The sequence below is a fragment of the Bradyrhizobium sp. SZCCHNR2028 genome (genome assembly GCF_032380995.1).
In the GTDB taxonomy this organism is placed as follows: Bacteria; Pseudomonadota; Alphaproteobacteria; order Rhizobiales; family Xanthobacteraceae; genus Bradyrhizobium.
Map to the genome: position 1 here is coordinate 339,647 of NZ_JAUHJF010000005.1, position 57,671 is coordinate 397,317.

The following is a 57,671-nucleotide window of genomic DNA, read 5'->3' on the forward strand; positions in this document are numbered from 1 at the left end:
AGGTGCCCGTGAAAGAGCGCGTGCCAGCGGCGCTTGGCGTGCCGCAGCCGCCGCTTGCCGCCGGCAACGCGTTCACGGTCGCAGGGATCGGTGTCGCTGTCCCAGGCGACGGAAAGAGCGGCGGCATGGTGCGCGGGGCGGCGTTGGTTGCGACGGGCAAACCGGGCACGCTGCAGATCCGGCTCGTCGATCCGGCGACGCAAGGCGTGCGGCCCGGATTGGGCGGCTGCACCGGCGACTCCGGCGGGCCTGCTTTCGAGACGCAGCCGCAAGGTCAGGTGCTGATCGGCGTCATCTCATGGTCGACCGGACCGAATCTCGGCGACGGCTGCGGCGGCATGACCGGCGTCACGCCGCTCACGCTATATCGCGATTGGGTCGCACAGACCGCGCGGCAATGGGGCATGCCGCTCAGCGGAAATTGAGATCGTTCAGGGCTGGGTTGCGGCTCGCGGTCGCGGGTTGACCATCGTCGTGATCGGGTTCAGCCTGTCGCGCGAGGAAACAACATCAAGACCAAAGCCCAGGGACTCCCATGAACGTCATCGCGCCCATCCGGGAGGCCGCGTCCTCTCACGCGACCGAACATTTCGACGTGCTGATCGTCGGCGCCGGCATCTCCGGTGTCGGCAGCGCCTATCAGTTGACCAAGCAGATGCCCGACAAGCGCTTCGTGATCCTGGAGAGCCAGGACAGCTTTGGCGGCACCTGGCGGACGCACCGCTATCCCGGCATCCGCTCCGACAGCGACCTGCATACGTTCGGCTACAGCTTCAAGCCATGGGTCGGGCCGCCGATCGCGACCGCGGAAGAGATCCTCAACTACATGGGCGACGTGATCGAGGAGAACGACCTTGGCCGCCACATTCGCTATGGCCACCTCATCCTGTCCGCGAGTTGGTCGAGCGCGACCAGTCTCTGGACGGTCCAAGCGGTGAAGGGCAGGGATCACGAGCCCGTCACCTTTACAACGAATTTTCTCTGGATGTGCCAGGGCTACTACCGACACTCAAAGGGCTACACGCCGGAGTGGCCGGACATGGCGAAGTTCAAGGGCCGCATCGTCCATCCGCAGTTGTGGCCCGAGGATATCGATCTCACGGGCAAGCAGGTCGTGGTGATCGGCTCCGGTGCGACGGCCGCGACCATCCTGCCCTCGATCGCCGGCCAATGCGCGCATGTGACGATGCTGCAGCGGTCGCCGACCTACTTCCGCGTTGGCCGCAATGCGATCGAGCTGGCCGAGGAGCTGCGGAGACTGCAGGTGAAGGAGGAATGGATCCATGAGATCGTCAGGCGCAAGATCCTGTTCGAACAGGATTGGTTCACCAAGCGCTGCCTGACCGAGCCCGACCAGGTGAAGAAGGAGCTGATCGGCCAGATCAGCGCCATCCTCGGACCCGACTATACGGCCAAGCACTTCACCCCGAGCTACCGCCCGTGGCGGCAGCGTATCGCCTTCGTGCCGGATGCCGACCTGTTCGAGGGCATCAAGAGCGGCAAGGCCTCGGTTGTGACCAACGAGATCGAGCGGTTCACCGAGACAGGCATCAAGCTGAAGTCCGGCGACGAGCTCAAGGCCGACATCATCATCACCGCGACCGGCTTCGATCTCTGCGTGCTCGGCGACATCGCGTTTACGATCGACGGCAAGCCGCTCGACTTCGCTGACACCGTGACCTATCGCGGCATGATGTTCACCGGCGTGCCGAACCTGGCCTGGGTGTTCGGCTATTTCCGCGCCAGTTGGACGTTGCGCACGGACCTCGTCGCGGATTTCGTGTGCCGCCTGCTCGCGCACATGAAAGAAAAAGGTGTGAGCAAGGTCGTGCCGGCGCTGCGCCCGGAGGATCACAACATGCCGCTGCTGCCATGGATCGACCCGGAGAACTTCAACCCCGGCTACATGATGCGCAACATGCATCTGCTGCCCAAGCGCGGCGACAAGCCGGAGTGGCAGCACAGCCAGGACTATTGGAGCGAGAAGGACCAGATTCCTGCGATCGATCTGGACGATCCGGCGTTCGTGTACGGGTGAGCTTTTAACGGCCGGTGTGCCGCTCCAAAGACGGCGTCGTCCCCGCGAAAGCGGGGATCCATAGCCACCGGCAGGTGTGCTGGGCACAACGTCAACTTTCGTCCTGCCTCAAGACACATCACGCGGTATGGGTCCCGGGTCGGCGCCCGTCGACGCTCCGCGTCGCCGAGCTTGCCCGGGACGACAGTCTTGTAGGGACGCGCGATTCGGCTCGCCTCAATTCTCCCGCCGCGCCACACCGGTCGCGATCGCCGCGGCGGCGGTGCGGTTCTCGACGCCGAGCTTGGCGTAGATCTGCTCGAGGTGCTTGTCGACGGTGCGCGGGCTCAGTCCCAGGATTTGCGCGATGTCGCGGTTGGTCTTGCCCTTGGACAGCCATGACAGCACCTCGCCCTCGCGCGTGGTGAGACCGAACGCGCTGGAGAACTGCTTGGGCAGCTCGCCGGAGGACTCCTTGGCGAGCCGCAGCAGGAACTCGTTGGGCCCGGCTCCCCCCATATAGTAGAGGCGCAATTCGGGATGATCGGGAATCGAAGCGGCGGCCTTGGCGCCGCCTTTGCCGTTCTGCGCCTGATCCAGCCACAGCCGCAGCGCTTCCGGCAGCACGAGCTCCTCCGCCGTGCCAAAACTGTCCGACAACAGCTTCTGGGCCTGCGGCGTCGCCCACATCAGCCGTCCCTCGCGGTTGACGGCGAGCAGGAAGCGACCGGAGACGTCGAGCGCGGCGCGCGCGCTCTGCGTCATCCGGGCGTTGGCGAGATGCACGCGGATGCGCGCCAGCATCTCCGAGACGGCGATCGGCTTGGTGACGTAGTCGACGCCGCCGGCCTCCAGTCCCTGCACGATGTGCTCGGTGTCGGCGAGCCCGGTCATGAAGATCACGGGGACGTTGGAGAGGCCTGTCTCGCGCTTGAGCTTGCGGCAGGTCTCGAAGCCGTCCATGCCGGGCATGACCGCATCGAGCAGGATGATGTCCGGCGTGATCTGGTCGATAATGCGCATGGCCGCGGCGCCATCGAGCGCAACCATGACGGTCATGCCGGCCCCATCCAGCGCGTCCGTCAGCAGCCGAAGCGTCTCCGGCGAGTCGTCGACGACCAGAGCGACGTCGCGCTTCTTGCTGTCAATGCTCATAGGCGTGCAAGGTCTTCAGAGTTGCCATGTACTGATCGAGATCGAAGCGGTCGATGAGCGTGCGCATCTGGGCGACGAAGTCGGCATGCTCGGGATGCGCGTTGCGGATCTCGTCGAGCTTGAGCTGAATGGCCCTGATGTAGCCGATCTGGCCGAGGCTCATCAGCTCTTCGACATATTTGAGCGGCGGCCGGGATCCGGTGTCCGGCCGCCAGCGTGGCGGGGCCACGGGCGTGTCGGTCTGGTAGCTCCATTCGAGCTTCAGCAATTGACGTATCGCCTCCAGCAGCCTTGGGATGTCGATCGGCTTCATCAGGTAGCTGTCGTGAAAGGGTTGCGCCAACGGCCGGCCGTGCGCTTCGAGCGCGCTCGCAGATGTCATCAGGATCCGGGCCTGATGATGACCGCTGTTGCGCAAGGTCTCGGCCACTGTCCAGCCGTCCATGCCGGGCATCGAGATGTCCAGAATGAACAGATCCGGCTGGCAGTGTTGTGCGAGCGCGAGGCAGGCGGGACCGTCGGGCGCGCTCAGCAGGATGAAGCCGAGCGGCGTCAGCACTTCGCGTAGGAGGTCGCGATGCACAGGATCATCGTCAGTGATCAGGATCGTCCTGCGCGGCCCGCGATAGCCGGCCACCGGCGCCTTCACCGGCGCATGCCGCGTCGGGTTTGTCACCTCGGACAGCAGGATCTTGACCTTGAACGTACTGCCGGCGCCGACTTTGCTCACGACCTTGATGTCGCCGCCCATGACGCCGGCGAGCAGACGGCTGATCGTCAGGCCGAGCCCCGTACCTGTCTGCGGCTGCGCAACCCCGAGCGCGCCGCGCTCAAAGGGCGCGAAGATGCGTTCCAGATCGTCGGGCTGGATGCCCGGGCCGGTGTCGATCACCTCGAACTCGGCCACCGGGCTCCGATAGTGCACGACGAACTGGACGCTGCCTTCCCCGGTGAATTTGATGGCATTCGACAGCAGGTTGATCAGGATCTGGCGCAGCCGCTTCTCGTCGGCATAGACGACCAGCGGCAGGACCGCCGGCCGCTTGAACACGAAGTCGACGCCTTTCGCCGCGGCCTGCAATCGGAACATGCCCACGAGCTGATCCAGGAATTCGCTGAGACGGACCTCGTCGCGCGACAGATACAGCCGCCCGGCTTCGATCTTGGAAATGTCGAGAATGCCGTCGATCAGGCCGGACAGATGATCGGCGCTGCGGCGGACGACGCGAACCTGGTCCCGCGGCTTCGGTGCGAGGCTCGTGTCCTGCTCGAGCAGTTGCGCATAGCCGGAGATCGCGTTCAGCGGCGAGCGCAGCTCATGGCTGAGGCCGACCACATAGCGGCTCTTGGCGAGATTGGCTGATTCCGCAACTTCCTTGGCGCGCTGCAACTCTGCATCGGTGCGCTTGTGCGCCTCGATCTCCTGAATCAACAGCTGGGTCTGCCGCCGCGTCTCGTCTTCGGCCGCACGGCGGCTCTGCTGGGCCAGTACGAACAGCCACGTCACGACACCGATGATGATGGAGAGGGCGAAGAACACCTTCCACAGCACATCGGAGATGATGCCCTTGAAGCCCGGCAGCGCCGCCGACGTCTCCAGATAGATCATGCCGAGCGTCAGCGCGACGAGCCCGGCCGATGTCAGAAATACACCGACATAATGGCCGAGCTGCGAGTTGAACTTGGCCAGCAACGACTCTGGCAGCATGCCGCTGAGCGCCGCTGCGACCTGAGCCTGGGCCCGCGCGTGCGGCTTGCACAGGTCGTGGCAGCGGGCATCGAGCGAGCAGCACAGCGAGCAGATCGGACCGGCATAGGCCGGGCAGGAGGCGGTATCCTCCGGTTCGAAGTGATGCTCACAGATGCAGCATTGGATCTGCTCGATGTTCTGCCAGCTCCGCTTCGGCTTGCGTGCCAGATAGTATTTGCCGTCGGTCAGATAGGCGATCGCAGGCGCGGTGACGAGCGCGACGCCGAGCGCGACGAAGGTCGACAGCGCCTTTCCGGTCGGCCCGAACAGGCCATAGAAGGCGCTGATCGAGACGATCGTCGCGATCGTCATCGCGCCGACCCCCACCGGGTTGATGTCGTAGAGATGGGCGCGCTTGAACTCCATCTGCGGCGGGCGCAGGCCCAGCGGCTTGTTGATCACGAGGTCGGCGACGAGAGCGCCGACCCAGGAGATCGCGATGTTGGAGTACAGCGCCAGCGTCTGCTCCAGCGCCTTGTAGACGCCGATCTCCATCAGCAGCAGCGCGACGACGACGTTGAACACGAGCCACACGACGCGCCCCGGATGGCTGTGCGTCAGACGCGAGAAGAAGTTCGACCAGGCGATCGAGCCGGCATAGGCGTTGGTGACGTTGATCTTGATCTGGGAGACGATCACGAAGGTGCCGGTCAATGCAAGCGCCAGGTCCGGCCGGGCCAAGACGTAGCGGAACGCCTCCAGATACATGTGCGCGGGTTCGGCTGCGTGGTCGGCGGAGACTCCGTGGCTCAGCGCGAAGAAGGCGAGGAACGAGCCTGCCAGCAGCTTCAGTGCCCCGAGCACGATCCAGCCGGGGCCAGCCGACAACAGCGCGATCCACCACGACCGTTTGGACGTGCGGCGGTCACGCGGCAGGAAGCGCAGGAAGTCGACCTGCTCGCCGATTTGGGCGACCAGCGAGAACACGACCGCCGCGGCGGTCCCGAACAGCGCCAGATCGAGATGGCCCATGGGATCGCCGTGCTCGCCGGGAAACTGCTGCCATTCGACGAAGGAGTGCGGGCTGGCATAGGCGATCGCGGCAAAGGGGAGGATGTGCAGCACGACCCATAGCGGCTGTGTCCACAGCTGGAAGCGACTGATCAGGGTGATGCCGTAGGTGACGAGCGGGATGATGACGACGGCGCTGATGAGATAGCCGATCGGCCGGGGAATGCCGAAGCACATCTCCAGCGCCGAAGCCAGGATGACCGCCTCGATGGCGAAGAAGATGAAGGTGAACGACGCGTAGATCAGCGAGGTGATGGTCGAGCCGATATAGCCGAAGCCGGCGCCGCGGGTCAGCAGGTCGATGTCGATGCCGCATTTGGCCGCATGGTAGGCAATCGGCAGGCCGCAGCAGAAGATGATCACACTGGCGACCAGGATCGCGGCGGTCGCGTTGGTGACGCCATAGTTCAAGGTGATGGTGCCGCCGATCGCCTCAAGTGCGAGGAACGAGATCGCGCCCAGCGCCGTGTTGGCGACGCGGGCGGCGGACCAGCGCCGCGCGCTCTTGGCCGTAAAACGGAGCGCATAGTCCTCCAACGTCTGGTTGGCGACCCATTGGTTGTATTGGCGCCTGACGCGGTCGATCCGCTGCCGCCCTGCCACTCTCGAACTCCTCACGCGAAGCGGTTCACCCGCACGCATTGTCCTGCCGCTCGCAAGACCTACGCAGAGCCTACGTCGCGCTTTTGCGGTGCAGTATACGCAATCTTGCGTATCCGTGCGTTGCACAAAGCGCGCCATCCTTCGTCCGACGCCAACGCGTGTCCTCGAACCAATGAATGGGGTGCTCATGTCAGACGAAACCAAAAAGGGCCTGAAGTCGCCACTTCGGCGCCAATTGCTGATGGGAATGGCCGCGATCCCGGCGCTCGCCATGATGCCGCGGCCGTCCTTCGGCGCCGGCCCTGCAACCTCTGCAGTCAACACCACCGGCCTTGCAGTCACGGATAGCGAAGTCACCGTCGGCATTCTGCATTCGGTCACCGGCACGATGGCGATCTCGGAGACCGGCTCGGTGCAGGCCGAGAAGCTCGCCATCGAGCAGATCAATGCCGCCGGCGGCGTGCTCGGCCGTAAAATCAAGTACATCCAGGAGGACGGCGCTTCCGACTGGCCGACCTTCGCCGAGAAGGCCAAGAAGCTGCTGGTCAACGACAAATGCGCGGCTGTCATGGGCTGCTGGACCTCGGCCTCGCGCAAGGCGGTGCTGCCGGTGTTCGAACAGTACAACGGTATGCTGTACTACCCGACCTTCTACGAAGGCCTCGAGCAGTCGAAGAACGTCATCTACACCGGCCAGGAGGCGACCCAGCAGATCATCGCCGGCCTCGACTGGGTCAACAAGACCAAGGGCGCCAAGACCTTCTATCTGCTCGGCTCCGACTACATCTGGCCGCGCACCTCGAACAAGATCGCGCGCAAGCACATCGAGGGCCATCTGCAGGGTGCCAAGGTCGTCGGCGAGGAATATTTCCCGCTCGGCCACACCCAGTTCAACTCGGTCATCAACAAGATCAAGCTGACCAAGCCGGACGTGATCTACGCGATCATCGTCGGCGGTTCCAACGTCGCGTTCTACAAGCAGCTCAAGGCGGCCGGCATCGACATGTCGAAGCAGACGCTGCTCACCATCTCCGTGACCGAGGACGAGATCGACGGCATCGGCGGTGAGAACATCGCGGGCGCGTATGCCTGCATGAAATATTTCCAGTCGCTCGACAATCCGAACAACAAGGCTTTCGTCGCCGACTTCAAGAAGATGTGGGGCGAGAAGACCGTGATCGGCGACGTGACGCAGGCGGCCTATCTCGGCCCGTGGCTGTGGAAGCTGACGGTCGAGAAGGCCGGCAGCTTCGACATCGACAAGGTCGCGGCGGCCTCGCCCGGCATCGAGTTCAAGGGCGCGCCGGAAGGCTATGTTCGGATCCACGAGAACCACCATCTCTGGTCCAAGACCCGCGTCGGCCGCGCCAAGGCGGACGGTCAGTACGAGCTGATCTACGAGACCGCCGACTTGGTCGAGCCCGATCCGTTCCCGAAGGGCTATCAGTAAGCCTGCGCCGCACGCCTCTTCGCGGTGGGCCGATGAGGCGATGCAGTTGCCGCACAAAAAGTGCGCTCCCTCCCCCCTTGTGGGGGCGGGTTGGGGAGGGGGTACCCCACCCACAGCTCGTCGTGGAGGCCCCCCTCCCTAGCCCTCCCCCACAAGGGGGGAGGGAACGATCTTGGCCGCGGACACGCTGTGCCGGCGCCGATCCATTTTGCAGCAGGGCATCACGAGAGGACGGATCATGTTCGGTGACTATTCCATCGGCGACCTCGGGGCCATCTTCGCGATGCAGGGCTTCGCGGGCCTCATCCTGTTTTCGGTCTACGTGCTGATGGCGCTGGGGCTCGCCATCATCTTCGGCCAGATGGGCGTCATCAACATGGCGCATGGCGAGTTCATGATCCTCGGCGCTTACGTCACCTGGATGACGTCGAATTCCTTCCAGCATTTCCTCCCCTCGCTGTTTCCCGGCTACTTCTTCGTCGCGATGATATTCGCCTTCATCGCCTCCGGATCGCTCGGCATGCTGGTCGAATGGGCGATGATACGCCGCCTCTACAAGCGGCCGCTCGATACGCTGCTCGCGACCTGGGGCCTCAGCCTGATCCTGCAGCAGGCCTATCGTTCGGTGTTCGGCGCGCGCGAGGTCGGCGTCGAGCTGCCCGAGTGGATGATGGGCTCCTGGCAGGCGACTGACGCCATCCAGATCCCGATCAACGGCATGTTCGTGATGTGCCTGACCATCCTCATCACGATCGTGGTGGCCTACGTGCTGTTCCTGTCGCGCTGGGGCAAGCAGGTGCGCGCTGTGGTGCAGAACCGCGTCATGGCGGGCGCCGTCGGCATCAACACCGAGAAGGTCGACCGCTACACCTTCGGCCTCGGCTGCGGCATTGCCGGCGTCGCGGGCTCGGCCTTCACCATGATCGGCTCGACGGGTCCGACGGCCGGACAGCTCTACATCGTCGACACCTTCCTGGTCGTCGTGTTCGGCGGCGCCGCCAGCCTGATCGGCACCATCGCCTCCGCCTTCACCATCTCCCAGGCGCAGTCGACCATGGAGTTCTTCATGTCCGGCTCGATGGCCAAGGTGCTCACGCTGCTTGCGATCGTCGCCATCCTGATGATGCGGCCGCAGGGCCTGTTCGCCCTCAAGGTCCGCAAGTGAGCCAGCTCCGACAGCCCAACAAGAAAGCACGGTCATGATCATTAACTCGCGCTTTTTCAACCGATCAGAACTCATCGGCTTCGTCTCGCTGCTGCTCCTGCTCGTCGTCATCCTGCCCTTGGCGCTCGATGTGTTCCGCCTCAACCTGGTCGCGAAATATCTGACCTACGCCTTCGTTGCGATCGGCCTGGTGCTGTGCTGGGGCTATGGCGGCATCCTGAGCCTCGGCCAGGGCGTGTTCTTCGGACTCGGCGGCTACTGCATGGCGATGTTCCTGAAGCTGGAGGCCTCCAGCGTCGCCAACACCAAGATCCAGTCGACGCCGGGCATCCCCGACTTCATGGACTGGAATCAGCTGACGCAGCTGCCGTTCTTCTGGAAGCCATTCCAGAGCTTCCCGTTCGCGCTGGCGGCGATCATCCTGGTGCCGGCGATCTTCGCCTTCATCATCGGCGCCGCGATGTTCAAGCGGCGCGTCGGCGGTGTCTACTTCGCGATCATCACCCAGGCGATCGCGGCCATCCTGACCATCCTGATCGTGGGACAGCAGGGTTATACCGGCGGCATCAATGGCATCACCGATCTGCGCACCCTGCACGGCTGGGACATCCGCACCGATCACGCCAAACTCATCCTCTACTTCGTCGAAGTGTTCCTGCTGTTCGTCGCCATCCTGGTGGCGCAGTTCATCCGCCTGACCAAGCTCGGCCGCATTCTGGTGGCGATGCGTGAGCAGGAGGATCGGGTCCGCTTCTCCGGCTACAGCGTCGCCAACTTCAAGATCTTTGCCTTCTGCGCTGCCGCAGTGTTCGCCGCGGTCGGCGGTGCCCTGTTCACTTTGGAAGTCGGATTCATGTCGCCGTCCTTCGTCGGCATTGTGCCGTCGATCGAAATGGTGATCTACACCGCGGTCGGCGGCCGGCTGTCGATCTTCGGCGCGGTCTACGGCACGATCCTGGTCAACTTCGCCAAGACCAGCCTGTCGGAAACCTTCCCGCAGCTCTGGCTGTTCGGCCTCGGCGCGCTCTTCATTGCGGTGGTCCTTGCCTTCCCGAACGGGCTGGCCGGGATCTGGGGCGATCACGTGCAGCCGCGCATCGATCGCCTGCTGGCGTCCCGCACCAAGAAATCCGGCAATGGCGGGCTCGTCGCCAACGGCGCCCCCGCAGAGTGAGGAGACAGCGATGCTCATCGGTCATCAGCCCAAGGACTTCCTGCTCGCGGTCGAAGCGCTCACGGTTTCCTTCGACGGCTTCAAGGCGGTCAACGATCTCTCCTTCTATGTCGAGGAGAACGAGATTCGCGTGATCATCGGCCCGAACGGCGCAGGCAAGACCACGGTGCTCGACCTGATCTGCGGAAAGACCAAGGCGACCTCGGGCTCGATCCAGTTCCGCGGCAAGGAGCTGACGAAGCTGCGCGAGAACGAGATCGTCAAGGCGGGTGTCGGTCGCAAGTTCCAGACGCCGTCGGTGTTCGAGGATCTCAGCGTGTTCGAGAATCTCGAGATCTCGTTTCCGCGCGGCCGCACCGTGTTCGGCTCGCTCACCTTCCAGCGCGACGCGGTCGTCAAGGACCGCGTCGAGGAGGTCGCCGAGATGATCTTCCTCAAGGACCGTCTCAAGACCTCGGCCGCCGAGCTCAGCCACGGCCAGAAGCAGTGGCTCGAGATCGGCATGCTGCTGATCCAGAACCCGGACCTGCTGATGCTCGACGAGCCCGTGGCCGGCATGAGCGTCAGCGAGCGCGCCAAGACCGCCGAGTTGCTCAACCGCATCATCAAGGATCGGTCGGTGCTCGTCATCGAGCACGACATGAAGTTCGTCGAGGACATCGCGCACAAGGTCACCGTGCTGCACCAGGGTCAGATCCTCTCTGAAGGCACGATGGAGCGGGTCAAGAACGATCCCAAGGTCGTCGAAGTCTATCTGGGGCATTGAGCGATGATCGCGATCCTGTTCGCTCCGAATGACGCCGCGTTCCCCTCCCCCTTGTGGGGAGGGGTTAGGGGAGGGGGCCCACGGCGGCAGTCTCGCTTGGGGCCACCCCCCTCCCCAACCCTCCCCCACAAGGGGGGAGGGAGCGCTCTGCCGATGTTGCTGCAGCCTCATCCAAGTTCATCACTTTGCAGGAGCCATTGATGCTCGCAATCTCCGATCTCCATGTCGCCTACGGCCAGAGCGAGGTGCTGCATGGCCTGAACGTGAAGGTCGCGCCCAACGAGATCGTTGCGATCATGGGGCGCAACGGCATGGGCAAGACCACGCTGATGAAGTCGCTGATGGGCATCCTGCCGGCCAAGAGCGGTTCGATCGCGATGGACGGCGCCGAGCTCGCAAGCCTGAAGAGCTATGAGCGTGTCGCCAAGGGGCTCGCCTACGTGCCGCAGGGCCGCATGATCTTCTCGACCATGACGGTGAAGGAGAACATCGAGACCGGCCTCGTGGTCTCCGGCGAGTCCGAGGTGCCCGCCGACATCTACGAGCTGTTTCCGGTGCTGCTGGAGATGAAGGGCCGCCGCGGCGGCAATCTCTCCGGCGGCCAGCAGCAGCAGCTCGCGATTGCCCGTGCGCTCGCGACCAAGCCCAAGGTGCTGCTGCTGGATGAGCCGACCGAGGGCATCCAGCCGTCGATCATCAAGGACATGGCGCGCACCCTGAAGCGCATCCGCGACGAGAAGGGGCTGTCGATCGTCGTCTCCGAGCAGGTGCTGAGCTTCGCGCTCGACATCGCCGACCGCGTGCTGGTGATCGAGAACGGCGAGATCGTCCGCGACGATCCGCGCGAGTCCGTCGATGCCGCGCAGGTCTCGAAATATCTGTCCGTCTAACCACTCCGTCCAAGCAAGCAACAAGGGGAGCTTCTGATGCCAGACACATTGATCAAGGTCGATCTGACCAAATCGGCCTATGAGAACGACAAGGTGCACAACCGCTGGCACCCTGACATTCCGATGGTGGAGTGGGTCAATCCGGGTGACGACTTCATCATCGAGACCTATGACTGGACCGGCGGCTTCATCAAGAACAACGACTCCGCCGATGACGTGCGCGACATCGACCTGTCGATCGTGCATTTCCTGTCCGGCCCGATCGGCGTCAAGGGCGCCGAGCCGGGCGACCTCCTGGTCGTCGACCTGCTCGACGTCGGTCCGTTGAAGGAGAGCCTGTGGGGCTTCAACGGCTTCTTCTCCAAGCAGAACGGCGGCGGCTTCCTGACCGATCACTTCCCGCTGGCGCAGAAGTCGATCTGGGACATCAAGGGCCTCTACACCTCGTCGCGTCACGTGCCGGGCGTGAACTTCGCCGGCCTGATCCATCCCGGCCTGATCGGCTGTCTGCCCGATCCGAAGCTGCTCGCGACCTGGAACGAGCGCGAGACCGCGCTGATCGCCACCAACCCGACCCGCGTGCCCGGTCTCGCCAACCCGCCGTTCGCGCCGACCGCGCATGCCGGACAGGCCAAGGGCGACGCCAAGGCCAAGATCGGTGCCGAGGGCGCCCGCACCGTGCCGCCGCGCGAGCATGGCGGCAATTGCGACATCAAGGACCTGTCGCGCGGCTCGAAGATCTACTTCCCGGTCTACGTGCCCGGCGGCGGCCTCTCGATGGGCGATTTGCACTTCAGCCAGGGCGACGGCGAGATCACCTTCTGCGGCGCCATCGAGATGGCCGGCTGGCTGCACATCAAGGTCGACGTCATCAAGGACGGCGTGGCGAAATACGGCATCAAGAACCCGATCTTCAAGCCGTCGCCGATCACGCCGAACTATCGCGATTACCTCATCTTCGAGGGCATCTCGGTCGACGAGGCCGGCAAGCAGCACTATCTCGACGTCCACATCGCCTATCGCCAGGCCTGCCTCAACGCCATCGAGTACCTGAAGAAGTTCGGCTACTCCGGTGCCCAGGCCTACTCGATCCTCGGCACCGCGCCGGTGCAGGGCCACATCTCGGGCGTGGTCGACGTGCCCAATGCCTGCGCCACGCTGTGGCTGCCGACCGAGATCTTCGACTTCGACGTGATGCCGTCGTCGGCGGGGCCGATCAAGCACATCACGGGCGACATCCAGATGCCGATCTCGCCGGACAAATAGCGGTCTCCCTGCGCGATGGGTGCGGGACGGCAGCGTATCCGCCGCCCCGCATCCGCCGCGTGAGATGGAGATGATTGTTGCGCAGGAGACGAGACGATGCCGGTCTATGAATATCTCTGTGATACATGCGGACCATTCACCGACATGCGCCCGATGGCTGAATGTGATGAGCCGCAGGTCTGTCCGCAATGCCAGGACATGGCGCCGCGCGTGATCCTCACCGCACCCGCCTTCGCCTGCATGCCCGCGGAGCGGCGAACGGCGCATGCCACTAATGAGCGCAGCCGCCACGCGCCGCAGACGGTCGCGGAATACAAGGCGAAGCACGGGCCGGGCTGCGGCTGCTGCTCGCCGAAGAAGTCGCCGCGGTTGATGACCAAGACCAGGAGCGGCGCCAAGGGCTTTCCGACGGCGCGGCCGTGGATGATCAGCCACTGAACGCGAGGGGCGGCGCGATCCGCCGTCCCTCAGCGTGACGCCGGCACGCGGCGCGGACCCGGACCCGTCGGCTGGCCGCCGAACTTGACAGTCATCGCATTGGCGCCGTCGCTGATGTCGAGCAGCGTCTTGCGGCTCTCGTCGATCACCTTGGCCGATTTGCGCTTGAAGCTGTCGACGAGCTCGCGCATCGACTTGATCTGATCGAACAGCTGTCCGGGATTGCCGTCCGCGAAGCCGGGAATGGCGCCGTCGATCCTGGTCACGAGCGTGTCGAAGCCCTTGAACACGTCCTCGGCCTTGTCGATCGCGGCGTCGATCGCTGCGGTCTTCTCCTGCAGCGACGCCGTCTCGGACTCGAAGGTCTGCAGCGCCTCCTTGATGGCCGGTGCATTGCTGACGATGAATTTGTCGACGTTGTGCACCGTCTCGACCATCGTCTCCTGGTCCTTGAGGTCGGCCGTCAGCACCGGCACCCCGTCGCGATCGAACGGCACCGGCGGCGCCGTCGGCGCGCCACCGACCAGCGAGATCGCGGCGATGCCGGTCAGGCCCTGAAATTCGATGCCGGCCGTGGTGTCCTTGCGGATCGGCGCCGAATTGTCGAGCGTGATCATGGCAACGATCTTGCGCGGGCTTTCGAGGTTGATCGAGAGGATCTGCCCGGCCTGCACGCCGTCGAAATTCACCGGGCCGCCCTTGCGCAGGCCCGCCGCCGAGCCGCCGTCGAACACGACGCGCATGACGCTGCGCTGCTGGGCGATCCGCGCCTTCTGCTTGATCAGGACGCCGCTGATCCCGGCCGCAACGGCCGCGATCGTCAGGGTTCCGACGATGAGATTGATCGCGCGCATTCCGTGTCCGTCGCTGCCTCTGCTCGATTTTAGCCGTTAAGTCTTCCGGTTGGAAGCTCAGCGCGCGAGCCCGGGCCGGGACGGGGCGGCGAGGCCCGCGAGCAGCACCGCGAGAATCCCGGTCAGGAAGATACCGTCGAAGGTTCCGGCGCCGCCGATCGAGGCCACGGGCGCGCCGAGGCTGCCGATCTTGTCGAGGTTCATCAGGTCGGCGCCGACCAGCGTCCCCATCGAGCCGCCGATATAGGCCAGCGGCGCGGCATATTCGCGCGACAGCAGGAACGCCAGGATCGCGGTCACGACGACCGGCGCGAACACCGGCACGGCGATGCCGACGCCCTGCACCGGCGTCGCCATCGCGTGGATGATCACCGCGATCACCAGCACCGCGATCGCGGCGCGCAGCCAGAGCTGGTAGCGCAACATGAGATAGGTCGACATGATCGTCGGGATCACGGCGCCGCCGACATTTACGGCGAGGAGGGTGCCGGGCCATTGATGCACCAGCGGCACGACATACTGCATGCCGAAGAAGTCGATGATCTCGCCGGAGCGCGCGACCTGTCCGGGCAGCATGGTGATCGGAATGTTGAAATAGCTGCCGATCAGCGATCCGAACAGCAGCAGCATCGCGGTGCCCGAGCTGACGCCGAGCTTCATGTAGGCGTAGCGCAGGATGCCGAGCTGGATCAGGACGATCAGGACGCCGAACGCCAGCACCAGGATGGCGAAGAAGGCCGGCGTGATCGGCAGATATTGGACCTGGGAATGCATGTCGAAAGCGTTTGAGATGTGGGCCTTGCCGTCCCCGTAGGATCATTCCACGGGGACGGCAGGGTGACAAATGGGCATTCGTCGCCTGGTTCCCAAGAGCGGCCATGCTCCCGTTCATTTGCCCGCAGCGATCATCGTGGTGTGCAGCACATAGCGCTCCGCCCCCTGTGTCAGGGCATCGAATGGCCAGCAGGTCGACAGCACCAGTTCGGCTCTGGCGGTCGCCGGATCGATGCCGGAGGCATCGAAGCGGACGACACGGGCGGCATCGGCGCGATAGCGGAAGCTCTTGCCGTCGCGCCTGACGATGTCGATCTCGTCGCCGATCCTGATGTCGCGCAGGAAGCGGAAATGCGTGTCGCGGTGCGCGGAGTACACCGCGATGCCCGGCTGGCCCGGCTCGGCACTGCCTTCGACATGGCCGGCGCCGAAGGCGAGCGCCTGGCCGCTGGAGCCGGCCAGCGCAATGGTGGAGACGCCGAGGCGCTTCACCTCGATCCGCGCCACCGGGACCGTGTCGGCCCAGGACCACGGCTTGACCGGCCGGCCCGTCGCGATGGTCCTAGTGAAGGCGCGGTCGAGCAGTACTTGTGCGACGATCGCCTTGGCGTGGATGAGAGCGCCGTGACCGAACAGGGCGAGGCCGACCAGGCCAATCGCGAGCGGGATGAGGACACGAGGCATGAACTCTCCTTTCGTCATTGCCAGGAGCGAAGCGACGAAGCAATCCAGAGTCGCGCACCCGGCCCTGGATTGCTTCGTCACCTTCGGCTCGTCGTAATGACGCCGTTAGTTAGTTGGCAGCCCGCCGCCGAAGGGCGGCGAGCCAGATCAGTTCGAGCATCAGGATCCCCAGCCCGAGCAGCATGCTGAGCTCGGCATCGGTTGCCGTCTTCGGCAGCGTGATCGTGGCGGGCGCCGCCGGCACCACCGGCCGCTTCAGCGCGGCGAGCTGGATGTCGCCGTCGGCTTCGGCGCGGCGGTCCTTCCGCATCGCCGGCATCCCACCGCGCTCGCCGAACACCTTCTCATAGTCCCAGCCTGCCGGCAGGTTGAACGGCAGCTCGGCGAGCCTCAGCGGCTCGCCATCGGTCCGCCGCGGCGTCTTGTCGACGGCGACGAGGCTGGTCAGGCGCGTCACCAGCTGATGCTCCAGCGCGAGCTTCAGAATCGCGCCGTCGGCTTCCTCTGATGTCATCTGCCGCATCGTCTGTGCCACCTCGGCATCGCCGATCTTGCGCCGGGCCCACAGCTTGGAGAGGCCCTTGCCTTCGGCGGCGCCTGACAGCGGCAGCGTGATGGTCCAGGGCTGGTCGCCGATGCGGCCCTTGAGCTGCAGCGATCCGGCGAGGCGGTCGAGTTTCGTCGCCAGCACCAGCGGCTCGTCGCGATAGACGTCGGGCAGCACCGCGGGCGTCAGATCGGCCGAGGCTTCCGAGAACGTCGCGGTCAGAGCGGTCACGGCCGGGTTCTCGAGCTTGGCGAACAGGCCGCGCATGCGCTCCTCGACCTGCTCGACCGAGCCGATATGGGTGAAGGCGCCGCGGCCGAGTTCGGCGGCGCGCGTCATCAAATAGGTGTTCGGTGCCGAGCCGATGCCGACCATGAAGATGCGCGAGCGGCCGCGCATTGCGGTGATGGTCTCGAATAGCTGCTGCTCGTTGCCGATGGCGCCGTCGGTGAGGAATACCACCTGCCGCACGCGGTCGCTGTCGCTGCCATCATCGGTCAGCGCCGCGCGCATCGCCGGCACCATCTCGGTGCCGCCGCGCGCGTCCAGCGAACTCACGTAGCTGGTGGCGCTGCCGACATGCTCGGCATCGGCCGGCACCGAGGACGGAAACAGCACCGTCATGGTGTCGTCGAAGCGGATCACGTTGAAGCGATCGTTCGGCTGCAGCCGTCCCAGAGCATAGAGCAGGCTGGCCTTGGCCTGGCGGATCGAGGTGCCGCCCATCGATCCGGAATTGTCGATCACGAAGATGACGTCGCGCGGCTGCGGCCGCTGCGCCGGCGCTGCCACGGCAGGCGGCGTGACGAAGGCGAGCAGATAATCGGCATCGCCGACCTGCTCGTGGAACAGTCCGACCGTAGGCATCGCCGTCGTGGCCGGCTTCCAGGTCAGCTCGAAATCGCGATCGGCCGGCACCACGCCCTTCGCCAGGGTCACGACCCGCGTGTTCGCATCGGGGCTGTCGATGGTCACCTGGTGATGATGGCTCTTGACCTCGCCGAGTGCGAAGCCGGCCTGCAGCCGCACCGTGATCTTGGTCGGGTTGACCGGATCACTCTTGGCGGGGTCGAGCACCTCCGGCGAGATGCGGTCGCGATCAGGCACGGGATCGCTGCTCGCCGCGCCCCAGCCGTTGCTATCAGGGCGTAAATCGACGCTCTGCACGATCGGCGCCGGATTGTAGCGCGGCGCGACCACCAGCGGCACCCGCAGCGAGAATTCGCCGCCACTCTGCGCCACCGGTTGCTGATACTCGATCTGCACCAGCACGGTCTCGCCGGGGCCGATATTGGCGAGCGAGTTGGTGAAGATGTTCGGCCGCTCCTGCTCGGTCAGCGCCGCGGTCTTGCCGTCGCGCTTGGCCTGCTCATAGATCACCTTGGCCTGTTGGCGCGGCTTGATGTCGCCGACCACGACGCGGTCGCCGACGATCATCTTCAGCGTGTCCACCGCGCTGTCCGGCGGCAGCGGATAGACATAGACCGCCTCCATCCATTGCGAGCTCGTGTTCTTGAACAGCTGCGTCACGCGCGCCCGCGCCGTCGGCCCTGAAACGACGATATCGACATCGATGCCGAGCCGCGGCGCCTCGGTGTAACCGAGGTCGCTCTTGAACAGCAGCGCCCCGGAGCGGGCATCGCCCGGCCTGGTCAGCGGCGCCAGCGGCCCTTCGGAGGACCAGCCAGGGGTGACGCTGAGAAACAGCGCCGCGAAGCCGACCAGCAGCACGGCGGCGGCCTGCAGCAGCAGGAATAGCAGCATGGTCACGATCCACGACCGGACCGGATGGGTGCTGCTTCTGATATCGTGGTCGATCGTCTCGCTCATCATTGGCTCCGCAACGAACAATTTCGGCCTGCCGACACTGAGCGCAGCGCGCCAGCGCCGCGAGCGGAATGGTCGGTCTTGTTCGGCCGCGGCCCGCCCGCGCCTGTCCGGTGGCGGTCGAGAGCGCGGCTGATCTGTCCGGGTTTGTGCTGATTTGTCCGTCTGCTAGAAGAGGTGGGCGTCACGCGGCAGGGGACAGGATGTCGAACCCGGACAACAGCGAGCTTTCCGACGAGCAGAGCCGGCAGGTCGCGGAGACCATCCGCGAGGAGATCGCGCGGCGCCGGATGTCGCGGCAGGCGCTGGCGGAGCAGGCCAGGCTGAGCCTGTCGACCCTAGAGAAGGCGCTCGGCGGCCGCCGCCCGTTCACGCTGGCGACCATCGTCCGGCTGGAGCAGGCGCTCGGCATGTCCCTGCGCAAGGCGCCGAGCGCGCCTCTCGCGGCGCCTGCCACGAGCGGCGGCATCGCGCCGGACAGTCTCGGCTCCTATTCGCGGCGGGCTGTGGAGTGGATCGAGGGCACCTACGTCACCTTGCGGCCGTCATTCGGCGACAAGGACGCGATCTACGCCTACCGCACCGACATCGTCTGGGACGATGCGGCGTCGTCGCTGGTGTTTCGCGAGGGCGCGCGGCTCGATGCGGCGTTCACGCAGTTCGGCGAGGTCGCCGTGCCCAACCAGTCCGGCTTCGTCTACCTCGTCACCAACCGCCACGGTCAGCACCGCCTGATCACCGTGTCGCGGCCGACCATCACCGGCGAGATGTACGGCATCATCACGACGCTGTTGGCGGGCCGCGGCTCGCTGCTGACGCCGATCGCGGCGCCCATCGCGCTGCTGCCGCTGCGCAATGTGGTGGAGCCGAGCTTCGGCCGACTCGGGACGGATGATCGACACTATGGGGTGTACCGCGAGCATCTGCGCAAGACGGTCGAGGAGCCGTTCGCACTGTTCGTGCAAGGCGTGCCGTGAGTTGTTAGGTGTAGGGTGGGCAAAGGCGCGCCCCGGTGCGTGTTGCATGCTGCGCTCCACCGCGCGCCGTGCCCACCATTCGCTCCGAATGCGCCGACGGACGGTGGGCACGCAACCGCCCTGCGGGCGTCCGCTTTGCCCACCCTACGGCAGCTGACTCCGTCGCCGCGTTCGCTAGGACGGTGCGTGTGGGAGACGCGGTGCTCCTACAAATACGCTGTCGTCCCGGCGAACGCCGGGACCCATACCCCCAGGGAGGGGTTTGAGGCTGGCTGGTCATTGGCATTTTGCCCAACACAACCGCCGCGGAGTATGGGTCCCGGCGTTCGCCGGGACGACAGCGGTGGGTGGGCGGATTCACGGCTCAAACAGCAGAAGGCCTAAACAGCAGAACGGATCGAACAGCAGACGACGGACATGTCGACGCATTCCCGCGGCACATCATGCCCGAGGTCTGCGATCAGTTCGTCCCTCCTCAAATGCAGAGGGCGCAGGGAATGCCGGGTGAAGGCCTCACCCATGGCCCGCCTGCTCAAAAAATGCAGGCGGCAGGTACCACAGGCAAAGCCGATTCAACCGGCATTCCCTGCGCGACGGTCTTCACGCTTATACGCAGTCTCCCTGGTGCGCCGGGCTTGTTGGCCACCATTCGCGACAATGCTTGCGCATTGCGCGGGACACCAGCATCGGGGTGTCAGGACGCTGCGACTTCACGTCCGCAAGCGATCGTTCGTCCGCATCCTCGTTGAGGAGAATGCTGCGATCTCTCGCGGCCATCGCATCCCCACCTCGCGTGTCGTGACGATCGCGCGCAACGCCCCTCTGCGGTGAGGCGGGATGCAGGGATACAATCATGAATTCCGAAAAATCGCAAGTAAATTATTTTTATCAGAATCCGGAGGCAAGCCGAACATCGGTTTTCTTCGTGAAGAGCAGGCTCTTGCCGCGATGTCGGTCAGCTCCCCTCCCCCTTGCGGGGAGGGGGTGGGGGTCCAACGAGTCGTGCTCGATGTGATGAGGGAGGATCTCTGAGAGACGCGAGCACGGCTTCGCGGCAGGGGCGAGGGGGGCTGAGGTCCAGAGCGCCTGATATATCGAGCGACGATTTCGATAGGCGCGGGGGCCTTCATGCGGGTCGGTGCGCGTGGACCCCCACCCCCAACCCCTCCCCGCAAGGGGGAGGGGAGCACACTGCCGTCGTTGCGAGAGCGAGGCCAATGCCAAGCCCGTGTGCTCAGACCAGCGAAACGGGTTGGCTGAAGCACACGGGACGATCTTGTCCGCCTATCCCCCCACGTCCGCGCTGATGATGTCGCCGAACAGGTCCCATTTGCCGCCCTTGAACTGCATCATCTTGAGCTGCTCGATCGGGGCGAAATCATTGGGGCCGGTATTGACCTTGATGCCGGGGATCAGGGTGTCGGGCGCAAAATCCTTCAGGCTGGCCGCCTGCTTCATGACGTTGTCGCGGGTGAGAGTGTCGCCGCACTGCTTCAGGGTCTGCACCATGGTCTGGGCCGCGGCATAGCCATAGGCGAGGTTGGCGTCGGAGATGTTGGCGCCCGGCATGTACTTGTCGATGAAGGCCATGAACTTCTTCATGCCCTCGTCGTCCTTCCACTGCGGGTCCGACGGATCCTTGAGATAGCCGGCGGACAGCACGCCTTCGGACGCATCGAGGCCGGCGGGCTTCATCACCGCGCCGATCGAGATCGAGACGTCGGTCATGACATGCATCGGCTTCCATTCCAGCTCGGCGATCTTCTTGATCGCCTGGGCGGCGAATTTCGGCGTGGAGATGTTGACGAACACGTCAGCGCCGGTTCCCTTCAGCTTGACGATATGGGAATCGATCGAGGGCTCGGTGGTCTCGTAGCTCTCCTCGGCGACGATCATGGTCTTGGCCTTGTCGCCGAGCACCTCCTTGATGCCGAGGACGTAGTCCTTGCCGAAATCGTCATTGGCATAAAAGATCGCGATCTTCGCGTTCGGCTTCTCCTTGAGGATGTACTTGGCGAAGATCCGCGCCTCGACGCGGTAGCTCGGCTGGAAGCCCATGGTCCAGGGGAATTCCTTCGGGTCGTTCCATTTGCTGGCGCCAGTGGCCAGGAACAGCTGCGGCACCTTCTTGGCGTTGTGATATTTCTGCACGGCGGTCTGGGTCGGCGTGCCCAGCGCGTTGAACACCAGGAACACCTCGTCGCTCTCGATCAGCTTGCGCACCTGCTCGACCGTCTTCGGCGGGCTGTAGCCGTCGTCATAGGAAATGAAGTTGATCCGGCGGCCGTTGACGCCGCCCTGATCGTTGATCATCTTGAAGTAGGCTTCCTCGGTCTTGCCGATGATGCCGTAGGCCGAGGCCGGGCCGCTATACGCCTCGACGTTGCCGATCCTGATTTCGGTGTCGGTGGCGCCGGTGTCGTATTTCTTCTGCGCAAGCGCGCTCTGGCTCGCCAGTACGGAAAAGGCGGCCGCGGCCGCGAATGAGAGCAGAGTCCTGGTCGTCATCGGCAACATCCCTGGGCTTCCTCGATTGAATTTCCGTGATTGTCGTTTTTGCTCTTGGCCTGCGGCGATGGTGGCCATGGGAGGCCGCTCACCGCAATCGAGTGGGCAGATGTGTGCAATGCACTGTCTTGCGTCCAGGCGCTGGCCTTGGGAACCTGGCGGAGGCCGATCGGGCGCGCCGCAGGTGATTTTGCCGGCCAGCCACTCCACGCAAGTTGATACGGGCGTTTCCGGCGCATCTTCTCCCGCGCACGAAGCAGGATCCTCCCGGCACCGCCATGACGAAAAGCCCGTTCTACACGGCCGAGCACGAGGCCTTCCGCGACGTCATCAGGCGGTTCGTCGACAAGAAGATCGCGCCGTTCGCGAGCACGTGGGACGAGGCCGGCGAATTTCCGCGCGCGCTGTATCTGAAGGCGGCGGAGATCGGCCTGCTTGGGCTCGGCTTCCCGGAGGAATTCGGCGGCGTGCCGGCCGACCAGTTCATGAAGATCGTGTCGTCGCAGGAATTGGCGCGTGCGGGTGCCGGCGGCATCAGCGCCAGCCTGATGAGCCATACGATCGGCGCGCCGCCGATCGCGCGCGCCGCGCAGCCGCAGGTGAGGGCGCGCGTGCTGCCGGAGATTCTTGCTGGGCGCAAAATCTCGGCGCTGGCGATCACCGAGCCGAGCGGCGGCTCCGACGTTGCCAATCTCAGGACCAAGGCGGTCCGCGACGGCGATCACTACGTCGTCAGCGGCGAGAAGACGTTCATCACCTCGGGGATGCGCGCTGACTACATCACGGTCGCCGTGCGCACCGGCGGACCTGGGCCGGCGGGCGTCAGCCTGCTGCTGGTTCCCGGTGACACACCGGGCCTGACGCGCACCAAGCTCGACAAGATGGGCTGGTGGGCGTCGGACACCGCGACCCTGCATTTCGGCGGCTGCCGCGTGCCCGTCGAGAACCTGATCGGCGAGGAGGGGCAGGGCTTCAAGCTGATCATGCACAATTTCAACAGCGAGCGGATGGGCATGGCGGCGAGCTGCACGGCCTTCGCCCGTGTCTGCCTCGACGATGCGATCGCCTACGCCAGGGAGCGCCAGACCTTCGGCAAGCCGCTGGCGCAGCACCAGGTGATCAGGCACAAGCTGGTCGACATGGCGCAGCGCGTGGCGGCGTCGCAGGCGATGCTGGAAATGCTGGCGTGGCGGCTCGAACAGGGCGACAATCCGGTCGCCGAGATCTGCATGATGAAGAACCAGGCGACGCAGACGATGGCCTACTGCGCCTCGGAAGCTGTGCAGATCTTCGGCGGCGCCGGCTTCATGCGCGGCATCCGGGTCGAGCGGATCTATCGCGAGGTGAAGGTCAATGCGATCGGCGGCGGCACCGAGGAGATCATGAAGGATCTGGCCAGCCGGCAGATGGGATTGTGACGCGCACTCTGTCCGCTCGTCATGCCCGGGCTTGACCCGGGCATCCATGCTGTACGCCATACAAGAACAACGACGTGGATGGCCGGGACAAGCCCGGCCATGACGTCAAGACAAGAGACGACAGGAGCTCGATCAAGAATGCTCTTCACCGCCGACCACGACGAACCGCGCCGCATCCTGCAGAAGTTCATCGCTGCCGAGATCAATCCCCATGTCGACGAATGGGAGGAGGCCGGCATCTTTCCGGCGCATGAGCTGTTCAAGAAGCTCGGTGACCTCGGCTTTCTCGGCCTCAACAAGCCGGTCGAGTTCGGCGGCCAGGGGCTGGATTATTCCTACGCGCTGATGATGGCGGAAGAGCTCGGCGCCATCAATTGTGGCGCCATCCCGATGGCGATCGGCGTGCAGACCGACATGGCGACGCCAGCGCTGGCGCGGTTCGGCTCCGACGAGGTGCGCAAGGAGTTCCTGGCGCCCGCGATCTCAGGCGACTACGTCGCCTGCATCGGCGTCTCCGAGCCCGGCGCGGGCTCCGATGTCGCCTCGATCAAGACCCAGGCGCGCGGCGATGGCGGCGACTACGTCATCAATGGCGGCAAGATGTGGATCACCAACGGCACCCAGGCCGATTTCATCTGCCTGCTCGCCAACACCAGCGACGGACCTGTCCATCGCAACAAGTCGCTGATCTGCGTGCCGATGAAGAGCAAGGGCGTGCAGGTCGCGCGCAAGCTCGACAAGATGGGCATGCGCTCGTCGGACACGGCGCAGATCTTCTTCGACAACGTTCGCGTCCCCAAGCGCAACCGCATCGGCGAGGAGGGGCAGGGTTTTACTTATCAGATGATGCAGTTCCAGGAGGAGCGGCTGTGGGCCGGCGCGGCCTGCCTGAAGGCGCATGAAGCGATCATCAATGCGACCATCGAGTACACCCGCAACCGCAAGGCGTTCGGTCGCTCGATCCTCGACAACCAGGTCGTCCACTTCAAGCTCGCGGAAATGCAGACCGAGGTCGAGCTGCTGCGCGCGCTGACCTACCAGGCCGCGGAGGCGCTGATCGCCGGCGAGGACGTGACACGGCTCGCGACCATGGTGAAGCTCAAGACCGGCCGGTTGGGGCGCGAGCTTACCGACGCCTGCCTGCAATATTGGGGCGGCATGGGCTTCATGAACGAGACACCGGTCAGCCGCGCCTACCGCGATTCGCGCCTGAGCTCGATCGGCGGCGGCGCCGACGAGGTGATGCTGACGATCCTGTGCAAGATGATGGGGACCTTGCCAGGCAGCGGCAAAGCGGGGAGCACCTGATGATCACGCTGTATCATTGCGACGGCGCCCGCTCGTTTCGCCCGTTGTGGATGCTGGAAGAGCTTCGACTTAACTACGAGTTGAAGATGCTGCCGTTCCCGCCGCGGGTGCTGGCGAAGGAGTATCTGGCGATCAATCCGCTCGGCACGATCCCGTTTCTGATCGACGGCGAGACGAAGATGACGGAGTCCTCGGGCATCTGCCATTACCTCGGCGTCAAGCACGGACCCACGCCGCTGATGGTCGGGCCTGAGGAAAAGGACTACGGCGCGTTCCTGAACTGGATGTATTTCTCCGACGCGACGCTGACGTTCCCGCAGACGCTGGTATTGCGATACACTCAGCTCGAGCCGGAGGAGCGGCGCTCGCCGCAGGTCGCCACCGATTATGCCAAGTGGTTCCTGGGACGGCTGCGCGCCGTGGAGGCAGCGACGGCGAATGCCGAGTTCTTGTGCGCGGGTCGTTTCACCGCGGCCGACATCGTGATCGGCTATGCATTGCGTCTCGCAGACACGCTTGGGCTCGCCAAGGATTTTGGGCCGAATGTGGCTGCTTACTGGGCGCGCCTGCAGCAGCGTGAAGGCTACAGCCGCGCGCGTGCGGCCGAGCAGCGCGCCGGGATCGAGCAGGGCATCAAGCCGCGGGTCAGGCCGTAGCTTTGGGCACGTCATTCCGGGTTCGCGCTCGCGCGCGCCCCGGAACGACGATCATCTCGAATCGGTGAGTTAACCGCGACAAAAATCGGCAGTCGTCGCCGATGACAGCGGCGCGAATTGCGCTATGGTTCTCCTCCAAAGAAGCGGCCGACAGAGCCGCGCCTCAGGAGGAATGCCATGGATGTGACCCGCCGGGACTCCGGCCACCTCATGCTGATCACGCCCGAGCGCGTCTTCTACGCCGGGCTGCTCGGCCGTCCGCGCCAGCGCTGCTCGGGCGCGTGCCATATCTACGTCGCGCTCACCGGCAGCCTGCGGCTGCTGGCCGAAGGAGCCGAAGAGCGCAGCGGCGAGCTGCTGGTCGTGCCGCCGAACCGGCCGCACACCATCGAGAGCGATTATCGCACCGTCATCGTCGTCACCATCGAGCCGGAGAGCGTGCCGATCGGCACGCTGGACCGCTTCGCCAGCCGCGTCGCCCGCGAGGCCGAGACCTTCACCTGCCGTATCCGCGCCGCCTATGAGGAGCTGGTGCAGCGGCCGCTGAGCGGCGACGTCACCAGCGCGGTGTTCGACCGGCTGTGCTTCGGCGAGGTGCTGCCGCAGCGGACGCTCGATCCGCGCGTGGTCAAGGCGATCGGTCTGATCAGCCGCTTCTCCGGCGAGCCGGCCACGGCCGAGAGCTGCGCCGCCGCCGTGGGGCTGTCGACGTCGCGCTTCCTGCATCTGTTCAAGGAGGAGACCGACATCTCCTTCCGTTCGTTCCGCGCCTGGAAGCGCGCGCGGCATCTGCTCAACTACGCCAACCAGGACCTCAACCTCGCGCATCTCGCGCAGGACATCGGCTATCCCGACTCGACGCATTTCAGCCATTCGATCCGCCGCTTCTACGGGCTGAAGCCGCGCGCGATCTTCTCCGGCTCGCGCGATCTCGCGATCTACCGCGCCGGCGAGATCGCCTTGACCTGATCCTGTCTCGTTCCGTGCCGCGACAGGGCGGCGCGCAGCGGAAACTTCGACAGTTCGAGCATGATCAGCGTGGTCAGCGCGGCTCCCGCGGTCAGCGCGAGATCGTCGGCGTGCAGCGGTCCGAACCGGAACAGCGCCGCAGCGGCGGGCAGCGTCAGGCTGGTGGCGAGCACGGCGACGACGAAGCCGATCACCAGCAGCAGCATGGGGTTCGGCCGCAGCAGCGCCTCGCGCAGCGAGCTCGAGAACGAGCGGTTGACGAAGATCAGGCTGACGATCACCGACACCAGGGTGAAGAACACCAGCGCGCGGAGCTCGTCGTCCGGCATGCCGTTGCGGTGTGCCAGCAGCAGGACGCCGCCCGTGGTGAGCATCGCCAGGATGCCCTGCAGCGCCCCCCACAGCACCAGCGGCCGCGGCAGCAATGGCTCCTGCGGATCGCGCGGCGGCCGCCGCATGATGTCGCTCTCCTCGGTCTCGGCCTCGAACACCAGCGAACAGACGGGATCGATGATCATCTCGAGAAAGGCGATGTGCACGGGCCCGAGCAGCAGCGGCAGACCGGTGACGAGCGGCAGCAGCGCCAGCCCGGCGATCGGAAAGTGCACGGCAAGGATGAAGCTCATCGCCTTGCGCAGATTGTCGTAGATGCGCCGTCCCAGCCGGATCGCCTTGACGATCGAGCCGAAATCATCGTCGAGCAGCACGATCGCCGAGGCCTCGCGCGCGACGTCGGTGCCGCGGCCGCCCATCGCGATGCCGATATGCGCCGCCTTGAGCGACGGCGCATCGTTGACGCCGTCGCCGGTCATCGCGACGATCTCGCCGTCGGCCTTGAGCGCGGTGACGATGCGCAGCTTCTGCTCCGGCATGATGCGGGCGAACGCCGTCGGCACGCGCGCCGCAAGCGCCAGGGCGTCGTCGTCGAGATCGGCAAGCTCGGGGCCCGCGATGACGCGCTCGGGATCGATCCCGGCCTGCCGCGCAATGGCGGTGGCCGTCGCGGGATAGTCGCCGGTGATCATGATGACGCGGACGCCGGCGGAGCGGCACTCGGCGACGGCATCCTTCACCTCCGGACGCAGCGGGTCGGCGAAGCCGACGAGACCGCGGAACGAGAATGCGAAGTCCTGCTGCATGTCGGGGAGCGCCTCGTCGCTCCAGCTCGCCTGGGCGACGCCGAGCACGCGCAGGCCCTCGGCGGCGAGCGTCTCGACGCGCGCCTGCAGCGCCGCCAGCTCGCCGCCGTCGACGCCGCAGAGCGATGCGATCGCTTCCGGCGCACCCTTGGCCGCCACGACGCCGGCGCCGGCGCGCGACCAGACGTTGGTCATCGCCAGCAGGTCGGGGCGCAAGCCGTAGCGTCGCTGCAACGTGGCGCCTGCGGTGGCGTCGGCGCCGAGCGCGTGCAGCGCCTTCTCCATCGGATCATGCGACTGCGGGTCGCAGGCCAGCACGGCGGTGGCGACGAGATCGCGGAAGGGCGGCGCGACGGCATCCGGCGTCGCCGTCGCAGGCTGCAGCGCGCTGCCGTCCGGCAGCACCAGCCGGGCCACCATCATGCGGTTCTGCGTCAGGGTGCCGGTCTTGTCGGTGCACAGCACGGTGGCGGCGCCGAGCGATTCGATCGCCGAAGCGCGCCGCGTCAGCACGCGCGCCTGCGAGATGCGCCAGGCGCCCATCGCCAGGAACACCGTCAGCACCACCGGGAATTCCTCGGGGAGCATCGACATGCCCAGCGCGATGCCGGCGAGGATTCCCTCCAGCCAGCCGCCGCGATACACCGCATAGAGCACGACCGTGATCGCAACCACGACGCCGCCGGCGATGGCGAACGCCAGCACCAGCCGTCGCGTCTGCTGCCGCAGCCGCGGCGTCTCGGTCTCCAGGGCGGTCACCGACTGGCCGATCCTGCCGATCGCCGTGTGCGGCCCGGTCGCCGTCACCTCGGCAATGCCGCCGCCGCGGACGACGAGACTGCTGGAGAACACGAATGGCTGGTCGTCGCCGCCGGCCGCCGCGGCGGGCTTGTCGATCGGCTCGGCCGGGGCCGGGCGCTTGCGCACCGGCACGGATTCGCCTGTCAGCAGCGATTCATCCGTCAGCAGATCGTCGCACTCCCGCAGCACCGCATCGGCCGCGACGCGATCGCCCTCGGCGAGCACGATGAGGTCGCCGCGCACCACCTCGCGGCCGGCGATGCGGATGCGCTCGCCGTCGCGGATCACCAGGGCGCGCGGGCTGGAGAGATCGCGCAGCGATTCCAGCACGCGCTCGGTCCGCGCCTCCTGCACGATGGTGATGAAGACGGAGGCCGAGGCGAACACGCCGAGCAGCATCGCTTCCGCCGCGTCGCCCAGCGCGAGATAGATGCCCCCGCCGGCGAGCAGCAGAAGCAGCATCGGCTCCTTCAGCACGTCGGCGACGAGGCGCAGGATCGAGCGTTTGCCGGTCTGCGGCAGCTCGTTGAATCCCTCCGCCGTCAGACGCCGTGCCGCCTCGGCTGCGCTCAGGCCGTTCGGAATTGTCGGCGCCGGTTGTGTGTCGATCGGCATTGCACGCCCCGTGACGAGAAACATGGGAACCAGTTAGCGCCGATCCCGTCCGGGCGCTTGATGCAGAGCAATAGCGGGTTGCGCGGCCTCCAACCAGCGAGTCAACGCAAGCAGATCAGGCGGAGACACCGTCATATACGGGCCGGATCAGCACAGCGCCGCTTGCGCGAAGCCATCGAACGAGTGCCATGAGCGACAAAGCCGTCATCACCTGCGCGCTGAACGGCGTGCTCACCGATCCCAGGCAGCATCATGTGCCGGTCACGCCCGAGGAGATGGCGCGCGAGGCCCGGCGCGCCTATGACGCCGGTGCTGCGATCATGCACATCCATCTGCGCCAGCAGGCGCCGGGCAAGGGGCATCTGCCGTCCTGGGACGTCGACGTCTCCCGCGAGATCCAGCAGGCGATCCGCGAGGCCTGTCCCGGCGTGATCATCAATCACACCTCGGGCGTGTCGGGACCGAACTATCAAGGTGCGCTCGACTGCATCCGGCAGACCCGGCCGGAGATCGCGGCCTGCAATGCCGGCTCGCTGAACTATCTCAAGGTCAAGGCCGACAACAACTGGGCCTGGCCGCCGATGATGTTCGACAACTCGGTCGAGAAGATCCAGGACTATCTCGCCGCGATGAAGGACGCGCACACGATCCCGGAATTCGAATGCTTCGACGTCGGCATCGTGCGCTGTGTCGCGATGTATCGCCAGACCGGCATGTATGGCGGCCCGCTGGAGTACAATTTCGTGATGGGCGTTGCCTCCGGCATGCCGGCTGATCCCGAGCTGCTGCCGATCCTGCTCAAGCTGAAGCTGCCGGAAGCGCACTGGCAGGTCACGGCGATCGGCCGCGCCGAGATCTGGCCGCTGCACCAGCGCTGCGCCGAGCTCGGCGGCCATCTCCGCACCGGGCTGGAGGACACGTTCTATCTCGGCGACGGCATCAAGGTGACCTCGAACGGCCAACTGATCGAGGCGATCGCGGCGTGCGCGCGGCGCGCGGGCCGCGAGATCGCAAGTCCCGCCGAGGCCCGGCAGATGTTTGGCACGGTGAATTGACGCAGCATACGCCGTCATTGCGAGCGCAGCGAAGCAATCCAGAGTTCTGCACGACGCCCTGGATTGCTTCGTCGCTTCGGCTCCTCGCAATGACGTGGATGGGGAGGGAACAGGCCAATGACCAATCTCGATGCCACCGGCGGCGTGTCCGGTCCCGGCCGCATCGGCCGGGTCGCGATCGGAGATCTCCTGAAGCGCGCGGCGCGCCGCTTTCCCGAGCGGGTGGCGATCACCGATGGCGCCCGTCAGGTGACGTTCACCGAGCTGGAGCGCGATGCCAACCGGTTTGCGAACCATCTCGTCGCCAAGGGGCTGAAGCCGGGCGAAAAGATCTCGACCGTCTGCAACAACTCGATTGAGTTCGTCAAAGCGCTGTTCGGCATCCATCGCGCGGGTCTCGTCTGGGTGCCGATCAATACGATGCTCGGGCCCGCCGACATGGATTACATCCTCGGCCATGCCGAGGTTCGCTTCGCGCTCATCGATGACAATCTGTTTGCTCAGGCGGACCGCCGCGCCGCGCTGGAAAAGCGGGGCGTCGAGCTGATCGCCGTCGATCTCACCGGGACGGCGAAGGCCGCGGGGCTTGCCAGCTTCAACGACCTCATCCAGGGTCACTCGGACGTCGAGCCCGAGATCGAGATCAACGATCGCGATCTTGCGATGATCATCTACACCTCGGGCACGACGTCGCGGCCGAAGGGCGCGATGCATTGTCACCTCGCCGTGGTGATGGCCGTGATGAGCAACTGCATCGAGATGCAGCTCTCGCGCGACGACGGCATCACCGGGCAATTTCCGCTGTTCCACTGCGCCGGCCATGTGCTGCTGCTCAGCTATCTCTCGGTCGGCGGCCGCATGGCGCTGATGCGTGGCTTCGACCCGGTCGCCTGCATGGAGGCGATCGTGCGCGACCGCCTCACCGTGTTCGTCGGCCTGCCGCTGATGTACCAGGCGATCCTGGATCATCCGCGCCGCAAGGAGTTCGACATCTCCCACTTGCGGACTTGCCTCTACACGATGGCGCCGATGGGCCGGCCGTTGTTGGAGCGCGCCATCAGGGAGCTGTGCCCGAACTTCGTGCTGACTAGCGGCCAGACCGAGATGTATCCGGCGACGACGATGTCGCGTCCCGAGGTGCAGCTCAATCGTTTCGGCAATTACTGGGGCGAGTCGCTGTTCGTCAACGAGACCGCGATCATGGACGATGCCGGCAACCTGCTGCCGCCCGGCGAGATCGGCGAGCTGGTGCATCGCGGGCCCAACGTGATGCTTGGCTACTACAAGGATCCGAAATCGACCGAGGACGCCCGCAAGTTCGGCTGGCACCACACCGGCGATCTCGCGGTCATCGACAAGGGCGAGGTGCTGTTCCTCGATCGCAAGAAGGACATGATCAAGTCCGGCGGCGAGAACGTCGCCTCGGTCAAGATCGAGGAGACCCTACTGGCGCATCCGGCGGTGCAGAATGCCGCCGTCGTCGGCCTGCCGCATCCGCAATGGGGCGAGGCCGTCTCGGCCTTCGTCAAGCTCAAGCCCGGCGCACAGGCCAGTGAGACCGAGCTGCTTGAGCACTGCCGCAAGTCGCTTGGCGGCTTCCAGGTGCCGAAGCTGGTGCGGGTGCTCGAGGAGATGCCGATGACCGCCACCGGCAAGCTGCGCAAGGTCGAGCTGCGCCAGGCCTATGGCGATCATTTCGTGGCGAAGAGCGCGTGAGGGTTGATCCTCGAGATTCCGGGTTCGCTCCCGCGCAGCAAGATGGCCCGTCCATCTCGTTGCGCACTCGCGCCCCGGAATGACGAAAGCATGAACTGATGGCCACCATCGACAACACCATCTCTCCCGCCGGCGCCGCCTTCCAGGCCAATCGTGACGGCATGCTCGTCCTGATCGCGCGGATGCGCGATCTCGAGGCGCGCACGCGCAATGCCTCTGCGGCGGCAAAGGAGCGCTTCCATCAGCGCGGCCAGTTGTTGCCGCGCGAGCGCGTCGCCTTGGTGCTCGATCCCGGCGCGCCGTTCCTGGAGCTGTCGACGCTTGCCGGCTACATGTTCGATACGCCGGACCCGGCCAAGAGCGTGCCGGGCGGCGGCGTCGTCGCCGGCATCGGCTTCGTGTCCGGCGTGCGCTGCATGGTCTCGGCGAATGACGCGGGCATCGATGCCGGAGCGCTGCAGCCTTACGGCCTCGACAAGACCCTGCGCGTGCAGGAGCTGGCGCTGGAGAACAAGCTGCCCTACGTGCAACTGGTCGAGAGTGCCGGCGCCAACCTGCTGCGCTACCGCGTCGAGGACTTCGTGCGGGGCGGCAACATCTTTCGCAACCTGGCGCGGCTGTCGGCGGCGGGCCTTCCCGTCGTCACCGTGACGCATGGGTCGTCGACCGCGGGTGGCGCCTATCAGACCGGATTGTCCGACTACATCGTGATGGTCCGCGGCCGCACCCGCGCCTTCCTCGCCGGCCCGCCGCTGCTGAAGGCCGCGACCGGCGAGATCGCCACCGAGGAGGAGCTCGGCGGCGCCGAGATGCACACCTCGATCTCCGGCCTCGGCGACTATCTCGCCGAGGACGACCGCGATGCCCTGCGTATCGCGCGCGAGATCATGGGCAAGCTGAACTGGGACCGGCCATCGCACGAGTCGTCACCAGTGAAGCCGCCGCGCTACGACCAGGAGGAGCTGCTCGGCATCATGCCGCTCGACCACAAGCGCCCCGTCGACATGCGCCAGGTCATCGCGCGGATCGTCGACGACAGCGACTTCGTCGAAATGGCACCAAACTACGGGCCTGCGACGGTGTGCGGCCATGCCCGCATCGAGGGCCAGGCGATCGGCATCGTCACCAACAACGGCCCGCTCGATCCGGCCGGCGCCAACAAGGCGACGCACTTCATCCAGTCCTGCTGCCAGACCCGAACGCCGATTCTCTATCTCAACAACACCACCGGCTACATGGTCGGCCGCGCCTATGAGGAGGCCGGCATGATCAAGCACGGCTCCAAGATGATCCAGGCGGTGACCTCGGCCAGCGTGCCGCAGATCACGATCTATTGCGGGGCCTCGTTCGGGGCGGGCAATTACGGCATGTGCGGCCGTGGATTCCACCCGCGCTTCTGCTTCTCCTGGCCCAACGCCAAGACCGCCGTGATGGGTGGCGAGCAGGCGGCGGAGACGATGGCGATCGTGACCGAAGCGGCGGCGGCGCGCCGCGGCAAGCCGGTGGAGCGCGAGAAGCTCGATGCCATGAAGGCGCAGATCATCGGCGTGTTCGACAGCCAGATGGACGTGTTTGCGACTTCGGCGCGCGTGCTCGACGACGGCGTGATCGATCCGCGCGACACCCGCGCGGTGCTGTCGGAGGTGCTGGCGATCTGCCGCGAGGCGGAGGCGCGGCAGCCGCAGCGCATGCAGTTCTCGGTGTCCAGGCCATGAGCGGAGAGATGCCGGGAATGCAACGCAGGCCGTTCCACAAGGTGCTGATCGCCAACCGCGGTGAGATCGGCTTGCGGATCATGCGCACCGCGCGCCGGCTGGGCCACGGCGTGGTCGCGGTCTATTCGGACGCCGATTCCGATGCGCCGCATGTGCGGCTCGCCGATCTGGCCGTCCGCATCGGCGCGCCGCCGCCCGCACAGTCCTATCTCAACATCGCAGCGATCATCGCCGCCGCAAAGGCGACTGGCGCGGATGCCGTGCATCCCGGTTATGGCTTTCTCGCCGAGAACGAGGATTTTGCGCAAGCGTGCAAGGAGGCCGGTCTGGTGTTCATCGGGCCATCGCCCGAGGCGATCAAGGCGATGGGCAACAAGGCCGGCGCCAAGGTGATCATGAGTTGCGCCGGCGTGCCCTGCGTTCCCGGCTATCAGGGCGAGGACCAGGGCGACGACGCGATGCTGCGCGAGGCGCGCCGCATTGGTTTCCCGGTAATGATCAAGGCCGTCGCCGGTGGTGGCGGCCGCGGCATGCGGCTTGTGACGGATGCGGACGCCTTTCCCGACCTGCTGCGCAGCGCCCGCTCGGAAGCGGCGACGGCGTTCGGCGACGGCACCGTCATCCTCGAGAAGGCGATCGCCAATCCGCGCCACATCGAGATCCAGGTATTCAGCGATAGCCACGGCAATGCCGTCCATCTCGGCGAGCGCGACTGCTCGGTGCAGCGGCGGCATCAGAAGCTGATCGAGGAGGCGCCGTCGCCGGCGGTCGGGCCGGAGCTGCGCGCGCGCATGGGCGCGGTGGCGGTGCAGGCGGTGAAGGCGCTCGGCTATGAGGGGGCAGGTACGCTGGAATTCCTGCTCGATGCCGACGACCAGTTCTACTTCATGGAGATGAACACGCGGCTGCAGGTCGAGCATCCCGTGACGGAGGCCCTGACGGGACTCGATCTCGTCGAGTGGCAATTGCGTGTCGCCGCCGGCGAGCCTCTGCCGTTGCGCCAGGACCAGATCAGCTTCTCGGGTCATGCGATCGAGGTGCGGCTGTGCTCCGAGGATGCCGCGCACGACTTCATGCCGCAATCGGGGCGGATGGCGCTGTGGCAGATGCCGGGGATGATCCGGGTCGAGCATGCGCTGGAGTCCGGCGCGGAGATCCCGCCCCACTACGATTCGATGATCGCCAAGCTGATCAGCCATGCTGCGACTCGTGAGGAGGCGCGCGCAAGGCTGATCGCCGGATTGGAGCAGGCCGTTGCTTTGGGCGTCCCGACCAACCGGGCCTTCCTGATTTCATGTCTGCGGCATCCGGCCTTCGCCGCGGGCAAGGCAACCACCGCATTCATCGCGGCGCATCGTGACGAGTTGCGTGCGCCGGCCGCCGAAGCGGCAGACCTCGCGCTGGTCGCGCTGCTGCTCTCCGTCAGCCATCCGCTCGCACATCCCGTCCGCCGCGGCCGCTCGCTCGCGGCCGCCTTCGCGACGCCGCTCCGGTTCGAGATTGCCGGCGAGGTGGCCGAGTGCGAGCTACTGCGCGAGCGTGACGGAAGCTATCGCGTGACGCGTGGTGATGCAGAGCATCGCTTCGAGATCGTATCGCTCACTGATGACACGATCCGCGTTCATCGCGCCGAGATCGTCGAGAGCGCGCGCTTCGTCCGTGACGACGATCGGCTGTTCGTCCAGCATCGCGGTCAGACGCTGGCAGTGCGCGATCTGACGTTGGCGAGGCCGCAATCCTCGGCCGCCACCGGAGGCGATGGCAAGGTCCGTGCGGCCCTGAACGGTCGTGTGGTCGCGGTGCTGGTGAAGCCGGGCGACAGCGTGGCTGTGGGACAGCCGGTGGTGACGCTCGAGGCGATGAAGATGGAGCACGTTCATACTGCTGGCATCGCAGGAACGGTGACCGCGATCGAGGTCGCCGAGGGCGACCAGGTGACGACGGGTCGGATCGTGGTGGAGATTGCGGGCTGATCGTCGCGCAAGTGGGCGTGAGTTAGCTCGAGGCATGCTGCACCTCCCTCCCGCTTGCGGGGCGGGGGTCCGCGCGCGCTGAACTCTGTTGTATGCGACTTCGATATTCTCACGGAGGCATCGCTTCGCGACATGCAGCGTCCCGCCGCTGCATTCTGCAACACTCAAAGTAGGCGGTTCGCCGGTTGCGCAGATCATCGTCGACATCGTCCACGGTGGGAGCGCTGATCACGTGGAGCGCGACTCGTGGACCCCCACCCGCGACCCCTCCTCGCAAGGGGGAGGGGAGTGCATCGCTGTCGAGGCGAGGGGGCAATTCTGCCATCAAAGACGTGAAATCAACTGCGCTGTTTCAAGGGCGGGGTACCGACCCCTAATCCTTCAAACGGCAACAATGCCGATCGTGGCTCTGTTGCGCGGCCGACGCGCGCCTCACGGATGCAATTGCCGCCTCAGCGCCGCGACCAGCCGTGACGTCTGGAACGGCTTCGACAGCAGCGGTGCCGTGGCGAATTCTTCCGGGCATTGATCGACGGAATAGCCGGTGACGGCGACGAAGGGCACGCCGGCCGCGGCCAAAGCGCGCGCGATCGGCGCCGATGTTTCCCGCCCGAGATTGACGTCGAGCACGGCAAGATCGCAGTGATTCCGCTCGAGCAGATGGAGGGCTTTGTGCACGGTCGGCGCCACGCCGACCACCGTGAATCCGGCGGCTTCGAGCTCGACCGCGAGGTCGAAGCCGATCAGGGGATCGTCCTCGACGATCAGGAGGTGAGTCTTCTCACTGGCGCGCATGATGATGGTCGCGGCTGAGGCGTTGCAGGGGGCACCTCAGGTGCCAGCGCAGTCCGGCCGGCAGGAACTGGACCTCGACCGATCCATCAAGGCCAGCGCGCACCAGGTCGGAAATCACCCGGCTGCCGAAGCCGGTGTGCTCGGGCGGCGCCACCTCAGGTCCGCCGCTTTCGACCCAGGTCATGTCGAAGCTGTCGTCGATGCGCGTCCAGCGGACCGCGATCCGTCCGTCGTGGTTCGACAGCGCACCATATTTGGCGGCGTTGGTGGCGAGCTCGTGGACCGCCATGCCGATCGACTGCGCGGCCTCTGGCGTCAGCTCGATCGGCGGTCCGTCGATCGCGATGCGGTCGCCGATCAAGTCGCTGAACGCCCCGAGCTGCGAGCGGACCAGGCCGCCGAGTGGAATGAAACGCCAATCGTTCTGAATCAGGAGATCCTGATTGCTCGCGATCGCCTGCAGGCGCTCCAGAAACCGGTTGAGGTCGAGCTGGCGGCCGTGACGGGTCATCTGCCGGGCGATCGCCTGCACCAGCGACAGCAGGTTCTTGCTGCGGTGGTTCACCTCGGCCAGCAGGGTGCGCAACTGCTCCCTTGTCTGGCGCTTGTCGGTGATGTCACGCACGATCTTGGAGGCGCCGATGATCCGGCCGTTCGAATCCCGGACCGGCGAGACTGTGACCGACACGTCGATGAGCGCACCATCCTTGCGCAGGCGGATGGTCTCGAAATTGTCGATGATCGCGCCGGATAGGACGGTGGCGAGGATCCGGTCCTCCTCGGCCTGGCGCTCCTGCGGGATGATCGTGCGGATCGAGCGGTTGATCATCTCGCCTTCCGAGAAGCCGAAGATCCGTTCGGCGCTCTTGTTCCAGCTGGTGATCGTGCCGTCCAGCGTCTTGCTGACGACGCCGTCCGAGGACGAGGCGACGATGGCCGCGAGCATCGCCGCCGCACGCTCGGCCTTCTTCGACAGCGTGACGTCGCGGATGATTCCGGAGATGCCGACGATCACGCCGGTGCTGCTGCGGATCGGTGAAAACGTGATGGAGACCTCGATCGGGCGTCCCTGCTTGGTCAGCCGGACGGTCTCGAAGCTCTCGACCGCTTCGCCCGCGTTGACCCTGGCGCGCAAGGCGCTCGCTTCTTCCGCCAGCTCGGGGGGAACGATCTCGGAGGCGGATCTGCCGATCATTTCAGCCGCGGTGAACCCCAGCATCCGCTCGCTGGCCGCGTTCCAACTGCGGATGACGCCGTCGGCGGTGGTGCTGACAATGGCGTCGGCCGAGGACTCTACGATCGCCGCCAGATAGGCCGTATCGTCGTCGGTCGCGCGTGGGGCGGGGGAGGCGCCGGGCATTCCGTGCACGTCGCAGGCTCCTTGCTAACAGGTCGGTAGAGAAGACGCCGTGCACCAGATTACCAACTTGTTTGTGTGCAAATGCAAGGGCTATCTCGATCGCTGCTTGTTGTTGGTCTTCCCGGCAACGAGGACAGGGCGATTTGCCGTCAGCAGACCCGTTTGGGGCCATGCGACGTGCTCCAGCTCACGACGGCGAACACACAGAACGCAGGCTTGAGCGTTTCGTTCCGGAGGATCTTGCTAAATTGCCGGCGAGGTGCCGTATCATCGGGCGCCAGGGCCCACTCTTGCGTCCGGACGCCGCCGATCACGGGGCGGCGGCGCAATCCAAGGGCGAATTTGGCCGCAACTACTTCCTAAGGCTGAGGATATAGCCCGCCAGATCGGTCGCATCGTTCGCACTGAGCGGATTGTTGGCCATCGTCGCGTGGGGAAGCAGGAGGAACTTGACCAGCATGTCCTTCGTCACTCCGTCCCTGGCCGCGATGGCGACAAACGGCCGGGCGCGGCGGAACTTGGTCGGCTCGGTGGCCACCGCATGGCAGGCGGCGCACCAGCGCTCGGCGAGCTGGCGGCCGTGGTCGAGATCCTCGGCGGCCGCCGAGGCGGAGAGCAGGACCAGCAGCAGCAGTGATGGTACGGAGGCACGTCGCACGCCCGGCTCTCCTCACAGCGGCTGGTCGTCGTCGGTCGACGGCTGGTCCTGCAGCGAGACGATGTCACCGCCGCCGAACTCGTCCTCCGGCGGCGGATAGACCCACGTGTGGTCGCGCACGTTCCTGACGCCCTGGACGCTCTTGGCCGCCATGATCGCCGTGGCCCGCTCCTTCTCGTTGCGCACCGCGCCCGTGAGATGCGCGATGCCGTTGCGGACGACGACGTTGAAGCGGCAATGCTTGCAGGCGGCCTGGTCGAGCGAATCGAGAATGGCGCTGCGGATCCCGTCATCGTCGGGGGTGGGGCCCGGAACGGCAGTGGCGAGGTCGGCCACGGTTTGCAGGAAATCCGTGTGTGTGACCACGCCGGCCAGCCGGTCGCCACTCATCACGGGGAGACGCTTGATGTTGCGCTTCTCCATGATCTCGGCGATCTCCGCCAGGCTGGCATCGGCGCTGACCGTGACCGGAGGCTGGCTCATGATGTCGCCGACCGTACGGCCGTGGGAATGGACGAAGTCGGCGCCGATGCGGCCGCGGCCGACCAGGAGGTCGAGCCAGCGGCCTTGCCTGCGTTCGGTGCCGAGCTCGGCGCGGCGCAGGAAATCACCGTCGGTGACCATGCCGACGAGCGTGCCGGACGCGTCGACCACCGGCAGCCCGCCGATGTGGTTGCGCAGCATGATCCGCGCCGCCTCGGCCACCGGGGTTCCGGGCGTCACCGCGATCACGGATCTGGTCATGATTTGATGAGCGCGCATGTCGTCGTCTCGTGCTGCGATCGCAATCGGCGGAGAATAGCTGCGCGGCATCGCGCGCGCTTGACCAGGATCAATCCGAGGTCGTACCGCCCTACACGATCCTAGAAGTCTTGTTGCCCCAATAGCGGTCGCGCAGCAGGCTCTTGTAGAGCTTGCCGGTCGGCAGCCGCGGCAGCTCCTTCTCGAAATCGATCGAGCGCGGCACCTTCTGTCGCGACAGCGATTGCCGGCAGAACGCGATCAGCTCCTCTTCCAGCTCAGGCCCAGGCATGATACCCGACATCGGCTGGACCACCGCCTTCACCTCCTCGCCGAGATCGGAATTGGGCACGCCGAACACGGCGGCATCGGCGACCTTCGGATGCGTGATGAGCAGGTTCTCGCATTCCTGCGGATAGATGTTCACGCCGCCGGAGATGATCATGAAGGTGGCGCGATCGGTGAGATAGAGATAGCCGTCGGCATCGACATAGCCGACGTCGCCGACCGTGCTCATCGTGCCGTCGGCCGAGCGTGCCTCCTTGGTGCGCTCGGGGTCGTTGAAATACTCGAACGGCGATCCGGTCTTGAACCACACCGTGCCGGCCGTTCCGGTCGGGCACGGCTGCATGTTCTCATCGAGGATGTGCAGGTCGCCGAACAGCACCTTGCCGACGGTGCCGCGATGCGCGAGCCATTCCGCGCTGTCGCAGGCGGTGAAGCCGAGGCCTTCGGTGGCGCCGTAATATTCGTGGATGATCGGCCCCCACCATTTGATCATGTCCTCCTTGACCTGTGCCGGGCACGGCGCGGCGGCATGGATCGCGACTTCGAGCGAGGAGAGGTCATAGCGCGTGCGGATCTGTTCCGGCAGTTTCAGCATGCGCGAGAACATCGTCGGTACCAATTGCGTATGCGTGATGCCCCATTGCTCGACCAGTTGCAGGTAGCGCTCGGGGTCGAACGTCTCCATGATGATGGCGGCGCCGCCGACGCGGATGGTGAGGTTGACCGCGGCCTGCGGCGCGGAGTGATAGAGCGGCGCCGGCGACAGATAGATCATGCCCTCGCGATAGCGCCACAGCTTCTCCAGGAAATCGAAGATCGGAAGCTGCTGCACCGGCGGCTGCTCGGGCAGCGGCCGCAGGATGCCCTTCGGCCGGCCCGTGGTGCCGGAGGAATACAGCATCGCGGTGCCGACGCATTCGTCGGCAATCGGCGTCGCCGGCAGGCCGGCGGTGGCCTCCGCGAGGCCGACGATCCGCTCGCTCTCGCCTGGGCCATCGGCGACGATGCAGAGCTCGATGTCGGGCGCCTCCTTCAGCGCCTCGCGCGCGACCTCGAGCTTGGCGAGGGAGGTGATCAGAAGCCGCGACCGGCTGTTGTTGAGGATGTAGGCCAGCTCGCCGGGCGTGAGGTAGGAGTTCACGCAGGTGAAGTAGAGCCCGGAGCGCTCGCCTGCGCCGCACGCTTCCAGATAGCGGCTGTTGTTCTCCATGAAGATCGAATAGTGGTCGAGCCGCTTCAGGCCGCGCTGGCGGAACAGATGCGCCAGCCGGTTGCTGCGCGCCTCCAGCTCGCGATAGGTCACGGCCTCGCCGGTCGAGGCCATGATGAAGGCGGGCTGCAATGGGCGCAGCCGGGCCTGCTTGCCGGTGTACATGGGTCCTCCCTTCCGACGCCGGCCGGAGGTACGGTGGTGGAGGGCCACAGGGCAAACGTCACGCCGACGATGTTCTCGTCGCGCCCTCGGGCCGTTTCCTTCCGCGCGTACCATCCTTACGGGACGGCATGTCGTTGTTTGCGGCCAATCTAGCGGACAGGTTCCGGGCTCTCAACAGGCCTCTCAGCCCTTTGGCTGAGGAGGGAAGGGATGGGCGCGGCCGGGGTTCTGGCATAACATGGTCAGGCATTCCAACGAATGACGTCTCAAAGCCAAGAAACTCCGGGAGAGATCATATGAAATCGGGCTTGCTGGCTGTTGCTGCCGTCGGTGCGCTGCTCGTGGCGGCGCCGGCGTCGGCACAGGTCAAGATCGGCATCCTCAACGACCAGTCCGGCGTCTACGCGGACTATGGCGGCAAGTACTCCGTCGAGGCCGCCAGGATGGCGATCGAGGATTTCGGCGGCGAGGTGCTGGGGCAGAAGGTCGAGCTGGTCACCGCCGACCACCAGAACAAGCCGGACCTCGCCTCTTCGATCGCGCGGCGCTGGTACGATACCGAGGGGGTCGACATGATCACGGAGCTGACGACATCGTCGGTCGCGCTCGCCATCCAGGATCTGTCGAAGGAAAAGAAGAAGATCGACATCGTCGTCGGTGCCGCGACCTCGCGCATATCAGGCGATGCCTGTACGCCCTACGGCTTCCACTGGGCCTATGATACCCGCGCGCTCGCGGTCGGCACCGGCGGTGCGCTGGTCGAGTCCGGCGGCGATACCTGGTTCTTCATGACCGCGGACTACGCCTTCGGCTATGCGCTGGAGAAGGACACCAGCGACATCGTGACGTCTAAGGGCGGCAAGGTGCTGGGCTCGGTGCGCATCCCGCTCAACTCGTCGGACTTCTCGTCCTTCCTGCTGCAGGCGCAGAGCTCGAAGGCGAAGATCATCGGGCTCGCCAATGCCGGTCTCGACACCACCAACTCGATCAAGCAGGCGGCCGAGTTCGGCATCGTCAAGGGCGGCCAGAAGCTCGCCGGCCTGCTGATGACCTTGTCGGAGGTGCATGGCCTCGGGCTGGAGGCGGCGCAGGGTCTGATCCTCACCGAAGGCTTCTACTGGGATCGCGACGACAAGTCCCGCGCCTTCAGCGAGCGCTTCATGAAGCGGACCGGCCGGATGCCGAGCATGATCCACGCCGGCACCTATTCCGCGACATTGTCCTATCTGAAGGCCGTCAAGGCCGCCGGAACCAAGGACTCCGATGCGGTCGCGGCCAAGCTGAAGGAGCTGCCGGTCGACGACGCCTTCGCGCAAGGCAAGGTGCTCGCCAACGGCCGCATGGTCCACGACATGTACCTGTTCGAGGTCAAGAAGCCGTCGGAGTCGAAGAAGCCGTGGGACTACTACAAGCAGCTCGCCACGGTGCCCGGCGACAAGGCGTTCTTCACCGCCAAGGAGAGCGGCTGTCCGCTGACGAAGTGATCGCGCGCCAGAACATTGGTGTCGCCCCGGCGAAAGCCGGGGCCCATACCGCGTGATCTCTGAACGGGGCAGGCTTCACGTCGACCCGCCGCGCAACAAACATCCGTCGGTGGCTATGGGTCCCTGCGTTCGCAGGGACGACAGCGGGGGACTGGGCGGTCAGCCGTGCAGCATGCGCCAGAGGACGGCGATGAGCGAACCGACCAGCAGGATCGAGCCTGCCAGGGCCTGCACGCCAAAACCGGGGCCGCGCTTCTCGGCGGCCCTGGCGTAGGACACCATGTACATCCCGCGCCCGGCGATCCAGACCAGGCCGATCAGTGCGGCGATGACATCGCTGACATAGATGGCGAACAGCCACAGCGCCGGCAGGAAGATCGGCAGCCATTCCAGCGTATTCATCTGCACGCGGAAGGTGCGCTCGAAATCGGCATTGCCGGTGGTCGCGGGCGCCTTCACGCCGAACGTGGCGCGCGCCTGCGCGACGCGGACGGCCATGTAGAAATACAGCATGAGCGCGAGCACGGTGACGAGTGCGGTGAAGTGATACATGCGCGGTTCCCCCTGATGACGGCTTCTTAATATCCGGTCAGTTCGAGGTAGCCCACCCCGGTGTGGCTGCCCTTGAAGCTGATCGGCCCTTCCCAATAGGGCACGCGCGTGCCCATCCAGGCGTTTGGATTGAGCGCTGCGGTGCCGATGGCGATGCCGAGCGCTGATATCTCGACACGCCAGCCGACCGGCAGCCTGCGCTCGCCGATCGCAACCGTCTCTGTCGGTGTCATGACGATGCCCCCGGGGCCGAGCGTATGCGAGGCGCCGTCAGCCGTGATCCAGGTTCCCGACGTGTAGTCGCCATTGCCCTGCCGCATCCGGTACAGCATCAGCTTCTCGCCGCCGGCAAAATGCAGCGCGAACCAGTCCCAGCCGCTCTGGTCGGAGGCCAGCGGCTGGCTGCTCCATTCGCGGTCGAGCCAGGCCAGCCCTGAGACCTCGACTGGTTGATCGTCGAAGCTGATGCGGCCTCGGGCGCGGTAGAACGGCTGGCTGTAGTAGTACGACGCCTGGCCGCGCTCGGATTTGCGGCTGTAGCCGCCGATGCCCTGCAGCACCACCGGCCGCTCCGCCTCCAGATGCAGTGCGTAGGAGAAGTCCGGCCCGACGGCGCTCATGTCCAGGGGCGCCAGCACTCGATCGTCGGTCGTCGCGGTGCCGCGCAATTGCCAGTCGTCGATCCACGCCTGGAACGGCTTGGCCTCGACGCCGGACTGGCCGACGCCGCCGCGCGCGAATTTCTCGGACGAGCGGTGACTGTCGGCACGCGTCACCGCGGCATGCGCCATCCAGAGCTGCTGATTGTCGAAACCTTCGCCCTGCGGTCCCGGCCGGGCCGCCGAGCGGAACAGGGTCCATTGCAGGCCATAGGCCTTGCCGCTGGAATCGACGAGGTTGGCGGTGACGTACCACCATTCGATTCGGAAATCGTCGTGCGGCCCGTGATCCGCAGGGAAGCTGAACTCTCGTCCGGGCGTCACCGGCGCAAAGCCGTCGGCGCTATCGCTCAGTCCCGCAAAGCCCTGCGCGCGCGCGAGGCGGGGCAGCGCCAGCAGGCCGAGCCCGCCGATCAGCATGCGTCGCGAAATGGTCGCTCTAGCGCTCAATGGTGAAGGTCCTGACGAGATCGGCCGGCTGCATCCGCGCCAGCCGCAGCACCGGCAGCAGCGAGGCGATCAGCGCCGCGATGAGCGTGACGAGCAAGAGCCGAATGAGCTGCAGCGGAAACACGTCGAACGGCAGCCGCCAGCCGAATGCCTTGACGTTGACGATCGCGATCAGGCACCACGCCACCACAAGCCCGAGCGGCAGCGCCAGCAGCGCGGTGAGGCCGGCAAGCGACAGCGTCTTCAACAGCTCGACCTCGGCGAGCCGCCGCCGCGTCAGCCCGATTGCCCATAAGGGTGCGAGCTGCGGCAGCCGCGAGTTCGCCAAGGTCAGCAGGCTGGTCAGCAGCGCGATCGCGGCGACGCCGAGCGTGAAGGTGTTGAGCGCGCCGGTCACCGCAAAGGTGCGGTTGAAGATCTGCTTCGATTCCTGCTTCACGGTGGCCTGGTCGACGACGTTGCGACTATCGAGGCCGAACTTGTTGGTGAGCCCCGTGATCAGCCCCGGCACGTCGGCGGCCGCCGCGCGCACGGCCATGCGCGTCATGGGCGTCGCCGGGAAGCGGCGTGTCAGCGCGGCGACGTTGACCGTGATCTGGCCCTTGGGATTGCCGTAGTCGGCATAGATTCCGGCGACGGTGATGCGCCAATCGCCGCCGGGCGCGGGAAGGTCCAGGCTGTCGCCAAGGGATAGATTGAGCCGCCGCGCCAGCTGCTCGCTGACGAAGCCGGCGTCGCCACGCACCAACTGCTTCCACGCGTTGTCGACGGCCTGCAGCAGCGGCCAGTGGTCGCGATAGGTGTCGTGATCGGGCAGGCCGAGAATGTCGACCGACGCGCCCGCAAGCTGCGCCTCGGCGCGGCCGCCCGGCAGCACCGCCTGCACCTCGGGCCGCGCGCGCAGCCAAGCCTGGACGTCGCGCGCCTGCGCTTCGTCCGACGCGCTGATGTAGATGTCGGCCGCGAGGCGGCCGTCGAGCCAGACCAGGAAGGTGCGGCTGAAGGTTTCGACCATCGTGGCGACGCCGACGTTGACGGCGAGCGCCATCAGCAGCGCCATCAGCGCGAGCGACAGGCCCGAGATCTGCTGGCGGCTGTCGGCCCAGAACCATTGTGCCAGCGCCGCCCGCGCGCCGCGCTCACCGAGCCGCAGCACCAGCTCGAGGATCGCCGGCAGCACTAGCGCGGCGCCGAGCATCATGGCTGCGAGCACGCCGAAGCCGGCGAGCAGCGACTGCCCGAGCCACAGCAGCAGGCCGGCGGTAACGAAGAAGGCGAGCGCGACCGCGCTCTGCAATCGCAGCCAGCGCCGCTGCGCCTCCTGCCACGCATAGGGTTGCGCGGTGGAGAGGATCGGCAGCCGCATCGATTTGATCAGGCTCGTCGTCGCGGCTGCGAGCGCGCCGGCTATGCTGATGACGAGGCCCGCAAACCACCATTCGGGTTGCAGGCTCAGCTCGCCCGGCACCTGCGCGCCATACAGCCCGCGCAGCGACGCTGCCACGTTCGGCAACAGCGCCGCAGCTATGAAATAGCCACACACCAGCCCGATCAGGCCGGCCGCCAATGCGAAGGCGATGAGCTCGCCGATCAGCACGCCATTGAGCTGGCGCGCCGACACGCCGCAGGCGCGCAAGGTCCGCAGCACCGGCAGCCGCTGCTCGAAGGCAAGCCCGATCGCGGAGTTGACGATGAAGAGGCCGACGACAAAGGACAGCAGGCCGAAGGCGGTGAGGTTGAGGTGGAAGCTGTCGGTCAGCCGCTCCAGGTCGGTCTCGGCCTCCGGCTGCACGAGCTGCAGCCGGCCGTCCGCCAACGACTGCAACGGCTGTCGCTGGCCTTGCGTCTTGCCGACCAGCAGCCGCGAAATCTGGCCGGGCTTGCCGAGCAGCCGCTGCGCGTCGCTGATATCGACCACGAGCACGCCGGGTGCGAGCTGCTGCTGCGCCATCAAAGGCGGCAGCATGGCGTCGTTGCTGAGCCGCGGCATCGCGCCGTCTTTGAGTCCGAGATCGGCCAGTGTCTCCGGCGAGATCAGCGTGCGATGCGGCGGTGTCAGAAACGCCTCGAGCTCGCTGCGGCCGACCATCGGCGCTTCGCCGACCTCCCTGGGAATGCTGAACGGCTCGATGCCGAGCAGTCTGATCGAGCGGCCGTCGATCTGCACGCGGCCTTCGAGCACCGGCGACACCGGCCAGCCGGCGCGGCGCAATTCCGCGAACGCGCTCTGCGGCAGCATCTTGCCGTCGGTCGCGACCAGCATCGGCGTGCGCGCGCCGCCGAAGATCGCGGCGGCGCGGTCATAGGAGCTGCGCGCCTGCTGGTTCAGCGCCTGCACGCCGCTCCACAGCGCCGTGGCCGAGATCAGCCCGATCAGCAAGGTCGCGAGCTGCATCGGATGCCGCCGCCAGTGGCTGAGCAGCACCGCCAGAATCCAGAGCGCGCGTCTCATGCGACGCGTCCGGCATGCAAATGCACATGGCGGTCGAGCATCGCGGCGAGCCTGGTGCTGTGCGTCACCATCAGGAAGCCGCAGCCGGTGCGCGCGACGAGGTCGCGCGTCAGCGCCATCACCTCGTCGGCGGTGTCCTCGTCGAGATTGCCGGTCGGCTCGTCCGCGAGCAGCAGGACCGGCTTGACGGCTAGCGCGCGGCCGATCGCGACGCGCTGCTGCTGTCCGCCCGACAATTGCTCCGGATAGCGCTTGAGCAGCGACTTTAGCCCGAGCCGCTCGACAAGCTCGGTGTGCCACGCCGGGTCGTGCCGACCGGCCAGCCGCGCCTGGAAACTGAGATTGTCCTGAACCGACAGGCTCGGCACCAGATTGAACTGCTGGAACACGAGGCCGAGCCGCTCGCGCCGGACCGCCGCGCGTCCAGCATCGTCGAGCGTGCCGACCGAAGCGCCGTCGAGCAGGATGTCGCCGCCGTCGGCGGCATCGAGCCCGGCGATGAGATGCAGCAGCGTGCTCTTGCCGGAGCCGGATTCACCGGTCAGCGCGACGCGCTCGCCGGAGGAGACGTCGAGGTCGACGCCACGCAGGACGTGGATCGGCTCGCCGCCGGATCGATAGGACTTGGTGAGATGACGGACGCTGAGCACGAGCATGATCGGGGTTGTTGCGTCACAACATAACAAGGGCCAACGCGAACATCACGCGCTCGTTCTTCATGACGCCCCTGATGTGATGCCGGCCGCGTGCATCAGATTGCGAGGGTATCGCGATGCAGCCCAAGGGGGGGCGGATTCCCGCGTTGCAGCAATAAGTTAGCTCGCCAGCCGGTTGCCTGCAAAGCCGCTTCGTGGGTAGCATCGTCAAAACGCCCGGACGACAGGGGCGGATCATGACAGAATGGGGAAGGACCATGGCCGCGCCAACGACGCTGAAGGGCACATCCCGCGCAAGCGCGACGCCGAAAGGCGCCTGGAAGATCACCTTCCTGCTGTTCCTGTTCATGCTGGTGAACTTCGCCGACAAGATCGTGGTCGGGCTCGCCGGCGTGCCGATCATGACCGAGCTCAATCTGAACGCCGAGGAGTTCGGCCTGCTGGGCTCGTCCTTCTTCTTCCTGTTCTCGATCGCGGCCATCGTCGTCGGCTTCGTCGTCAACCGGGTTCCGACGCGCTGGGTGCTGCTGGTGCTGGCGCTGATCTGGGCGCTGGCGCAATTCCCGATGGTCGGCACCGTCGGCTTCACCACGCTGCTGATCTGCCGCATCATTCTCGGCGCCGGCGAAGGTCCCGCGGCGTCGGTCGCCGTGCACGCCGTCTACAAATGGTTCCCCGACGAGAAACGTGCGATGCCCACGGCGATCCTGTCGCAAGGCTCGGCCTTCGGCGTCATTCTCGCGGTGCCGGCGCTGAACTGGATCATCGTGAATCACGGCTGGCACTATGCCTTCGGCGCACTCGGCGTGGTCGGGCTGATGTGGAGCGTGGCGTGGCTGTGGCTGGGCAAGGAAGGGCCGCTGGCGGAGGTCGAGCTCGCCGGATTGCGCGAGCGGCGCGTTCCCTATCTGCAACTGCTGACGTCGCGGACCTTCGTCGGCTGCGTCGCCGCGACCTTCGGCGCCTATTGGGCGCTGTCGCTGGGGCTGACCTGGTTCACGCCGTTCCTGGTGAAAGGCCTCGGCTTCTCGCAGCAGCAGGCCGGCTTCATCTCGATCCTGCCTTGGATCTTCGGCGCGTGCGTGGTGCTGACCACGGGCTTTGTGTCGCAGACGCTGATGGCGCGTGGCGTCTCCACGCGCATGGCCCGCGGCGTGCTCGGCGCGACGCCGCTCGTGATCGGCGGCGGGCTGATGGCGATGATGCCGCATGTCGACGCCGCTTCGGCAAAGATCGCACTGCTCGTGGTCGGATCGGGATTGTGCGGCTCGATCTACGTCGTCTGCCCGCCGATGATCGGCGAGTTCACCCCGGTCACGCAGCGCGGCGCCGCCATGGCGATCTACGGCGCGCTCTATACGCTCGCCGGCATCGTTGCGCCCCTCGTGATGGGCAAGATGATCCAGGCCTCCGGCAGCCTGCTCGAAGGCTACATGTCCGGCTTCACCATCAACGCGGTGATCATGGTGATCTCCGGCCTCCTCGGCCTGGCCCTGCTCTGGCCGAACAGCGAACGCGCCCGCCTGCAGGCGCATCAGGCTGTCGCGCCGGAATTTGCGTGAGCGCTGGTTTAGAACTCGGCCTTAACGCGGCCTTGCGCAACACAGGTTGCTATGATCTCGACTGTCGTCCCCCGGCCTGACCGGGGGACTCAGTATACAGAGGCGGTTGTGCATAGGCCGATAAGCCGCCGGATGCTGGATGCCCGCGCCTGCGCGGGGCATGACGACGACGAGCGTAGCGCCGCCATGCCACAATGTGGACCTCACACTCGGTGTCGTCCCGGGCAAGTCCGGCAACGCGCAGCGTTGGCGGACGCCGACCCGGGATCCATACGCCGCGGCGGATGTGGCTGGGCGAGATGGGGCGGCAGTCGTGCCCCGAACTTTTCCCTGGGGTTATGGGTCCCGGATCGGCGCGCGCGTACCGCGCGCTTGTCCGGGATGACACTGAGGATTTCGCGGGCGGCCAGGAGCGTGGCAGCCGAGAGCCTTATTGCACCCCGCTTCGCGCACCCCTGACCAGTCGACCCGGCCGCGCGCCCGTCGCCTCGCCGTGGCGGCGCGTCACCACGCCCGACACGATCGTCGCCTCATAGCCGTCGACATCCTGCATCAGGCGGCGACCGCCGACCGGCAGGTCGTAATGCACCTTGGGCGGATGCAGGTGCAGCCGGTCGTAGTCGATGACGTTGATATCCGCCTTGTAGCCTGGCGCGAGCAGGCCGCGATCGTCGAGGCCGACCGAGAGCGCGGTCTTGCGCGACTGCGCGGCGACGACGAAGGGAATCGACAGTCTGTCGCCACGCTTGCGGTCGCGGGTCCAGTGCGTCAGCAGATAGGTCGGGAAGCTGGCATCGCAGATGATGCCGCAATGCGCGCCGCCGTCGCTGAGGCCGGGCACGCTGCGCGGGTCGCGCAGCATCTCATAGGTGGCATCGAGATTGCCGTCGGAATAGTTGAGGAACGGCACGTAGAGCATGCCGCGCCCGCCATCTGTGAGCATCGCGTCATAGGCCAGCTCCTCGGGACGACAGCCGCGCGTGCGGGCCTGGGCGCCAAGCGACCGTTCCGGCGGCTGCTCATAGTCCGGCGGATCGCCGAGCAGGTACATCTTGTCGTAGTTCGGCTTGAAGAACAGCGGGTCGTCGGTCGCGCTGGCCTGCTCGCCCAGGATGGCCGCGCGCAGCGCCGGATCGCGCATCCGCGCGACGCGCTCCGCCAGCGGCAGATGCGCGATCGCCTGGTAGCTCGGATGCGTCTGCAGCGGGTTGCGCGACAGCTCCAGCCCGAGCAGCAGCCCGACCGGGCGCGCCGCGATCTGCGCCGTCACCGACAGGCCGCGCGCGGCGGCGGCGTTGATCTCGGCCAGCGTCTGCCGCCAGCGCTGTGGCGCGCGGTCGTTCTGGGTGACCGAGAACGAGATCGGACATTTCGTCGCGTCGGCGATGCGCAGCATCATCGGCAGGTCTTCGTGGATCGTGGAGATGTCGAGCACGAATTGCAGCACGCTGCGGCCGGCGCTGTGCATGGCCTGCGCGATCGTCGTCAGCTCGTCCTCGCCGGCCTTCAGGGTCGGCGTGTAGTCGCCGGTCGAGGTCCGATGATTGAGCGTGCGCGAGGTCGAGAAGCCGAGCGCGCCGGCCTTGACCGCATCGCGCGCCAGCGCCGCCATGGCGCGATTGTCGTCGGCGGTGGCAGGATCACGGCGCGCGCCGCGCTCGCCCATCACATAGACACGCAGCGCCGCATGCGGCAGCTGCGCGCCGATGTCGAGATCGAAGGCGCGCTTGCCGAGCCACTCCATGTAGTCCGGAAAGCTCTCCCATTCCCAGGGAATGCCGGCTTCGAGCACCGGCTCGGGAATGTCCTCGACGCCCTCCATCAGCTGGATCAGCCGCTGATGATCGGCTGGCCGGCACGGCGCGAAGCCGACACCGCAATTGCCCATGATCGCGGTGGTGACGCCGTTCTGCGACGACGGCGAGATATCGTGGCTCCAGGTCACCTGGCCGTCATAGTGGGTGTGAACGTCGACGAAGCCTGGCGTCACGAGTTTGCCGCGTGCGTCGATCTCCTCGCGGCCGGATGCATTGAACTTGCCGACCTCGACGATGCGGCCGTCCGCAATCGCCACATCAGCCTCATAGAGCTCGCCGCCGGAGCCATCGGCAATGGTTCCGCTGCGGATCACGAGATCAGGCTGGGCCATGGCGTGTCTTCCCCGGTCGTTGTTGTTATGGGCACATCATCGGCGGGAAGGCGATGATGTCAACATACGGGGAAGAGGCAGCAGCCTTGCGTCAGCGACCTGATTGTAGGGTGGGCAAAGCGACGCCATAGGCGGCGCGTGCCCACCACCGCGAGCGGGATGGTGGGCACGGCGCGCGATGCTGTCGTCAATCACGACGAGCGTGCCAGGCGCCTTTGCCCACCCTACAAGAAACCTACGCCTTCGCCTTCCTCGGCTCGGTGAAGAACGCGAGCACGATGGTCAGCAGCATGAACACGACGGAGGCGCCGAAAACCCAGCGCGGCGCGTTCATGTCCATGATCCAGCCGAACAGCAGCGGACTGACCACGCCGGCGAAGTTGAAGCCGGTGGAGACGATGCCGAAGGCGCGGCCGGCGGCACCCGGAGGGGCGGCGTTGCGCACCAGCATGTCGCGCGACGGCGCGATCACGCCGCTCATGAAGCCCGCGACCAGCATGATCGTCGTGAGCAGCACGGTCGGCAGGTTGATGAAAGTGATCATCAGCACCAGCACGGCGTTGATCGCATAGGCGACGGCCGCGACCAGGTTGTGATGGCGGATGCGGTCGGCGAGCTGGCCGCCGGCGAGCACGCCGACGGCGCTGGCGCCGAGGAACGCGGTCAGTGCGATGTTGGCGGTCGAGAACGAGATGCCGTAGCCGTTCATGAGCGCGACAACGCCGAAGCTGGCGATGCCGGCGTTGGATAGGCTGAGCAGCATGAAGAACACGGTCAGCAGCATCAGCATTGGAGTCAGCAGGCTGGGCTGTTTCGCCTTGCTGCCGTCGGCGCTGGTGTGATGCGGATGCGGCGGCACCTCGGGCACGTTGCCGACGAGCAGAAGCAGCGCGGCGAGCGGACCGACCAGGCCGGCCGCGATCAGCGCGCCGGAGCCACCGACGGTGGTGACCAGCGCCGCCATCACGGCGGGCGCGACGGCGCCGCCGAGATAGCCGGCGAAAGTATGCACACCGAACGCGCGGCCCATGCGCTTCTCTTCCATGTGCGCGGCCAGCAGCGCGTAGTCGGCAGGATGGTAGACCGCGTTGGCGAGGCCGAGCAGCATCGCCGAGACGACAAGACTGGCATAGCTCAGGTAAACGCCGAGCATCGCCAGCGACAGGCCACCGAGCGTCAGGCCGATCAGCAGGATGCGGCGGGCACCGGCGCGGTCGACCAGATAGCCGACGGGCGCCTGGGTCAGGGCCGAGACGACCGCGAACACGGTGAGCGGAAAGCCGAGCTCGATGTAGCCGACGCCGAGCTTCTCCTTCAGGTAGGGAAACAGCATCGGCAGCACCAGCATGTGCAGATGGCTGACCCAGTGCGCCAGCGAGATCAGCGCCAATGTGCGCAGCGAGGAGGCGGTTTGGACCGGAACACCGGCATGTTGCGATGCGGCAAAAACGTCAGCCATGGTCGATCCGTTTGGCTCCCGGCGTCAGTGATGGTCCTGAAGGGCGCGTTGCCGGCAAATCACCAAGGGCTGCCGAATAATGGGCGCGCGACACAACGCCACACTATCGGATTACGGTTCATTGTCCACGAACGCGCGCGCATGGCACCTGCGCGCGCCGGCCGGCGTTTTCGGTGCACGGCGACGATTCTGCCAGCCATTCTGGCGCAACGCATGCGCCACGCCGCTCAGGACAGCGATGCAAAGCCCGGATTGCCGTCGACGCCCGAGAGCGTGACCTTGTTAGTTCCGACCAGCACCAGCTGACCGTTGCGCAGGTGGCTCGCGACCACATCCCAAACCGGCTTGCCGTCCTGCGCGTTCATCGAGGCCCAGCCGGCGACCTTGTAGCTCTTGCGGGCCTCCAGCGGACGGCCATCGTCGAGCGTGAGATCGGAGATGCGGCGGCCGATCGGCTCGGCGGGCGCGCAACGGTAGGACAGCCCGCCCGTGCGCACCATGTCGCCGCCCTGCTGCAGATAGGGATCGGCGTTGAACAGGTTGTCGCAGACGTCCTCGAGCACGTCCTTGATCTCTGCGCCGGTCATTCGCTGCACATAAGTCTCGGGATAGGTGATCGCGGTCTGCGCCAGCACGTCCTCCAGCAGGATGGATTGGTTCGCGAGCAGCGTCGGACCCCAGCGGAATCCGGGCGACAGCGCGATCTCGGCATCGAGCTCGCGGCGCAGCGCCGCGCAGATCAGGTCGTCGGTCGCGCCTTCGAAATTGCCGCGCCGGTACAGCAGCCGGTCCGACGTCGCGAGCTTCTCGCTCCAGGCCGCGACCTGCGGCTGCTGGGTCTGGTCGATCAGCGCCTGCATCGCAGGATCGGGCTTCAATAGCTCCGAGTAGATGGGCAGCAGCCGGTAGCGCGCGTCGGCGACGCGCCCCTTGCCGACGTCGAGATCGAGCACGGCGAGGAATTTGCCGTTGGAGCCGGCACTGGTGACGAGCGTCGCGCCCTTGGCATTGCTGACCGCGACCGGTTGCGGAACCGCGTCATGGGTATGGCCGCCGAGGATGACGTCGATGCCGGTGACGCGGCTCGCGAGCTTGAGGTCGACATCCATGCCGTTATGCGACAGCAGGATCACGGCATCGACCTTGTCGGCGCCGCGCAGGCCATCGACCAGCTTCTGCAGCTCCTCCTCGCGGATGCCGAACGTCCAGTCCGGCGTGAAGCGGCGCGGATGCGCGATCGGCACGTAGGGGAAGGCCTGGCCGATCACCGCAATGCGCGCGCCGCCGATCTCCTTGATGGTGGCCGGCTTGAACACGCGGCCGGAGCCGTGATCGAACGCCTTGGCGTCGTTGAACGCGGCCTCCTCGGTCAGGAACACGTTCTGCGCCAGGAACTCGCCCTTGAAGCGGGCGAGGTTGGCGCGCAGCGCCTCCTCGCCATAGGTGAACTCCCAGTGCCCGGTCATGGCGTCGATGCCGAGCAGGTTGGCGGCGCTCACCATGTCGGCGCCGCGCATCGCATTGGCAAGTCCGGTGCCCTGCCAGAGATCGCCGCCATCGAGCAGCACCGAGCGATGGTCGCCGGCATCGGCGCGCAGCTTGTCGACCAGGGTTTTCAGATGCGCGAAGCCGCCCATCCGGCCGAAGCGCCCGGCGTACTTCTCGAACTCGAACGAGGTGAACGCGTAAGCCTCGGCGCTGTCGGGCCGGATGCCGTAGCGGTCGAGGAAGGCGCGCTCGACCAGATGCGGCGGCCGTCCCCACATCTCGCCAATGCCGAGATTGACGCTGGGCTCGCGGAACAACAGCGGTCGAAGCTGCGCATGCGTGTCCGTGATGTGCAGGATGCGGGCGTTGCCGAACTTCTCGATGTCGTAGAGGCTGACGGTGTCGGCGGCGCGGGCGTTGCGCAGCAGCGCCGGCGCGGCGAGCGCGGCGGCAACTGATGCTTGCAGAAAGTCCCGGCGCCGAATCATGGCTCGCGTCCTAGCTTATGATTCGATTCCATGGAATCGCATCGTGAGCTATCCCTTTGCTTGAGCATGATCTCCGCACAAACGCCTTCGGCGTTTGTGCGAGGGAAAGCCGGTTTCCACTTTTCCGGATCATGCTCTACCTGATCTCCATGTCCTTCCAGCGCTGCTTCTCGCTGGCGGCCTGGAGGATCGATGCCTTGGCGAGCGCCTCGGCCTCCTGCGCCGATTTCAGCGCAGAATCGAAATTGCCGGAATCGGCTGCCTTCTTCGCGGCATTGAGTGCGGCCTGGGTCACGGTCCATTGGTTGCGCAGACGTCCGGCTTCCTTGTTGGCGCTCTCGGCCGCCGCGACAGCCGCGCGATAGTCGGCCTCCGACGCGGCCCGCGCGGAGCCGGCGCCGACCGCTGATACCATCATGGCGAACACGATCTTTTTCATGACGCTTGCTGTCTTGACATTTGTCATGGCCGCGCTCCCGGTCCTGAAACTGGCAGGCCGTTCGACACGTAGGACAGATAGTATTCGAGGTTGCGGTATTCGTCCGATTGCGGCTCCAGCGGCACGGCGCGCGTCTGGCTGTTGCAGGTGACGAAGCGCCGGCTGATCGTGCCCATGCCGCTCCATTCCGAGCGGTAGATCGGCATCGCGTTGAGGATGCCGAGCGCCGGCGCCAGGATCTCTGCGCGGATCCGCTCGCCCGGGCTCTGCACATGGCAGCTCGCGCAGGAGAAGTTCAACTGGCCGCGGCGGGTATAGAAATATTCCTTGCCCTTCTCGAACGCCTCGAGCGCACGCGGATCGTCGGGGATCTTGATGTCGAAACGCTTGCCGCGCGACGTGTACGCCATGTAGGCGGTCAGCGATGCCATCTCGTCCTTGACGTAGGAGTAGGGCTGCTCGCCATTGGCCTCGCGGCAGCGGTTCAGCGCCAGCTCGAGGGTGATGACCTTGCCTTCCTTGTCGTCGAAATAGGGATAATTCTGGCGGATGCCGATGCCGCCGTTCGGGAAGCAGTCGGCATAGGTCTTGCCGTTCTTGAACGGCTTGGCGAACATCTCCTTGCCGGCATCGAGCGCGAACTCGTAAGGCGGAAACTGCTCCTTCTCCTCCCACTGCTTGCGCATGTCGGCGTTCATTGAATACGGCCCGTTGACGAAATCGTCGAACGCTACCTTCGGAAACTTCTTGATGAAGTAATCCTGGAACGCCTTGGCGTCGGCAGCCGGGTTCGGCTTGTCCGCGGCCGCAGCGCCGGAGGCGCCGAGAGCGAGCGCGGCCGCGACAGTCAGCGCGAGGCGCAGCGCCCTCATTGGATCGTCGCCGTCAGGCTGTCGGTCGCGCCCTTGCTGTCGACCCAGCTCACCTTGAGCTCGTCGCCCTTGGCCGCGCCCTTGAAAGCGAACTTGACATAGGGGTCCTTCGACACCGCGGTGCCCCAATCGGCCAGGAACACCGTCTTGTCCTTGTGCACGAAGGTGACCTGCTGGATGTAGTGCGCCGGGATCAGTTCGCCCTTGGCGTCCTTGACCAGGCCCGTATCCATCGGGTGCTGGATCAGGGTCTGGACCTCGGCGATGTCGCCGTTCAGGACGGCGCGGACGCGGATGCTCGATGCCATGATGATCTCCTGACCTTAGCCGCCGCAGCCGCCGACGGTGACCTTGACCTCCTTGGTCGCGCTGTAGAGCTTGCCGCCGGATTCGACGAGCGCGATCACGTTGGAGGTCTTGGCCATCTTGAGCCGGTTCGCCACCGCGGGCACGGTGCCCTCGGGGATGTGGTACGACGCCGCCAGCGCGAATGGATTTTCGCTGACGATGAAGGCGATCGAGGTCACGTTCGGCAGCGACGTCGTCACCGCGATCGGGACCACACCGCCGTTCTCGGCGATCTCCGGCGCGTCGAGCTTGATCTTGTCGGAGGCCTCATGGTCGCGGCCGTACAGCGCCTTGACCGCGTCAGGCGCATTCTTCTGCTTGAAGGCGTCTTCCGGATATTTGTTGTCGTTGGTCGCGGCGAAGGCGGGCGCGGCGTGCAGCACGGCGTTGCCGAGGCCGATCAGCGCGACGAGGCCGGCGCCCTTCAGGAACAGGCGGCGGTGGGCCAACGGGCCGAACGAGGCAGTCATGGCGGTCTCCAAACGGAATCAGAGGGTCTGCAGGAAGTCGACGATGGCGCTGATTTCCTGCTCGGTCAGGATGCGGTTGCGGCCGAACGGCGGCATCACCGTCAGCGGATTGCGCCTGGTCTCGTCGTTGAGAATCGCGATCAGCTCGGCGCGGTCGTATCTTGCCTTGAAGTTCTCCAGCTTCGGGCCGATCGAGCCCGGCAGGTCGCCGCCCTTGATCTCGTGGCAGGTCAGGCAGTTGCCCTTGCCGCGGTCGAAGGCGAGCTTCTGGCCGTCGAGGGCACCGGACTGGGCGTGAGCGGCCATGGACATGGCGAGCGAGAGCCCCATCGCCAGGGCGGTACGCAGGACAGGTGTGATCAAGGTGGAGTTCCGACGTCTCGGTGATCTCGGCAATATAGGCGCTGCAAAGCATAAAGACCATCGGCTGACAATGCAGCTATGGTGGCCGCGGCAACGCGGTTAACGAGGCCGTTCATGGGGCGGCCGGGAGAATGGGCATGGCGGAATATGTCGTGGAGTTCGGCCGGGACGGCCGGCCGGTGGAACCGGACGGACGACTGGACGCGGCTGCCTTCCACCGCAATCACCAGCCGATCTGGGCGGTGCTGGGAAGGCTGCTTGCGGGCAAGACCGGCGACGTGCTGGAGGCCGGCAGCGGCACCGGCCAGCATGTCGTGCATTTCGCCTCCCAGCGGCCAGATCTGACGTGGTGGCCGAGCGATCTCAACGCCAACCACCTCGCCAGCATCGCGGCGTGGCGCAGGCATGCCGGGCTGTCGAACATCCGTGATGCCCAGCGCATCGACTTGTCAGATCCCGGCTGGCCTGCGGCGTTCCGCGCCGCGGGCGGGCCTTCGCAGCTCACCGCGATCTTTTGTGCCAATGTGATTCACATCGCGCCGTGGTCGGTGGCGGAGGGATTGTTCGCCGGCGCCGGGCAGGCGCTGTCAGCGGACGGCGTGCTCGTGCTCTACGGCCCGTTCAAGCGCGCCGGCAAGCACACTGCGGTCAGCAATGCCGTGTTCGATACCTCCCTGCGCGAGCACAATCCGGACTGGGGGGTGCGCGACATCACCGACCTCGAAGCGCTTGCCGCGCGCCACGGGCTCGCCTTGCGCGAGACGATAGAGATGCCGGCCAACAACATGATCCTGGTGTTCGCGCGGGCTGCTTGAAGGCTGCGTCGTCGCCCTCGGCGCCGCGCGATGACCGTGAAGAGAGCCGTTTACGCCATCTCCAGCCCGACATGTCGCGCCAGAAACCGCGTGCCCAACGTGATGAAGCCGGCGCGCTCGCGGTTGTCGGTGCCGTAGCCATGGCCGCCGGCGGCGGGTTCGTAGAACCAGGCATCGTAGCCCATGGCCTGCAGCTTGGCGGTCATCTTGCGCGCGTGGCCCGGATGGACGCGGTCGTCGCGCCGCGTGGTCGCGATCAGGATCGGCGGATAGGGCTGGCCGGGCATTGCGGTGTGATAGGCCGAGTAGGTCGACAACCAGCTCCAATCCTCGTCGCTGTCGGGATCGCCATATTCGGCGATCCAGCTCGCGCCGGCGAGCAGCTTGCTGTAGCGGCGCATGTCGATCAGCGGGATGGTGCAGAACAATGCGCCGAAGCGCTCGGGGTAGCGCACCAGCATGTTGGTGATCAGGATGCCGCCATTGGAGCCGCCTTGCGCCGCGATGCGCTTCGGCACCGTGACGCC

The 57,671-nt window shown here is 65.9% G+C and carries 47 protein-coding genes (2 of these 47 running past the window's edge); 21 read left to right on the forward strand and 26 right to left on the reverse strand.

Annotated features, from left to right (window positions below):
- Positions 1-425 carry the 3' portion of a S1 family peptidase gene (locus QX121_RS11775; RefSeq protein WP_316227616.1) on the forward strand. The gene continues 346 nt to the left of window position 1, outside the view, so only the last 425 of its 771 coding nucleotides appear in the window; its start codon lies beyond the left edge, outside the window; its stop codon occupies positions 423-425.
- Positions 426-535: 110 nt separating this feature from the next.
- The gene (locus QX121_RS11780) at positions 536-2,038 is read left to right on the forward strand and encodes an NAD(P)/FAD-dependent oxidoreductase (protein WP_315811993.1); all 1,503 of its coding nucleotides are present in this window, start codon (positions 536-538) and stop codon (positions 2,036-2,038) included.
- A 216-nt stretch (positions 2,039-2,254) separates the two neighbouring features.
- On the opposite strand, the gene QX121_RS11785 is transcribed toward QX121_RS11780, so the two are convergent.
- Positions 2,255-3,172: a response regulator transcription factor gene (locus QX121_RS11785; RefSeq protein ID WP_315811994.1), complete on the reverse strand. Its 918-nt coding sequence runs from the start codon at positions 3,170-3,172 to the stop codon at positions 2,255-2,257.
- On the reverse strand, positions 3,162-6,536 hold the full coding sequence (locus tag QX121_RS11790) for an ATP-binding protein (RefSeq protein ID WP_315811995.1): 3,375 nt from the start codon (positions 6,534-6,536) through the stop codon (positions 3,162-3,164). Before QX121_RS11790 ends, QX121_RS11785 begins: the two co-directional genes overlap by 11 nt.
- A gap of 187 nt (positions 6,537-6,723) precedes the next feature.
- Here QX121_RS11790 and urtA point away from each other — a divergent pair, with 187 nt between their 5' ends.
- The 7 genes from urtA (at position 6,724) to QX121_RS11825 (ending at position 13,685) form a co-directional block, all read left to right on the forward strand.
- A complete protein-coding gene (gene urtA, locus QX121_RS11795) occupies positions 6,724-7,986 on the forward strand; it encodes an urea ABC transporter substrate-binding protein (protein ID WP_315740604.1) in 1,263 nt (420 codons plus the stop codon).
- A 238-nt stretch (positions 7,987-8,224) separates the two neighbouring features.
- Positions 8,225-9,151: an urea ABC transporter permease subunit UrtB gene (gene urtB, locus QX121_RS11800; protein WP_315811996.1), complete on the forward strand. Its 927-nt coding sequence runs from the start codon at positions 8,225-8,227 to the stop codon at positions 9,149-9,151.
- A 34-nt stretch (positions 9,152-9,185) separates the two neighbouring features.
- Positions 9,186-10,325 carry an urea ABC transporter permease subunit UrtC gene (gene urtC, locus QX121_RS11805; protein ID WP_315740602.1) on the forward strand — a complete coding sequence of 380 codons (1,140 nt, stop codon included), beginning with the start codon at positions 9,186-9,188 and terminating at the stop codon, positions 10,323-10,325.
- Between the two features lie 10 nt (positions 10,326-10,335).
- On the forward strand, positions 10,336-11,091 hold the full coding sequence (gene urtD / locus QX121_RS11810) for an urea ABC transporter ATP-binding protein UrtD (RefSeq protein WP_315759547.1): 756 nt from the start codon (positions 10,336-10,338) through the stop codon (positions 11,089-11,091).
- Positions 11,092-11,291: 200 nt separating this feature from the next.
- On the forward strand, positions 11,292-11,981 hold the full coding sequence (urtE, locus tag QX121_RS11815; RefSeq protein WP_315811997.1) for an urea ABC transporter ATP-binding subunit UrtE: 690 nt from the start codon (positions 11,292-11,294) through the stop codon (positions 11,979-11,981).
- Between the two features lie 36 nt (positions 11,982-12,017).
- Positions 12,018-13,247, forward strand: coding sequence for a formamidase (gene fmdA / locus QX121_RS11820; RefSeq protein ID WP_315740599.1), 1,230 nt, complete (start codon positions 12,018-12,020; stop codon positions 13,245-13,247).
- A gap of 96 nt (positions 13,248-13,343) precedes the next feature.
- Entirely contained in the window at positions 13,344-13,685 is a 342-nt protein-coding gene (locus tag QX121_RS11825) for a zinc ribbon domain-containing protein (protein WP_315778492.1), read from the forward strand.
- Positions 13,686-13,714: 29 nt separating this feature from the next.
- On the opposite strand, the gene QX121_RS11830 is transcribed toward QX121_RS11825, so the two are convergent.
- The 4 genes from QX121_RS11830 to QX121_RS11845 form a co-directional block, all read right to left on the reverse strand.
- Positions 13,715-14,539, reverse strand: coding sequence for an MlaD family protein (locus QX121_RS11830; RefSeq protein WP_315774212.1), 825 nt, complete (start codon positions 14,537-14,539; stop codon positions 13,715-13,717).
- Between the two features lie 57 nt (positions 14,540-14,596).
- A complete protein-coding gene (locus QX121_RS11835; protein WP_315811998.1) occupies positions 14,597-15,313 on the reverse strand; it encodes a DUF1614 domain-containing protein in 717 nt (238 codons plus the stop codon).
- A 114-nt stretch (positions 15,314-15,427) separates the two neighbouring features.
- Positions 15,428-15,997: a class GN sortase gene (locus QX121_RS11840; protein WP_315811999.1), complete on the reverse strand. Its 570-nt coding sequence runs from the start codon at positions 15,995-15,997 to the stop codon at positions 15,428-15,430.
- Positions 15,998-16,106: 109 nt separating this feature from the next.
- On the reverse strand, positions 16,107-18,374 hold the full coding sequence (locus QX121_RS11845) for a marine proteobacterial sortase target protein (protein ID WP_315812000.1): 2,268 nt from the start codon (positions 18,372-18,374) through the stop codon (positions 16,107-16,109).
- Between the two features lie 200 nt (positions 18,375-18,574).
- Here QX121_RS11845 and QX121_RS11850 point away from each other — a divergent pair, with 200 nt between their 5' ends.
- On the forward strand, positions 18,575-19,348 hold the full coding sequence (locus QX121_RS11850; protein ID WP_315812001.1) for a helix-turn-helix transcriptional regulator: 774 nt from the start codon (positions 18,575-18,577) through the stop codon (positions 19,346-19,348).
- A 1,284-nt stretch (positions 19,349-20,632) separates the two neighbouring features.
- Here the strand turns inward: QX121_RS11850 and QX121_RS11855 are convergent.
- Positions 20,633-21,865 carry an ABC transporter substrate-binding protein gene (locus QX121_RS11855; protein ID WP_315812002.1) on the reverse strand — a complete coding sequence of 411 codons (1,233 nt, stop codon included), beginning with the start codon at positions 21,863-21,865 and terminating at the stop codon, positions 20,633-20,635.
- A gap of 269 nt (positions 21,866-22,134) precedes the next feature.
- Here QX121_RS11855 and QX121_RS11860 point away from each other — a divergent pair, with 269 nt between their 5' ends.
- The 4 genes from QX121_RS11860 (at position 22,135) to QX121_RS11875 (ending at position 26,207) form a co-directional block, all read left to right on the forward strand.
- Positions 22,135-23,274, forward strand: coding sequence for an acyl-CoA dehydrogenase family protein (locus tag QX121_RS11860; RefSeq protein WP_315812003.1), 1,140 nt, complete (start codon positions 22,135-22,137; stop codon positions 23,272-23,274).
- Positions 23,275-23,412: 138 nt separating this feature from the next.
- Complete coding sequence (locus tag QX121_RS11865) at positions 23,413-24,582, forward strand: acyl-CoA dehydrogenase family protein (RefSeq protein WP_315812004.1); 1,170 nt, start codon at positions 23,413-23,415, stop codon at positions 24,580-24,582.
- On the forward strand, positions 24,582-25,238 hold the full coding sequence (locus QX121_RS11870; RefSeq protein ID WP_315812005.1) for a glutathione S-transferase family protein: 657 nt from the start codon (positions 24,582-24,584) through the stop codon (positions 25,236-25,238). Before QX121_RS11865 ends, QX121_RS11870 begins: the two co-directional genes overlap by 1 nt.
- A gap of 177 nt (positions 25,239-25,415) precedes the next feature.
- Positions 25,416-26,207, forward strand: coding sequence for a helix-turn-helix domain-containing protein (locus QX121_RS11875; protein WP_315812006.1), 792 nt, complete (start codon positions 25,416-25,418; stop codon positions 26,205-26,207).
- Here QX121_RS11875 and QX121_RS11880 read toward each other — a convergent pair.
- Positions 26,177-28,762 carry a cation-translocating P-type ATPase gene (locus QX121_RS11880; RefSeq protein ID WP_315812007.1) on the reverse strand — a complete coding sequence of 862 codons (2,586 nt, stop codon included), beginning with the start codon at positions 28,760-28,762 and terminating at the stop codon, positions 26,177-26,179. The genes QX121_RS11875 and QX121_RS11880 overlap by 31 nt on opposite strands.
- A 188-nt stretch (positions 28,763-28,950) precedes the next feature.
- On the opposite strand from QX121_RS11880, the gene QX121_RS11885 reads away from it, so the two are divergent.
- From QX121_RS11885 to QX121_RS11900, 4 genes are all read left to right on the forward strand, one after another.
- Positions 28,951-29,817, forward strand: coding sequence for a 3-keto-5-aminohexanoate cleavage protein (locus QX121_RS11885; RefSeq protein WP_315812008.1), 867 nt, complete (start codon positions 28,951-28,953; stop codon positions 29,815-29,817).
- Positions 29,818-29,934: 117 nt separating this feature from the next.
- Positions 29,935-31,533, forward strand: a complete 1,599-nt coding sequence (locus tag QX121_RS11890; RefSeq protein WP_315812009.1) for an AMP-binding protein — start codon at positions 29,935-29,937, stop codon at positions 31,531-31,533.
- 98 nt (positions 31,534-31,631) lie between these two features.
- A complete protein-coding gene (locus QX121_RS11895) occupies positions 31,632-33,248 on the forward strand; it encodes an acyl-CoA carboxylase subunit beta (protein WP_315812010.1) in 1,617 nt (538 codons plus the stop codon).
- A gap of 17 nt (positions 33,249-33,265) precedes the next feature.
- A complete protein-coding gene (locus QX121_RS11900) occupies positions 33,266-35,221 on the forward strand; it encodes an acetyl-CoA carboxylase biotin carboxylase subunit (RefSeq protein WP_315812011.1) in 1,956 nt (651 codons plus the stop codon).
- A gap of 432 nt (positions 35,222-35,653) precedes the next feature.
- On the opposite strand, the gene QX121_RS11905 is transcribed toward QX121_RS11900, so the two are convergent.
- The 5 genes from QX121_RS11905 to QX121_RS11925 form a co-directional block, all read right to left on the reverse strand.
- Positions 35,654-36,016 carry a response regulator gene (locus QX121_RS11905; RefSeq protein WP_315740582.1) on the reverse strand — a complete coding sequence of 121 codons (363 nt, stop codon included), beginning with the start codon at positions 36,014-36,016 and terminating at the stop codon, positions 35,654-35,656.
- The gene (locus tag QX121_RS11910) at positions 36,003-37,385 is read right to left on the reverse strand and encodes a PAS domain S-box protein (protein WP_315812012.1); all 1,383 of its coding nucleotides are present in this window, start codon (positions 37,383-37,385) and stop codon (positions 36,003-36,005) included. The genes QX121_RS11905 and QX121_RS11910 overlap by 14 nt, the downstream gene beginning before the upstream one ends.
- A 343-nt stretch (positions 37,386-37,728) precedes the next feature.
- Positions 37,729-38,034 carry a cytochrome c gene (locus QX121_RS11915; RefSeq protein ID WP_315740580.1) on the reverse strand — a complete coding sequence of 102 codons (306 nt, stop codon included), beginning with the start codon at positions 38,032-38,034 and terminating at the stop codon, positions 37,729-37,731.
- Between the two features lie 12 nt (positions 38,035-38,046).
- Positions 38,047-38,796, reverse strand: coding sequence for a CBS domain-containing protein (locus QX121_RS11920; protein WP_315778226.1), 750 nt, complete (start codon positions 38,794-38,796; stop codon positions 38,047-38,049).
- A 91-nt stretch (positions 38,797-38,887) separates the two neighbouring features.
- Positions 38,888-40,438: an AMP-binding protein gene (locus tag QX121_RS11925; RefSeq protein ID WP_315812013.1), complete on the reverse strand. Its 1,551-nt coding sequence runs from the start codon at positions 40,436-40,438 to the stop codon at positions 38,888-38,890.
- 296 nt (positions 40,439-40,734) lie between these two features.
- Here QX121_RS11925 and QX121_RS11930 point away from each other — a divergent pair, with 296 nt between their 5' ends.
- Entirely contained in the window at positions 40,735-41,922 is a 1,188-nt protein-coding gene (locus tag QX121_RS11930) for an ABC transporter substrate-binding protein (protein ID WP_315759417.1), read from the forward strand.
- A 159-nt stretch (positions 41,923-42,081) separates the two neighbouring features.
- Here the strand turns inward: QX121_RS11930 and QX121_RS11935 are convergent, their stop codons facing one another.
- Genes QX121_RS11935 through QX121_RS11950 form a run of 4 tightly spaced genes read right to left on the reverse strand, consistent with a single transcriptional unit; the run spans position 42,082 to position 46,691 of the window.
- Positions 42,082-42,474 (reverse strand): MAPEG family protein, encoded by a 393-nt coding sequence (locus QX121_RS11935; RefSeq protein WP_315740576.1) that lies wholly within the window; start codon positions 42,472-42,474, stop codon positions 42,082-42,084.
- 26 nt (positions 42,475-42,500) lie between these two features.
- On the reverse strand, positions 42,501-43,583 hold the full coding sequence (locus tag QX121_RS11940) for a lipocalin-like domain-containing protein (RefSeq protein WP_315812014.1): 1,083 nt from the start codon (positions 43,581-43,583) through the stop codon (positions 42,501-42,503).
- Positions 43,573-46,035: an FtsX-like permease family protein gene (locus QX121_RS11945; protein ID WP_315812015.1), complete on the reverse strand. Its 2,463-nt coding sequence runs from the start codon at positions 46,033-46,035 to the stop codon at positions 43,573-43,575. Before QX121_RS11945 ends, QX121_RS11940 begins: the two co-directional genes overlap by 11 nt.
- Positions 46,032-46,691 carry an ABC transporter ATP-binding protein gene (locus QX121_RS11950; RefSeq protein WP_315740573.1) on the reverse strand — a complete coding sequence of 220 codons (660 nt, stop codon included), beginning with the start codon at positions 46,689-46,691 and terminating at the stop codon, positions 46,032-46,034. The genes QX121_RS11945 and QX121_RS11950 overlap by 4 nt, the downstream gene beginning before the upstream one ends.
- Before the next feature lie 257 nt (positions 46,692-46,948).
- Between QX121_RS11950 and QX121_RS11955 the strand changes: the two genes are divergently transcribed.
- Positions 46,949-48,253 (forward strand): MFS transporter, encoded by a 1,305-nt coding sequence (locus QX121_RS11955; protein WP_315778231.1) that lies wholly within the window; start codon positions 46,949-46,951, stop codon positions 48,251-48,253.
- A 430-nt stretch (positions 48,254-48,683) separates the two neighbouring features.
- Here QX121_RS11955 and QX121_RS11960 read toward each other — a convergent pair whose 3' ends face one another.
- The 8 genes from QX121_RS11960 to soxX all read right to left on the reverse strand — a co-directional run bounded on the left by QX121_RS11960 (position 48,684) and on the right by soxX (position 56,278).
- A complete protein-coding gene (locus QX121_RS11960; protein WP_315778232.1) occupies positions 48,684-50,402 on the reverse strand; it encodes an N-acyl-D-amino-acid deacylase family protein in 1,719 nt (572 codons plus the stop codon).
- Between the two features lie 235 nt (positions 50,403-50,637).
- Positions 50,638-51,861, reverse strand: a complete 1,224-nt coding sequence (locus tag QX121_RS11965) for an MFS transporter (protein WP_315778233.1) — start codon at positions 51,859-51,861, stop codon at positions 50,638-50,640.
- A 227-nt stretch (positions 51,862-52,088) separates the two neighbouring features.
- On the reverse strand, positions 52,089-53,837 hold the full coding sequence (gene soxB / locus QX121_RS11970; protein ID WP_315778234.1) for a thiosulfohydrolase SoxB: 1,749 nt from the start codon (positions 53,835-53,837) through the stop codon (positions 52,089-52,091).
- Positions 53,838-53,973: 136 nt separating this feature from the next.
- Positions 53,974-54,276, reverse strand: coding sequence for a hypothetical protein (locus tag QX121_RS11975; protein ID WP_409998145.1), 303 nt, complete (start codon positions 54,274-54,276; stop codon positions 53,974-53,976).
- 23 nt (positions 54,277-54,299) lie between these two features.
- Positions 54,300-55,148 carry a sulfur oxidation c-type cytochrome SoxA gene (soxA, locus tag QX121_RS11980; RefSeq protein WP_315773738.1) on the reverse strand — a complete coding sequence of 283 codons (849 nt, stop codon included), beginning with the start codon at positions 55,146-55,148 and terminating at the stop codon, positions 54,300-54,302.
- Positions 55,145-55,456 carry a thiosulfate oxidation carrier complex protein SoxZ gene (gene soxZ, locus QX121_RS11985; protein WP_315801650.1) on the reverse strand — a complete coding sequence of 104 codons (312 nt, stop codon included), beginning with the start codon at positions 55,454-55,456 and terminating at the stop codon, positions 55,145-55,147. The genes soxA and soxZ overlap by 4 nt, the downstream gene beginning before the upstream one ends.
- Before the next feature lie 15 nt (positions 55,457-55,471).
- The gene (gene soxY / locus QX121_RS11990; protein WP_315797821.1) at positions 55,472-55,966 is read right to left on the reverse strand and encodes a thiosulfate oxidation carrier protein SoxY; all 495 of its coding nucleotides are present in this window, start codon (positions 55,964-55,966) and stop codon (positions 55,472-55,474) included.
- An 18-nt stretch (positions 55,967-55,984) separates the two neighbouring features.
- The gene (gene soxX, locus QX121_RS11995) at positions 55,985-56,278 is read right to left on the reverse strand and encodes a sulfur oxidation c-type cytochrome SoxX (protein WP_315773766.1); all 294 of its coding nucleotides are present in this window, start codon (positions 56,276-56,278) and stop codon (positions 55,985-55,987) included.
- A 188-nt stretch (positions 56,279-56,466) separates the two neighbouring features.
- Between soxX and QX121_RS12000 the strand changes: the two genes are divergently transcribed.
- Positions 56,467-57,144, forward strand: coding sequence for a DUF938 domain-containing protein (locus QX121_RS12000; protein ID WP_315740565.1), 678 nt, complete (start codon positions 56,467-56,469; stop codon positions 57,142-57,144).
- Positions 57,145-57,194: 50 nt separating this feature from the next.
- On the opposite strand, the gene QX121_RS12005 is transcribed toward QX121_RS12000, so the two are convergent.
- Positions 57,195-57,671, reverse strand: partial view of a prolyl oligopeptidase family serine peptidase gene (locus QX121_RS12005; protein WP_315812016.1) — the final stretch only. The gene runs 1,590 nt beyond the window's last position; the window shows 477 of its 2,067 coding nt (coding positions 1,591-2,067); its start codon lies off the right edge, out of view; its stop codon occupies positions 57,195-57,197.

Bases quoted from the DNA above. Each gene is read 5' to 3' on its own strand.
- urtB (WP_315811996.1), top strand. From the start codon at position 8,225: ATGTTCGGTGACTATTCCATCGGCGACCTCGGGGCCATCTTCGCGATG.
- QX121_RS11905 (WP_315740582.1), bottom strand. From the start codon at position 36,016: ATGCGCGCCAGTGAGAAGACTCACCTCCTGATCGTCGAGGACGATCCC.
- QX121_RS11935 (WP_315740576.1), bottom strand. From the start codon at position 42,474: ATGTATCACTTCACCGCACTCGTCACCGTGCTCGCGCTCATGCTGTAT.
- QX121_RS11825 (WP_315778492.1), top strand. From the start codon at position 13,344: ATGCCGGTCTATGAATATCTCTGTGATACATGCGGACCATTCACCGAC.
- urtD (WP_315759547.1), top strand. From the start codon at position 10,336: ATGCTCATCGGTCATCAGCCCAAGGACTTCCTGCTCGCGGTCGAAGCG.
- QX121_RS11870 (WP_315812005.1), top strand. From the start codon at position 24,582: ATGATCACGCTGTATCATTGCGACGGCGCCCGCTCGTTTCGCCCGTTG.
- soxX (WP_315773766.1), bottom strand. From the start codon at position 56,278: ATGTCCATGGCCGCTCACGCCCAGTCCGGTGCCCTCGACGGCCAGAAG.
- QX121_RS11880 (WP_315812007.1), bottom strand. From the start codon at position 28,762: ATGCCGATCGACACACAACCGGCGCCGACAATTCCGAACGGCCTGAGC.
- QX121_RS11855 (WP_315812002.1), bottom strand. From the start codon at position 21,865: ATGTTGCCGATGACGACCAGGACTCTGCTCTCATTCGCGGCCGCGGCC.
- QX121_RS11900 (WP_315812011.1), top strand. From the start codon at position 33,266: ATGCAACGCAGGCCGTTCCACAAGGTGCTGATCGCCAACCGCGGTGAG.
- QX121_RS11930 (WP_315759417.1), top strand. From the start codon at position 40,735: ATGAAATCGGGCTTGCTGGCTGTTGCTGCCGTCGGTGCGCTGCTCGTG.
- QX121_RS11975 (WP_409998145.1), bottom strand. From the start codon at position 54,276: ATGAAAAAGATCGTGTTCGCCATGATGGTATCAGCGGTCGGCGCCGGC.
- QX121_RS11840 (WP_315811999.1), bottom strand. From the start codon at position 15,997: ATGCCTCGTGTCCTCATCCCGCTCGCGATTGGCCTGGTCGGCCTCGCC.
- QX121_RS11955 (WP_315778231.1), top strand. From the start codon at position 46,949: ATGGCCGCGCCAACGACGCTGAAGGGCACATCCCGCGCAAGCGCGACG.
- QX121_RS11830 (WP_315774212.1), bottom strand. From the start codon at position 14,539: ATGCGCGCGATCAATCTCATCGTCGGAACCCTGACGATCGCGGCCGTT.
- soxY (WP_315797821.1), bottom strand. From the start codon at position 55,966: ATGACTGCCTCGTTCGGCCCGTTGGCCCACCGCCGCCTGTTCCTGAAG.
- QX121_RS11965 (WP_315778233.1), bottom strand. From the start codon at position 51,861: ATGGCTGACGTTTTTGCCGCATCGCAACATGCCGGTGTTCCGGTCCAA.
- soxA (WP_315773738.1), bottom strand. From the start codon at position 55,148: ATGAGGGCGCTGCGCCTCGCGCTGACTGTCGCGGCCGCGCTCGCTCTC.
- QX121_RS11945 (WP_315812015.1), bottom strand. From the start codon at position 46,035: ATGAGACGCGCGCTCTGGATTCTGGCGGTGCTGCTCAGCCACTGGCGG.
- QX121_RS11950 (WP_315740573.1), bottom strand. From the start codon at position 46,691: ATGCTCGTGCTCAGCGTCCGTCATCTCACCAAGTCCTATCGATCCGGC.
- QX121_RS11865 (WP_315812004.1), top strand. From the start codon at position 23,413: ATGCTCTTCACCGCCGACCACGACGAACCGCGCCGCATCCTGCAGAAG.
- urtA (WP_315740604.1), top strand. From the start codon at position 6,724: ATGTCAGACGAAACCAAAAAGGGCCTGAAGTCGCCACTTCGGCGCCAA.
- soxZ (WP_315801650.1), bottom strand. From the start codon at position 55,456: ATGGCATCGAGCATCCGCGTCCGCGCCGTCCTGAACGGCGACATCGCC.
- QX121_RS11835 (WP_315811998.1), bottom strand. From the start codon at position 15,313: ATGCATTCCCAGGTCCAATATCTGCCGATCACGCCGGCCTTCTTCGCC.
- QX121_RS11845 (WP_315812000.1), bottom strand. From the start codon at position 18,374: ATGAGCGAGACGATCGACCACGATATCAGAAGCAGCACCCATCCGGTC.
- urtC (WP_315740602.1), top strand. From the start codon at position 9,186: ATGATCATTAACTCGCGCTTTTTCAACCGATCAGAACTCATCGGCTTC.
- QX121_RS11920 (WP_315778226.1), bottom strand. From the start codon at position 38,796: ATGCGCGCTCATCAAATCATGACCAGATCCGTGATCGCGGTGACGCCC.
- soxB (WP_315778234.1), bottom strand. From the start codon at position 53,837: ATGATTCGGCGCCGGGACTTTCTGCAAGCATCAGTTGCCGCCGCGCTC.
- QX121_RS11885 (WP_315812008.1), top strand. From the start codon at position 28,951: ATGAGCGACAAAGCCGTCATCACCTGCGCGCTGAACGGCGTGCTCACC.
- QX121_RS11890 (WP_315812009.1), top strand. From the start codon at position 29,935: ATGACCAATCTCGATGCCACCGGCGGCGTGTCCGGTCCCGGCCGCATC.
- QX121_RS11850 (WP_315812001.1), top strand. From the start codon at position 18,575: ATGTCGAACCCGGACAACAGCGAGCTTTCCGACGAGCAGAGCCGGCAG.
- QX121_RS11895 (WP_315812010.1), top strand. From the start codon at position 31,632: ATGGCCACCATCGACAACACCATCTCTCCCGCCGGCGCCGCCTTCCAG.
- QX121_RS11785 (WP_315811994.1), bottom strand. From the start codon at position 3,172: ATGAGCATTGACAGCAAGAAGCGCGACGTCGCTCTGGTCGTCGACGAC.
- QX121_RS11925 (WP_315812013.1), bottom strand. From the start codon at position 40,438: ATGTACACCGGCAAGCAGGCCCGGCTGCGCCCATTGCAGCCCGCCTTC.
- QX121_RS11780 (WP_315811993.1), top strand. From the start codon at position 536: ATGAACGTCATCGCGCCCATCCGGGAGGCCGCGTCCTCTCACGCGACC.
- QX121_RS11960 (WP_315778232.1), bottom strand. From the start codon at position 50,402: ATGGCCCAGCCTGATCTCGTGATCCGCAGCGGAACCATTGCCGATGGC.
- QX121_RS11860 (WP_315812003.1), top strand. From the start codon at position 22,135: ATGACGAAAAGCCCGTTCTACACGGCCGAGCACGAGGCCTTCCGCGAC.
- urtE (WP_315811997.1), top strand. From the start codon at position 11,292: ATGCTCGCAATCTCCGATCTCCATGTCGCCTACGGCCAGAGCGAGGTG.
- QX121_RS12000 (WP_315740565.1), top strand. From the start codon at position 56,467: ATGGCGGAATATGTCGTGGAGTTCGGCCGGGACGGCCGGCCGGTGGAA.
- fmdA (WP_315740599.1), top strand. From the start codon at position 12,018: ATGCCAGACACATTGATCAAGGTCGATCTGACCAAATCGGCCTATGAG.
- QX121_RS11875 (WP_315812006.1), top strand. From the start codon at position 25,416: ATGGATGTGACCCGCCGGGACTCCGGCCACCTCATGCTGATCACGCCC.